Here is a 55,345-nt window from a genome sequence, read left to right on the forward strand (position 1 = left end):
GAACGAGATCGGGGTAAAGCCCGTTTCGCTTCTTTCGACCTGCGTTTCCGCCCGGCGTCTGAAGCAACTCTCCGAGCTTACATGCTCCGGGCAGTGCCCGAACCATCTCGGCTGAGTGGAGAGAGTGTCTGATTCGAAAGATCCGATCACGCCCACGGAAGAGTCCGTGTTCGTTTCGATCAAGAAGCTCGCGCTCCACCTTGCGACCTTGGGCCGGTTGGAGGCGACTCGGAGAACACTACCCCCCGGCACCCAACCTCGCAAACGCTTCTTCGTGTGTCCTGGGTCACATCTCAGAACCCTCGATCGAGGCGCTAGTCGGGCCCTCCAGTGAGCGGTCAGGCGGGCACTCAGGCGAGCCCCTCAGTTAAGGATGCTTCCCATGCCCGTTCCGGGTGCGGCGTACAGCCACTCCACCTCGAGTTCAACGGCGGCCACGGTCGCCGGAGAGTAGGCCACGAGGGCCTCGCTTCCCACGAAGGACGCGGCCACCTGGGCCACTGCCGGATTGTGTCCGACCACCAGGACGGTTCGCGCGTCGGCGTCCACGTAGTTGACCAGCTCCAGGAGCGAGTCCGGGCCCGCCAGATAGGCGGCGTCCGTGTAGTCGACCTCGGGGTCGATGTTCATGACTGCGAGCACGCCGTCCAGGGTCTCCCGGGTGCGTTTCGCGGCGGAGCAGAGGACGTGGTCCGGTTCGTACCCCCGCTCGGCGAGCAGCCGGCCAACCTGTTCTGCCTGGCCCCTCCCCTTGTCGGTCAGCCTCCGGTCGTAGTCGGCAACGCCGTATCCGTTCTCCGCCTTGGCGTGGCGCATCAGTAGCAGTGTTCGGCTCACGGCGACAACACCGTCGCAATCACGGCCAGGAGGGCGATGAAACCCACCATGGCCCCCACGACGATGGCCAGTCCCTTAATCCCCGACACCGCTGCACCACCCATTCGACTCTTGACCCTTGTCCTGCCAACCGGTTGACGCTCCTCCGGAGCGACCGCGGCCCGGCTCGATACCGCCTGTTCAGGTTAGGTGCGCCCGCACCAGTGGGAACGGCGCCCCCGCACAACCCAGAACGCGGTGCGGCCGCTCGGGGGTTCCCGAGCGGCCGCACCTGGGGTGCTGACGAAGGGTCAGCCCTTACCGGCATCTCCGGCGCGGGCCTCCTCCTTCCGGTCCCCGTCCTTGTTGTCCGGGTCCTTTTCGGTGTCGGATCCGCCGTCTCCGGGCTGCTCCCCGCCACCGGTGACTGCGCCACCGTCACCGGCCTCGGGGGCGTCCTTCGGTGCCTGCTCGCCACTGAGCTCGGCGAGGTCGGTCTCGTCTCCGGCCCCGCGGTTCTTCGACCACAGGACCGCACCGACGAGCACACCGACCGTGACCACGGTGACTCCGACCCGCAGCGCGATGTTGTCCGCGTAGATCACCACGCTGGGCGCGACGATCAGGGCGACGAGGTTCATGACCTTGAGCAGCGGGTTGATGGCCGGTCCCGCGGTGTCCTTGAAGGGGTCTCCGACCGTGTCGCCGATCACCGTGGCCTCGTGGGCCGCGGAACCCTTGCCGCCGTGGTGGCCGTCCTCCACGAGCTTCTTGGCGTTGTCCCACGCACCACCGGAGTTGGACAGGAACACCGCCATGAGCACACCGGCGGCGATGGCGCCGCCGAGGAAGGCGCCGAGCGGCGCGTACCCGAGTGCGAAACCGACGGCGATCGGGGCCAGGACTGCGAGGAGGCCGGGAGTGACCAGCTCACGGAGCGAGTCCTTGGTGCAGATGTCGACCACCCGCGCGTACTCCGGCTTCTCGGAGCCGTCCATGATCCCGGGGCGGGTACGGAACTGGTTGCGCACCTCCATGACCACCCGGCCGGCGGCACGGCCCACTGCCATGATCGCCAGCCCGGAGAAGAAGAACACGACGCAGGCGCCGATGATGACGCCCACGAGGACGTCGGGCTGGTCCAGGGAGAGGGAGAAGGCATCGGGGTCCATCCCCGCGAGGCTGAGCTGTTCCTGGACCGATGTGCGGAAGGCTCCGAAGAGCGCGGTGGCGGCCAGTACCGCGGTGGCGATCGCGATGCCCTTGGTGATCGCCTTGGTGGTGTTACCCACCGCGTCGAGCCCGGTGAGGATGTCGGCGCCCTTGCCCTCGACGTCGCCGGACATCTCCGCGATGCCCTGCGCGTTGTCGGCGACCGGGCCGAAGGTGTCCATCGCGACGATGATGCCCACGGTGGTGAGGAGGCCGGTACCGGCGAGCGCGACGGCGAACAGGCTGAGGGTGATGGACCCTCCGCCGAGCAGGAACGCCGCGTATACGGCACCGGCGATGACGAGTGCCGAGTACACCGCCGATTCGAGGCCCACGGAGATACCGGACAGGATGACGGTGGCCGCACCGGTCTCCGAGCTGTTGCCGATGTCCCTGACCGGACGCTTGTCGGTTTCGGTGAAGTAGCCGGTGAGCAGCTGGATGGCGGCGGCGAGCACCAGACCGATGAGGACCGCGGCGACGGCGATGAACCTCGGGTCGGGGTTGGTGCCCGCGGCGGCGACCTCCTCGAGGACGGAGTCGCTGACCCCGGACATCTCCTCCAGGTTGCTGGGCAGGTACCAGAAGGCGGTCGCGGTGACCAGGAGGGCGGAGATCCCGGCGGAGATGAAGAAGCCGCGGTTGATGGCGGACATCGCGGTCCGGTCCTTGGCCCTGGGCGCCACGATGAAGATGCCGATGATGGCGGTGATGACACCGATCATCGGGACCAGCAGCGGGAAGACGAGGCCTTCGGTACCGAACGCCACGCGGCCGAGGATGAGCGAGGCGACGAGCACCACGGCATAGGACTCGAAGAGGTCCGCTGCCATACCGGCGCAGTCGCCCACATTGTCGCCCACGTTGTCGGCGATGGTGGCGGCGTTGCGCGGGTCGTCCTCCGGAATACCCTGTTCGACCTTGCCGACGAGGTCCGCGCCGACATCCGCCGCCTTGGTGAAGATGCCGCCGCCGACACGCATGAACATCGCGAGGAGGGCGGCACCGAAGCCGAAGCCCTCGAGCACGATGGGTGCGTCGCCCCGGTAGAGGACGACGACGAGCGCAGCGCCGAACAGGCCGAGGCCGACGGTGATCATGCCCGCGACACCACCGGTGCGGAAGGCGATGCGCATGGCGCTGCGGTTGTCGCTGTCCCCGCCGCCGCGTGCGGCCGCGGCGACGCGGACGTTGCCGCGCACAGCCAGCCACATCCCGATGAAGCCGGTGGCCGCCGAAAGCAGGGCGCCCAGGGCGAAGAAGACCGACCGGCCGATGGCGATGGCCCACGAGTCGGCTGGTAGCAGGAGCAGTAGAAGGGGGATGGCTACGACGAAGACCGCGAGGGTTCGGAACTGCCGTGTCAGATAGGCCGCGGCTCCTTCCTGGACCGCGACCGCGATGTTGCGCATTCGCTCGGTCCCTTGACCGGCGGAGAGAACCTCACGTACCAGCATCCCCGCGACGGCGAGCGCGAGTAGCGCGACCACCATCACGACGATGACCAGCGTGAAATCCCGGCCCTCCAGTGCTAGGGCCATACCGCTCTCAGCGGCGAGGTTGAGCCCAGACAATCCGTCCTCCTTGAGACGGGCACGTCCTTTTCGGCCCCGTCACCGAAGGCGTGCGGAACGGCTGCCTCATAGGCTCCGGTGCCGCGCACCGCCGTGGACGTACCGCCGTCCGAAGGGATCCTGAACTGGCTCGACGGCACGCTTGTCGGGGTCGAAGCGGTGCCACCTTTCTGTGTGGTGCACGCCGCCCGCGTTTCTTGAGCACGAGTGGCGATCCGGGGATTCTACGCACGGCACGGAACAAGAAAGAGAGCCGGTTCGGCTTTTACCCAAGAGGGGTTAAAGATGTGATCTCTCGGTGATCTTGGGAATCGGATATATAGCTTCATGGGTCTTGCATAGCATGTTTCTTCTCGCATAATGCGTTAATGCATTGTTAACGCTAAAGCGTATATGGCTTCACAAAAAGGAAATTTGCCCCATAGGCCCCATCAGGCACAGGGGTCCCTACCTTCTCAGGAGTTCACGGAAATCCGGAGCGCCCAGGGGCCATGCAGGGATGCTCGGCCGGGATACGCGGACCTCCCTCGCCTCGAGAGGTTTCGGACCGGGCGAAACTATGCTCCGCGCAACCGCATTCCCGAGGGGTCGATCCCGTCACCGGACGTCGCCCGGCCCGAGTCGAGGTCGTCGGCCAGCGCCCGGGCGAACCCCGCCACGCCAGCGACGGCGATACCGTGCGGGGCATCCGGGCCGAAGGGTTCCACCTGGTCCGCGCCGCGCCGCAGCAGACGGGCAGCGCCGACCCTGTTGCCGCGCTGGGCGTGGGTGACGCCGACCGCGGTCTGAGCGAGTCCGCGCCACATTTCCCGCTCCGCCTCAGGCGAGGACTTCCAGACGGCCTCCAGGACCTCGTGGGCGGTGAAGGCGTAGCCCCCGTCCAACAACCGCTGGGCTTCGGCGAGCCCCTCATCCACGGTGAACTCCGCGTCATCGGGAACCCGCTCGACCTCACCGACGCTGCCGTGCGGCATGGGGCGGCCGTAGCGGTCACGGGGGCGCTGGTTCTGTGCCTGACCGGTCTCGTTGCGGTCGCGCACCCCGTCCGCCCGGGGTCCGGATCCCTTGGTCATCAGTCCCTCACCGCCGCTCGCCGTCGATCTCCCGCAACCACTCTATGAGAGCCCGCTCGACCTCGCGAGGACGCTCCTCGTGCGGGAAGTGTCCGGCCCCAGGCACCCGTTCCCATCGGAATGGCCCCGAGACCAGCCGACCGGAGGACCGCGCGGTGTCGGGCGGGCACACGGGGTCGAGGGAACCGTGCAGCTGGAGGACGGGTATCCGGACCGGCGTCCGCATACGCATGCTGTACCTGAGTCCGTCCGCACGCCAACGCGACCGGAAGATCCAGCGATGGTACTCCAGAGAACAGTGGGAGACCTTCGGAATGGCGAACGCCCGCCGGTACCGCTCCTCCGTCTCCCGGTCCGGCCAGCCGGGGCCGGACCACGCGTCGAGGAGCTCACCCACGCGGATACAGCCGTCGGCGAGGAGCCGGTGTTCGGGAAGGACCGGTAGCTGGGCCCGGAGCATGTGGAGAGCGCCCGGACCGGCGGAGAACAGCACCCGTGCCGCGCGCCGGGGGTGGGGCGCGGACACCGCGGCCAGGGCGCGCACCTCACTCGGGTGGTAGGCGGTCATCGTCCAGCCGACGAGTCCGCCGACACCGTGGCCCACCACGACGGCGTCCGCCGCTCCGAGCGCACGGACCAGGCCCGCCATGTCCTGGGAAAGCCCCACCAGGTCGTAGCCGCGCGGAGTCTTGTCACTGGCCCCGTAACCGCGCAGGTCGACCGCGACGGCACGGTAACCGGCCTCGGCCAGACCGGTCAGCTGTGCGCGCCAGGCCCACCAGAACTGGGGGAACCCGTGCAGGAACAGAACAAGGGGGCCTTCGCCGACCTCGGCCACGTGGAACCGGGCACCGGCCGCACTGACCGTCCTGTGGGTCCAAGGACCCTCGACGTAGGCTGCTGAGTCGTCCAGCACCGCCGCGGTTATCGGGCGGCGGACGCGGGGGTCTCGCCCCTGGAGTCGACCTCCTGGCCGTTCGGCGGACGGATCTCGCCGCGCAGGATACCCATGAGGCGGGAGGTCGTGACCGCGGTGCGGGCCAGGCCCTCACGGCGGCGCAGGTTGATCACGGCGACCAACACGAAGATCGCGGCGATCAGCAGGTAGAAGCCCGTGACAGCGAGGAAGGAGAGCCAGTACGCCCAACCGAACACCTCGGCGCAGAAGAAACCCGCGGTGATCGAGAACAGGATCGCCACAAGGTGGAGCAGCACACCGGCGGCCCCGAACTCTCCGACGCTCTTCCCGATCCGGGTGGCGTCCGCCTTGGCCTCGAGTTTGGCGAGCTTGAGCTCCAGCCGCACGATGCGGGAGACGTTGTCGGTGGCGTCGGTGACCAGTTCACCGATGGAACGGTCGCTGTCAGCGCCAGGTTGGCCGGCACCCGGCTTGTCCGCCATCGTGGGGGTTCCCTTCTCTCGGTCCGTACACGCGGATGATCCTCCGCATCCTCGCACATGCGCCACTACCCATGTCTCTCACGGCACGCAAAACGGAGGGCTTCGCTTTCGTCACACGGGTGAGTCGCGACAGCGCCCCGCCCCTTCGGAAGCAAAGGGACGGGGCGCCGCGCGTTCTCAGCCGGACGGAGACCGAGAGGGGCCAGTGGCCTTAGCTGCCCTTGGGGGCGTCGGGCAGCTGCTTGGCGATCACGTCCATGATCGACGAGTCGGTCAACGTGGAGGTGTCACCGACGGCCCGGTTCTCGGCGATGTCGCGCAGCAGGCGCCGCATGATCTTGCCGGAACGGGTCTTCGGAAGCTCGGGAACGGCAAGGATCCGGGCGGGCTTCGCGATGGGGCCGAGCGAGGCACCGACGTGGTTGCGCAGTTCCTGGACGAGCTCCTCCGGAACCTGCTCTTCGCCGCCGCGCAGGATGACGAAGCCGACGATCGCCTGTCCGGTCACCTTGTCCGCGGCCCCGACGACCGCCGCCTCGGCGATGTTCGGGTGGGAGACCAGTGCCGACTCCACCTCTGTGGTGGAGATGTTGTGGCCGGAGACGAGCATGACGTCGTCCACGCGGCCGAGCAGCCACATGTCTCCGTCCTCGTCCTTCTTCGCGCCGTCACCCGGGAAGTAGAGACCCTCGAAGCGCGACCAGTAGGTGTCCTTGTAGCGCTGGTCGTCGCCCCAGATACCGCGGAGCATGGCCGGCCAGGGCTCACGGATGACGATGAAACCGCCGTCACCGTCGGGGACGGAGTTGCCCTCCTCGTCCACCACGTCGGCGGCGATGCCCGGCAGGCCGCGCATCGCCGCCCCGGGCTTGCCCGAGGTGACGCCCGGCAGCGGGCTGACCATGATCGCGCCGGTCTCGGTCTGCCACCAGGTGTCCACGACGGGGGCGTTGCCGCCGCCGATGTTCTCCCGGTACCACATGTAGGCCTCGGGGTTGATCGGCTCGCCGACGGAGCCGATCACGCGCAGGCTCGACAGGTCGTACTTGGCGGGGATCTCGTCACCCCACTTCATGAAGGTGCGGATCGCCGTGGGCGCCATGTAGGCGATGGTCACCTTGTACTTCTCGACGATCTCCCAGAAACGGCCCTTGTGGGGGGTGTCCGGAGTTCCCTCGTACATGACGACGGTCGCCCCGTTGGAGAGCGGCCCGTAGACGATGTAGGAGTGGCCGGTCACCCAGCCGATGTCGGCGGCACACCAGTAGACGTCGGTCTCCGGCTTGAGGTCGAAGACGGCCCAGTGGGTGTAGGAGACCTGTGTGAGGTAACCGCCGGTGGTGTGCAGGATGCCCTTGGGCTTGGCCGTGGTCCCGCTCGTGTACATGATGTACAGCGGGTCCTCCGAGTCGTGGCCCTCAGGGGTGTGCTCGGTGCTGGCGGAGTCGACGACGTCGTGCCACCACACGTCGCGCTCGTTCCACTCGACTTCCTGACCGGTGCGGCGGACGACGAGGACGTTCTCGACAGCGGGACGGTCGGCGACGGCCCCGTCGACGGCGGGCTTGAGAGCGCTGGGCTTTCCGCGCCGGTAACCGCCGTCAGCGGTGATGACCAGCTTGGCCTGGCTGTCGTCCAAGCGCTGCCCGACGGCATCCACGGAGAACCCGCCGAAGACCACCATGTGCACGGCGCCGATGCGGGCACAGGCGAGCATGGACACGACAGTCTCAGGGATCATGGGCATGTAGATGGCGACACGGTCGCCCTTGCCGACGCCGAGCTGGGTCAGCGCGTTGGCCGCCTGGGACACCTGGTCCTTGAGGTCGGCGTAGGTGATGGTGCGGCTGTCACCGGGCTCGCCCTCCCACTGGATGGCGGCGCGGTCGCCCAGGCCGGCCTCGACGTGCCGGTCCACGCAGTTGACGGAGGCGTTGAGCTTGCCGCCGACGAACCACTTGGCGTAGGGCGGGTTCCAGTCCAGGACGGTGTCCCAGGGCTGCTCCCACTGGAGCCTCCGGGCCTGCTCCTCCCAGAAACCGAGACGGTCCTCGGCCGCCGTCTCGTATGCGTCCGCCTTCACGTTGGCGTTGGCCGCGAGGTCCGCGGGCGGCGGAAAGGCTCGGGTCTCATGGAGAAGGTTGGACAGTGTCTCCTGGCCCTGGGGAGTGCTGTCGGCCACTGTGATTCTCCTTACGTAGGCGGTTAACACCCAATTAATCATGCGGTCCAAGCCGCGTGAACAGCTGGGGCGCGGTCCAGCGGCGGTGAGGGCCGGGCGCGCGACGAACGGTCGGTGAACGGTCGCCGTGCCGCGACGAGCGGTCCGTGGTGCCCGGTCCGGGTGGTGGGAGCACACGGTGTTACCGCCGCGTAGTGTTGTTTTCCGTGAGCGAATCGACTTCTGCCTCCATGCCCGACCCGCTGTCCCGGATCGCCGAGTTGCCCGGGGTGAGCGACGCGGTCGCCGAAACACGGACCCTCGTCGACCGGCTGTTGGGGCACCGCATCCTGCGCCGCCGCAGCAGTGACGTGTCCATGGAGTCCTCACTGCGCGGCGCGTGTGCGTCGGCCGCGCTGGAGGGCGCCGAGGTCTCGATGGACGAGATCCGCGACGGGCACGTGTACGACACCCGGATCAAGGGCGCGCTCCGCATCGGCGGTGAGCTGGGCACGCTCGTGGACACCTGGCCCAAGGCGCCGCGGCAGGCGCTTGCCCGACTCCACACCCTGGCCGCCGCCGACGCCGTCGCGGAGGAGGCGCTGGGGCGCCCCCGGCTCGACGGGGAACGGGTCGAAGACCCTTTGGAGCTCGGATCCGCTCCGACCGCGGCCGCAGCCTCCGCCCGTTTGGAGGGCCTGTACGCGCTCCTGGGATCGCGCACGAAGGTGCCCGCCCTGGTCACCTCTTCGCTGGTGCACGGCGAATTGATGGCGATCCGCCCGTTCGGGTGGGGTGACGGCCTGGTCGCCCGCGCCGCCGAACGGCTGACCTTGGTGGAACGCGGCCTGGACCCCAAGTCGCTGGTCACCTCCGAACTCGGCCACCAGACGCTGAAGGACGAGTACGGTCCGGCTCTGCGCGGATACATGGCTGGCACCCCCGAAGGTGTCGCGGACTGGGTCGTGTACTGCTGCCGTGCGGTGCGAGCTGGCGCACAGGACTCGCTGGCCACCTGTGAGGCGCTCAAGCGCGGCTGATCAGGGAGGTCCACCTCTCGTGGAAAGACCCCCGAGTTCGCGAAACTAGTTTATTTACTAACAAGTAATAACTCGGATTCATACCAGTTCGATCACGCTTGATCGCCCGCGAATGTTTCCATGTTGCTTCGTGCATGTGCACGCGCACAACGAACGGCGCTCCGGGACTTGCCCGGGGCGCCGTTTCCGGCTCGGGGGATCGGGTTAGCAAGCGCCACTATCTCTAGTCCGACCTGGTGAAACCCGGTTCCACCAGGCCTGGACAGGCCCTATGGGGTCGGCGGTGCGTGGGTTCCCGTCCTCCGTGTCGGGGTGGGTCTCAGCCACCTGCTGCTTTCTTTGTACGCCGCGACCCCTTCTTCGAAAAGATGGTTGACCAAGATTTTCGTACTGGATTCCCGAACCGATACGCAGCGTCACGTGGTAGCGTCTGATCCGGAGTTGAGCGAAGGGCCGACCGCGTCGGGCTAAAGCCCGGGTTACGTGCCTTTATGCGCACGTTCGCCAATACGGACATTGTGCGCGGCAGGCACGAAATTGCGGCCGTTACCTCGCCGGAAGTCGGATGAGCGGACCCCGCGGGTCACGCGAGTCCCGACGACCGCTCCCGATGATCCCTCCCAGGAGAGCGGACCCGGCCTATCCCCCCAGGGCCGGGACAGGTCGGCCCCCAGTTCCCCCTGAGGGGACCGGCCAACACCCTCCGCTCCGCCTCACCGGCCGGGCCGGGACACACGACAGCCCCCGTTTGTGTGTCCCGCCCGCCGGGTGAGGTACCCCCCTGAGTTATCCACAGATCCGGATCCGCGGCTTCCGCGGGCGCCGCAGGTGGGCGAAGGTCATGAGGGCAGGTTCCCGCCCTTCCCGGAGGTCCGATGGACGCTTCGCCCCGCCCCCTGATCGCCACCGCCGACCCCGCGCTCCTCGACGACCTGCTCCGGCTCGCCGCCGCTGCCGCCACCGAGGTCACCATCGCCCCCGGTCCCGAACAGGCACTGCGTTCGTGGGGGCGCGCCCCGCTGGTCGTGGTCGGCGGAGACCTGGACCGCGCCCTACGTGCCACCGAACCGCCACCCCATCCGCGGGTAGCCGTCGCCGCGCGGATTCCGGAGACCGCCGGAACCCGCGACCGCGCGGAACGGTCGGCGGCCTACCTGCTCCCCCGTGACGAGGCCGCTCTCGTCGACCTGTTCGCCTCCGTCTCCGACCGTCCCCCGGCACCCGTCGTGGCAGTCGTCGGGGGCCGGGGCGGCGCCGGGGCCAGCGTGCTCGCCGTCGCACTCTCCCTCGCGGGGGAGCGGGCCGGGAGGGCCACGGCCCTGCTCGACGCCGACCCCCTCGGCTGCGGCCCCGACATCTATCTGGGCTGCGACCACACCTCCGCGGACCCCCGAACCGGCTGGAACGACCTCCTCGGACAACGCGGACGGTTGCCGTGGCGGGCCCTGAGCGACGGGCTCCCCAAGGTCGGCAGGGTAGACGTCCTCACCTGGGCACGGACCAACGGATCGGACCAAGGCCGACCGCTGCCCGTCGGAACGGTCCGATCGGTTCTGGCCTCGGCGCGCAGGGGCACAGACCTGGTGGTGGCCGACCTGCCCAGGTCCTTCGACCCCGGGACCACCGTCTTCCTCAACCACTCCGACATCGTTCTCGTGGTGGTCCCCGCCGACGTGTACTCGGTGGTGTCCGCGGCACGCATGGTCGGCCGCCTCGAGCAGGAGGCCAACCGGGTCCGGATCGTGGTGCGCGGGGCCCGGGGCGGCCTGTCCACCGAGGTTGTCGTGAAGAGCCTCGGGCTCGGACTCGGCGCCGACCTGCCTCCGGAACCCGGCCTGTCCCGACTCCTGAGGGTGGGCGACGTGCCTGCCAGACACCCCCGGTCGCCGCTGGCCAGGTACGCCGACCGCGTGGTGGGTGCCCTCGTCGGGACGGGGGAGACGGGGAAGACCCGGCGAGTGGGGGAGGATCGGTGAACGCGGTCCGGGACGAGAACGACATGCTGGAACGGGTCCGCGACCGGTTCGTGGCCACCGGGATACCGGTGACGCCGGCCAACGTCGCCACGGCCATCCGCGCGGAAGGCGGGGCCATGGGCGACAGCGAACTGCTCGCCATGACCCGCAGGCTCTCCGCGGACCTGTCCGGGGCCGGGCCGCTGGAGGACCTCCTCACCGCGGACGTCACCGACGTCCTGGTCAACGGCCCCAACCAGGTGTGGGTGGATTCGGGGGACGGCCTGCGGCGGGTGCACGACGTGCGCTTCGGTTCCGCGGACGAAGTGCGGCGCCTGGCCCAGAGGTTGGCCTTCCAGGCAGGGCGCCGCCTGGACGCGGCGGCCCCGTACGTGGACGCCCGGCTACCGACCGGAACCCGGTTGCACGCCGTACTGCCACCGATCGCACCCGAGGGGGCCTGTGTCTCGCTCCGGATGCCGCCCAAGCGGGTGTTCGGGCTACGGGAGCTCATCGCCTGCGGGACCCTGACCCCCGTCGGCGCCGAGCTCCTCCGCTCCATGGTGGTGCGCCGGACACCCTTCCTGATCAGCGGGGGCACCGGAACCGGCAAGACCACCCTGCTCTCCTCGCTGCTGTCCCTGGTGAACCCGGGGGAACGGATCGTGCTCACCGAGGACTCTCCCGAGCTGCGCCCCGAACACCCGCACGTGGTGCGCCTCCAGACCCGCCCAGCCAATATCGAGGGCAGCGGGGAGGTACCGCTGGAGGTACTGGTCCGCCAAGGGCTGCGGATGCGCCCGGACCGCCTGGTGGTCGGTGAAGCGCGCGGACCGGAGATCGTGTCGTTGCTGGGCGCCCTCAACACTGGCCACGAGGGCGGCGCAGGAACTCTGCACGCCAACGGGGCCGAGGACGTACCCGCCAGGGTGGAGGCGATGGGTTGCGCCGCCGGGCTCGGCCGGGACGCCGTGCACAGTCAGCTCGCGGCCACCAGGGTCATGGTCGTCCACCTTGTGCGGGACAGGCGCGGGCGGCGCCTGTCCGAGGTGCGGGTCCTGGAGCGTGATCCCGATGGGCTGGTTCGGGCGGTGCCCGCGGTGGCCTTCACCCCGGACGGCGGCCATCGCGAGCACGCGGGGGCCGAGCAGGTGGTCGCCCGCCTGGGCCAGGAGTGGCGGCGGTGACGCTCCTGACGGTCTGCCTGCTGGCGGCGGCGCTGTTGTGGTCGCTCCCGCCCGTCGGCCGCTACCGCCTGGCGGCGGTGCTCCCGCGAGGGCCGCGACGGCAGCTGCCCCGTCCCTCGTTCCGGGAGCTGATCGCGCGCCGGAACGAGGCGGCCGAGCGACGGCGGGCGGTCATCGTGCTGTGCCGGGTGATGGCGGCCGAACTGAGGGCCGGGCAACCACCGGAACTCGCCCTCCGGGTGGCGGCTCTGGAAGTCGGCCACCTGGCCGTCGGGGTGTCGACCCCCGGTTCCCTGCACCGTGCCGCCGAACGCGATGAGGACCTGTCGGCCCTGGCCTATGTGGCGGTGTGCTGGGAGGTGGCGTCGGAGACCGGTGCGGGACTGGCCGGTGTGGTGGACGAGCTGGCCGACAGCCTGACAGAGCGGGAGGAGCAGAGGGCGGAGGTGGCGGCCAAGACTGCCGGTCCGCGCATGACGGCGCTGCTACTGAGCGGGCTTCCGGTGGTCGGGTTGGCGATGTCGGCGGGACTGGGCGGTTCGCCGCTGGTCTTCCTGTTCACCACATCTCTGGGCCTGGCCTGCCTGGTGTGCGGTGCGTTCCTGGATCTGGCGGGTGCCTGGTGGACCCTGCGGATGGTCCGGGGGGCGGTGGCCTGAGGGCTGAGGCGGTGGGGGTCACGGGCCGGGGAGGGCTGTGGGCAGCGGGCCGTGGATGAGGGCCGTGGAGTGCGGGACGGGCGGCCTTGGTCCGGGGACGGGCAACAGGGGAAGGGGTGTACGCGATGTTCTTCGAGGTGGTCACCGTGGTGTGTGCGGTGACCGGCGTGTGGATCCTGACCGGCTCGGAACGGCTCCGGGAGCAGCGGGCGGCGAAAGCACCGCCACGTGTCCCGCCTGGACGGGTGGGCACCGGGGCCCTGCTCTTCGCCGGAGCCTGCGGGGCGGCAGTGCTCGTGGCCGTGTTCGGGGCCCTGGGCGCCGCGGTGGCGGTCGGCGGCTGTGTGCTCCTGTGGGTGCGTGCCCGCCGCGCCCGAACGCGTCCCGACCGGTTGCCGGTCACCGACGACCTCCCCGTGCTCATCGGGTTGATCGCCTCCGGGATCCGGGCGGGCGCTACGGTTCCGGCCTGCCTGAGCGCGGTCTCCGGAGCCGCCCGGGGCGCTCTCGGTACCGAACTGGCGATGGTCGCCGAACGGCTGCGCCTGGGTGCCGACCCCGCACCGGCATGGCAGCGGTCCGCTCTACCCGATCCCCTGGTGGCGGTCGGCCGCGACTTGGCCCGGGCCTCGGAGACCGGCGCGCCGGTGGCCGACCTGCTCGACCGGCACGTCGCCGATCTGCGCAGGGAGCTCCGTTCGCGGGCCACCGCCAAGGTCGAGCGTTTGGGGGTGCTGGTCGTGGCACCGCTGGGGCTGTGCTTCCTTCCCGCCTTCCTCCTCATCGGGGTGGTACCGATGGCCGCCGAACTCCTCACCGCGGCGCTCGGTCATTGACGGCCGGACACTCCGCGGTCCTGCACGTGTGGAGGTCATCCTGGTTCGGGGCTCGCCCGGCCCTCAGTCCGCCTTCGAGACACCGGACCGGACGGTCTGGAGGGGGAGCCGACCGTCCTCGGTCCGGCAACGACGGCGGCCGAGATAGGGGGTGGGGAAGCGCGGCCAGCCGACCATCAGGCGCAGGGCGAGAGTACCGACCCCCAGGAGGACCAGCAGGGTGGTGGATGCGGCCCCGATGGTGCGGCCAACCGCGCCCACGGGGGCGGTTTCCTCGAAAGCGAAGTGCCCGACCGGGTTGGGTTCACCGTCGTCCTCGGGCTTCACCGACGCTTCAGGCGGCACCGACGCTTCGGGCGGCACCGTCACCTGAACGGTCTCGTCGGCAGCGGCGCCCGAACTCTCCTCGGCGGGGCTCCGCTGGGGCGAGGCGCTCCCCGTACCGCTACCGCTCTCATTCGAGGGGGCGGCAGGGGCCGAGCGGCGGACCGCGGGTGGTGTCCCCGAGGCCTGTTCCGGCGAACCGTCCGCTGCCGGGTCTTCCGCGGGCCGCGCACCGGCGGCCGGCTCTGGGTCCTCGCCCGTGTCCCCGGCCACGTCCTCGCCAGCGTCCTCGACGTTCCCTTCCACCTCATCGGCCGACTCCTCGGCGGCATCCTCGGAGGGTTCGTCACCTGGACGCGTGTCCATGAGGCTGGCTTCGGACGGCGTTTCTACCGGCCGGGTCTCAGTGGGCGGCTCTGCGGGCGGGGTCTCAGCCGACGGCTCGACCGGACGAGGGGCGCTGGCGCAGAGCGCCTCTGGACCGGCGACCGGTTCGGAAGTCGGACCGGGAACAGAGTCCGGTGGCGCGGGGGAGCCGGCGGAGGGCGGTCCCTGGGGCACGGGGGGCACCGGTCCGACGCCCGGTTCCGGGTCCGCACCGGCATCGGGGTCCGGGACCGGGGCCTCGGCGGCCTCGGCGACCATGGCGGCGGGCCCTCCCGGACAGGGATCGGCCCCGGTGGCGGGTCCCACTGGGCCGCAGAACAGGAGTGCGCAGGCCAGGACCGGGTGTGCGGTCATTCCATCTCCTCGACGGGTTCGTGGGCGGGGCCGGCCCGAGCTTCGGCACCGACCGCGCGTGGCAGGACTGACGAAGGGATCGACACCGTCACCGTGACGGTGTGGCCGCGCAGGTCACAGGAGTCGAGGGTGGCTCCGTTGGCCTCCGCGGTCTCCCCGGCCGCAGCGCAGGCGGTGTCCCCGACCTGTTGGGCGCGGGCCGCCGCCAGTGCGGCCAGGTCGGCGGCGGCCCCGGCACGGTCCCGCTCCAGGCGGGCCGTGGACGTGGCGAGCACGGCGTAGGTGAGGAACCACAGGACCAGGCACAGGGATATCCACCAGACGGTTGCCGTGCCGGCGTCGTCGCCCCTCACAATCCCGGTTCCAGTGGAACCGCGGCACTGCCTTCGACGCTCAGGGGCGGAGCACGGAGCGGTCCGATCCGCACTTCCGAGCGGACCGTGACCCTGGCCATGCCGTCGGTCTCGGACAGCCGGACTCGGGCACCCGTATCCGGTGCGGCCGACAGGGCGAGGGTGCGGGCCTGCTCGGCCGACTCTCCCCGGGCCAGGGCCCGGGCCCCGGTCCGAGCCGCGTCGGCGCAGGCGAGCTGCGCGGCGGCAGCACCGACCGCGCCGAGCGCGATCGCCAGCATGAGCAGCAGAGAGGGCAGCACCATAGCGGCCTCCATCGTGGCGGAGCCGCGGTCAGCTGCCGGACTCGAGCGCATCGACGATGATCGTGTTGAGGGCGTCGCTGACGGTGCCGCTGGTGACGACGTAGTAGAGAACCCCCGCGAGGGCGACCGCGGCGACGGTGCACACCGCGTACTCGGCGGTGGTCATCCCCCGGTCCGTGGCGGAAGCGGGCAGGGGCGGGCACGGGAAAGAGAACATGGGACCTCCCGGGTGACCGGGCGGACCGACTTCCGCCCGGTCCTTCCAGGTTGCGCCGTCCCTGTTCCGGAGGGAAGCGGCCGTCCCCAGCCTGTGGATAACTTGCGCGGGGACGCGAACCCCGGTCTCCGCCCTCGGCCGGCAGTCCCCTAACCAACGTCCCCCGGCGGCCCCTGCACCTCCGGCGCCGTCGGCGCCGCCGTCCTCGGCTCAGCGGACTCCGGAGTCCCCGGCGCCTCTCCACCGCTCAGGACCTCGTCCAAGAGGCGAAGGGCTCCGGGCTTGCTGAGCGGCTCGTTGCCGGTACCGCACTTGGGCGACTGGATACAGGAGGGGCACCCCCGGTCGCACTCGCACCCTGCGATCGCGGCACGGGTGGCGGCTAGCCATTCCCGGGCCGCCGCGTAGCCGCGTTCGGCGAACCCTGCGCCTCCCTCGTAGCCGTCGTACACGAACACCGTCAGCTTTCCGGTGTCCCCGTGCAGGGAGGTGGAGACCCCGCCGATGTCCCAGCGGTCGCAGGTCGCCAGCAGCGGGAGCAGGCCGATCGCCGCGTGTTCGGCCGCATGGGCCGCGCCAAGCAAGCCCACGTCCTCCTTGCGCAGCCGGTTCTCCCCGTCCTGCGGCAGCGTCCACCAGACCGCGCGGGTCTGGAGAGTACGTTCGGGCATCTCCAATGGCTGCTCGCCAAGGACCGTTCCGGTGCGCACATCCCGTTTGAGGAAGCCCACCACCTGCCGGACCACCTCCACCTCACCGAAGTAGACGGTGGCACCGCTGGGCCAGGCCTCCTCGCGCAGCACCGAGCGCACGGTGATGTCCGTGGTGTCCCTGGCCCACGTGCTGTAGGGCGGCTCGGCCTCGTGCACCAGGGCCACCCCTTCCTCCAGGTCGAGCTCGTCGACCAGGAAGGTGGAGCCCCGGTGGAGGTAGACGGCGCCGGTGTGGACAGTTCCGTGCGCGGCGGCCTCGTCGATCTCGCCGAGCAGCTGACCGCTGCCGGTGTCGACGATCTGCACGGGCGGTCCGCCCGCCCCGCGAATATCGGCTAGGTCACTTGCCCGTTCATTACTCACCCAGAACCAGCCCCTCGGGCGCTTTCTGAGCAGCTTTCGATCTACGAGCCCGGTGAGCTGTTCCTCGGTCGTCTCACCGAAGAGTGCGAAGTCGTCGCGCGTGATCGGCAGCTCTTGGGCGGCCGCGCAGAGGTGCGGCCCAAGGATGTGGGGGTTTTCCGGGTCGAGGACGGTGGCCTCCACCGGACGCCCGAAAATAGCCTCGGGGTGGTGGGCCAAGTAGGTGTCCAGGGGGTCGTCACGGGCGATGAACACCGCCAAGGCGTCCTCGCCTCGCCGCCCCGCACGGCCCGCCTGCTGCCACAGCGAGGCCAGCGTTCCAGGCCAGCCCGCGATGAGCACGGCGTCCAGACCGCTGATGTCTACACCCAGTTCCAAGGCGTTGGTGCTGGCCAGCCCGAGGAGCTCACCGGAGCGCAGCGCCCCCTCCAGCTCCCGACGCTCGTCCGCCAGGTACCCGCCGCGGTAGGCGGCCACGCGGTCGGCCAAGTGGTGCTCGCCGCGTTCGGTCAACAACCTCTGTGCGTTCAGCGCAACGACTTCCGCGCCCTGTCGGGAGCGCACGAACACCAGCGTGCGCACACCGTCCCTGACCAGGTCGACCAGCATCTCCGCTGCCTGGGAGGGAGCGGTTCGGCGCACCGGGGCGCCGTTCTCCCCGGTCAGGTCGGTCAGCTCCGGCTCCACCAGGGCGACGGACATCCCCGGCCGTGGCGACCCGTCCTCACTCACCGCGGTCACCGGGAGGCCGGTGAGCCGTGTGGCGCTCTCCGCCGGGGACCCCGAGGTGGCCGATGCCAGGACGAACACCGGCTCCGACCGGTAGCGGGCGCACACCCTGCGCAGCCGTCGCAGGATCTGGGCGACGTGCGACCCGAAGACCCCCCGGTACCGGTGCGCCTCGTCGATCACCACGTAGCGGAGACGCCGCAGGAACCTCGACCAGGCACCGTGCCGGGGAAGGATCCCGTGGTGCAGCATGTCCGGGTTGGTGAGGACGTAGTTGCCGTGCTCGCGGACCCAGGCGCGCTCCTCGGGCCGGGTGTCCCCGTCGTAGACGGCCGCGCGCATGCCCGAAAGTCCCAGGTCCGTAATCCACCTGAGCTGGTCCTGGGCGAGCGCTTTGGTCGGGGAGAGGTACAACACCGTTTCACCGGAGTCAACCGCCTCCACCGCGGGCATAAGGAAGGCAAGCGACTTCCCCGAGGCGGTACCCGTGGCTATGATCACATCACGGCCCGAGCGAGCGAGATCGGCGGCGGCTGCTTGGTGGGACCACGGACCAGTGATCCCCCGTTCAGCCAGACGTCGGACCAAGTGGGGGGCTGTCCAGTCCGGCCAGTCCCCGCTCTCTCCCGCGTTCCGGGCCACCTGCTCGATGTGGGTGACCTGCGGGTACCGGGTGTCGTCACGCCACACACCGGGGAGCACGGGCTCCGACCGCCTCATCGAGTCCCCTCCTCACTGGACACGTTCACGACCAAACCGCCCTCAGAGCGAGGCTGGGGCACCGATGAACATCGGTTTCAGTGTGACATCCGAGGGAAGAGTGCCGCGGGGTCGACGTTTTCCTGTGCATGACGGGGAGACACTCACGGCACCCGTGGTTGAATGCGTGCTGGTGGGGTAACGCCCGGCAGAGATACTTCGCGATTTTTCGCGGTTCGGCGCTGGAGGACTAGTGGATTTGAAGCTTGATCATTACACCGAGGGCGACACCGAGATCGTGGTCGTTGAGGGTGAGATCGATGTCTATACCGCGCCCCGGCTCCGCGAGCTGCTGATCGACCTGGTCAACAAGGGCAACTTCCACCTCGTGGTCAACATGGAGAAGGTGGAGTTCCTGGACTCGACGGGCCTCGGTGTGCTTGTGGGCGGGCTGAAGCGGGTCCGGGCCCACGATGGGACGCTTGACCTGGTCTGCACCCAGGAGCGGATTCTGAAGATCTTCCGGATCACCGGACTGACCAAGGTGTTCGGTATCCACGGCTCGGTGCAGGAAGCCATCGACAAGCGTTCCTCGAAGTAGCCCAGAGCGAGCGATGGCAACCATCACGCTCACGATCAGTGCGCTCCCCGCCCACGTGCGTACGGCCCGGCTCATGGCCGCGACCGTCGCACGGCGGGCGGGTATCGCCGCCTCCGCGATCGATGAGATCAGACTGGCGGTCGGGGAGGCTTGTTCCAGGGCGGTGGCGGCGCACAAGCTGCACTGCCCGACACAGCCCATCCTGCTCCAGCTGATCGACGGCAGCGGACCTGATCCAGTGTCGGACCCCCGCACCGACACCCAGAGCCGAGCACTGCGCGCCAACGGGAGCGCGACGCAACGTTTCGAGGTCGTCGTCTCCGACCGTGCCCCGGCAAAGGACGCCGAGGAGACGGCCAACCACGTCGAACCCATGCTCGACGGCCTCTTCCTGGACGGTGAGGACACTCCGCCCGGCGGCATCTCGGGGTTCTCCCCCGGCCTGGGCCTGGCGGTGATCACCGGCCTCGCCGACGAGGTGAGCATCGAACCCAACGACGTGGGAACGGTTGTTCGGATGACCTGGCCGCTCCACGGGGACCAGACCCAGAACCCGAGCTCGAACTGACCGAACGCCGCGATGGGGCGCCTCCCGTACAGGGAGGCGCCCCATCGTCGTCAGATCTGCCTGTGCGGCCCCGTCAGTCGCAGTCCTGGGAAGACACCTCTTCGGTGGCTGCCAGCCCCTCCTCGGCGTTCTCCGCCACCTCGTCCGCGGTCAGCACGTAGCCGGTCTCTTCCTCGTTGGTGGCCGCGGCGAACACGACTCCGTACACGGTGCCGTCCGGGGCGAGCAGCGGACCGCCGGAGTTGCCCGGGCGCACCACGGCCCGGACCTGGTAGATCTCCCGGCTCACCTGCTGCGAGTGGTAGAAGTCCGAACCCTGCGCGGTCTGCTCCGCCCGGATCCGCGCCGGAACGGCCGTGAATCCGCTGTTGCGCGGGAAGCCCGCCACTACGGCGTCGTTGCCTTGGGTGGCGTCCGCGTTGAAGTCCAGCGGATTCAGGTCCATCCCCGGCACGTGCAGTACGGCCAGGTCCTGCTGGGCGTCGAACAGCACCAGGGTGGCTTCCAGCTGGTGCCCATCCCGGGTCACCACGCGCAGGTCGTCGGTGACCCCGGCAACCACGTGCGCGTTGGTCATGATGCGGTCCTCGCCGTAGGCGAACCCGGTGCCCTCGACCCTGCGCTGGCAAGCGGGGGCCGTGCCCAGGACCTTGACCACGCTGTTACTGGACTCGATCAGCTCCGGCGTGGTGAGGACGTCCGGGTCGGGCGGCTCGACCTCGGCCAGCTCGCCCGTACCCAGACCGCTGAACACCTGGGGGAACGCGCTCTGGTCCACGATCCGCCGGAAGGTGGAGAAGCCCTGGTGGGCGGCGTCCGGCATCACGGAGTCCACCGACTGGAGGATGCGGGACTCCTTGACCTGGTTGGACACGTACGGCAGCGCAGAGTTGGCGACCGTACTGCCGATGAACCAGGAGACCAGGAGCACCGAGATGCCGCTGACGACGGCACCGCCCAACGCGTCCACGACCCGGGCGGAGTCCCACGTGACCTTGTTGCGCACCAAGGTGCCCAGGTAGGAAGCGAGGAACTGACCCAGGGCGGCGGACAGGAAGACCACCGCGATGGCCAGAAGCGCCTGCCGCCCGGGGTCGACCACCCAGTCCTGGATGAGGTTCGGCGCGGTGAGCGCCGCGATCACCCCTCCGCCGATGAACCCTACGAAGCTGAAGACGCCGACGATGAATCCCTGCCGGTAGCCGGTCACCGCGAACAGCAGCAACAGGATGACCAGAACCGCGTCGAGCACGGATGCCCTCCAAGAAGTGAGCTTTACCCGACCGGCCGGAGGCCCTGCGGGGTGGCTTCGAACTCGTCAGTGAGACCCCGGTTGCGCCACGGAAGTTCCCAACCGCCGAGAGCGAGCAGGTTGTCGATGATCGCGCCCGTGAAGCCCCACACGAGCATGTTCTCCACTCGGAATCCCGGGCCCCACATCGGCCCTCCCCCGTACCGCACCTTGACCCGGTTCTCGGGGGACGCGAGGTCGGCGACGGGGACCCTGGCGACCGCCGCGACCTCCCCAGTATCGGCGGCCCGGACCTCGGTGGGCTCCCGCCACCAGCCGAGGATGGGTGCGACCCGGAAGTCGCTGAAGCTCAGGTAGAGCTCGGGGAGGCGGCCGACCACCTCGACCCCCTCGGGCACGACCCCGGTCTCCTCCTCGGCCTCGCGCAGCGCAGCGGCCTCAGGAGAGGGGTCGGTGAGCTCGATCCGCCCGCCGGGGAACGCGGGTTGCCCGGAGTGGCGGCGCAGCCCGTCACGGCGCTGGATGAGCAGCAGGTCGGGCCCCCGGTCAGTCTCACCGAAGAGGATGAGCACCGCCGACTCGCGTCCGCCGCGTTCGGGCGGGCGCATCTGTTCGGGCACCGGCATGGTCTGGGCGTCGTCCGCGAGCGCGGACAGCCAGAGCGGGGTCGAGTTCATACGCAGAACCTGTTCCGGGGGTTGTCGCGCCAACGTCTGTACGTATGGGGATGCCGAGGGGGCGGCAGGGGTTCGGTCACCCTGAGGGTGCCCGACGGGTCGTCCGGTGATCGGGCACGCCGCACCGGCCGTCTGCAGAGGGGACATACCAGGCACCGGGCCCCGCTGACCTGTGTGCCCTGACGGGGGCCGATGAGTGCGCACGTGTTCAGGGTACAAACCGCTGCCAGGTACCGGACGGGCACGTACGGGCGCCGGATCAGGCGAACGACCGCATCCGGAGGAGCTTCTCGGCACTGGCGGGGTCCGTGGGCCCTTCGCCGAAGGACGGGCACCAGCGGGCCACTCCGCATGCGCCGCAGGCGGGTTTGCGGGCGTGGCAGACCCGGCGGCCGTGCCACACCACGCGGTGGGAGAGCATCGTCCAGTCCTTGGTCGGGAAGAGCTCGCCGACCGCGTGCTCCACCTTCACCGGGTCCTCCTCGTCGGTCCACCCGAGGCGCCGCACCACCCGCCCGAAGTGGGTGTCGACGGTGATACCGGGCACACCGAAGGCGTTACCGAGCAGTACGTTTGCGGTTTTTCGCCCTACACCAGGTAGTTTGACCAGGTCGGCTAGGTTCCCAGGAACCTCGCCACCGTGCCGTTCGCACAGGGCCTGCCCAAGCCCCAGCAGGCTGTTGGCTTTGGCCCGGAAGAACCCCGTCGAACGGATCATCTCCTCCAGCTCCTCGCGTTCGGCCGACGCGTAGGCCTCTGCGTCGGGATAGCGCGCGAAGAGCGCCGGAGTGACCTGGTTGACCCGCTTGTCCGTGCATTGAGCGGACAGGATCGTCGCGACCAGGAGCTCCAGCGGGGTGGTGAAGTTCAGTTCGGCGTGGGCGTCCGGGTACAGCTCGGAGAGCTCCCGATAGGTCTTTCGGGCACGACGGACCAGCGCGAGCCGGCTCTCGCCGGTGGGCGTGGAGTTCTCCGTGGGCACGTCTGGGGTGTCACGAGGCATCGTCACAGGGTAGGCGTCCGGATGCGGGGGCACACCCGGCCCGTCGCAGCTCAGTGACACGCCTTCGTTTCGGCCGGTGACCGAGATTATGTAACCAATGTCCGGTCACACGGCGCGGACAAGCCCTGACACAAGCCGATGACGACTAGGATCGCATGGGCTGACGTCGGCTGTTGTGGGCACGTTGTCTCCCGGCGGGCAAGCCGAGGTAACGACCTGGTTTCACACCTGGTTGCGATATACGTCACACTGTTGACGGTCAGGTTTTAGGAGGACGTGTGGACGAGATCAACGAGGTGCTCCGGAAGGCCCCTCTGTTCGAGGCGCTGGACGAGGAGGACACGGCCGCGCTCCGCTCCTCAGTGAACGAGGTGCGTCTCGGCCGCGGCCAGACCCTGTTCAACGAGGGTGACGAGGGCGACCGCCTGTATGTGATCCTCAGCGGGAAGGTGAAGCTGACCCGCACGGCGGTCGATGGGCGCGAGAACCTGCTGGGCGTACTCGGCCCCAGCGAAATGTTCGGTGAACTGTCGCTGTTCGACCCGCGCCCGCGCACCGCGAGCGCCGTGGCCGTCACCGACTCCGTACTCGCCGGGCTCGGCCACGACGACCTACGGCCGTTCCTTTCCAGCCGCCCGCAGGTGGGACTGCAGCTGTTGAAGTCGCTGGCCGGGCGCCTGCGCCGTACCAACGACGTGATGGCCGACCTGGTCTTCACCGACGTTCCCGGCCGTGTGGCCAAGGCCCTGCTCGAGCTCGCCGACAAGTTCGGCAAGGAGGGCGAGGACGGCCTGCACGTCCACCACGACCTCACCCAGGAGGAGCTCGCCCAGCTGGTGGGCGCCTCCCGTGAGACGGTCAACAAGGCCCTCGCCGAGTTCGCCCTGCGCGGCTGGCTCCGGATCGAGGCCAAGGCCGTGGTGCTGATGGACGTCGAGCGCATGCGCCGCCGCGCCCGCTAGCAAGGGCCCGCCCCTACCGGCAGGTACTGCCCCCACCGGTAGGCGCCGCACCCGCTGGCAGGCCCCGTGCCCGCCGCCAGGTGGCCGCGTCCGTCAGGACGCCGTGGCGGGACGGAGAACGCTGTGCGGCCGTCGCCCTTCGGGGTGACGGCCGCAGCGCTGTTCCGGGGGTCTCAGCGGCGGAGAGAGGGCACTCCGGCCGGTACGCGGCACCCCGTCAGTTCTCGACGCCCTCGGGCAGCTCACCCTTGGTCGCCAAGTAGCGCAGCTGCGCACGGACCGAGGAGGCCGCCGCGGGCCGGATCCGCTCCGCGATGTCCGGGTAGACCCGGTCGATGACCTCGTCGACCTTGGTCGCGCCCGCCTCCACCGCGTCCCGCACCTGGGCCAGGCGCGACTCGCGGTGGCCGATGTAGGAGTTCAGCGTCGCCAGCGGAGACGTCAGGATGGGTCCGTGGCCCGGCAGCAGGGTCCGCACCTGGTATTCCCGGGCCAGGTCGCGTAGCCGGTACAGCGAATCCATGTAGGGGGCGAGACCGTCGTCGCCGTCGATTACGGGAGTCCCGTGGCCGAGGATCGTGTCGCCGGTCAGGACGGCGCTGTCGGCCTCCAGGAAGAAGCACACCGAGTCGTCGGTGTGCCCCGGGGTCTCGAGGACCCGGATCTCCAGACCTTCCGCGTCGATCAGCTGCCCGTCCGACAGACCCGCACCGCTCACCCGCATCTCCGGGTCGACCGCGTGCACAGGGGCGCCGGTCAGCTCGGAGAAGTACCGCGAACCCTCGGTGTGGTCGAAGTGCCGGTGTGTCGCCAGGCCCATCAGGACCTGGGCGCCCTGTTCCTGAACGGTCCGCGCCACACGTTCCAGGTGCCGCTCGTCGTGCGGCCCGGGGTCGACGACCACGACACCGCGCGCACCCGGCTCCCGCAGGATCCAGGTGTTGGTTCCCTCCAACGTCATCGGTCCAGGGTTGGGGCACAGTACGCAGCCAGCGCGCAGTGTCCCGGAACCGTCGATCCTCATCGCACCTCGCTTCGCTCGCCGAAACCGGACTGGTCTGAAGGACGGCCAAGAGGACATGCTGGGAAACCTATCCGCGGAGCGGCGCTCCACACCGCTTGGTGGGCACACTCACTGCGTCGTGTTGGGTCTCGGTAGGGGGAAGTGGGTCCCGTCTGGAGCCACGATACGGAGTTGGCCGTCGATTTCCCGAACGTCCGGTTCGATGGGAACGATATCCCTTCGGCTCTCCCGCACACCTCGGAGGGTCCGCCGGTCCGCCAGCTGGGCACAGGCGATCACCGTCGGCGGCAGCATCGGCATCCGGCCCGCCTCCCACTCCGAAGCGACCACCGAGGGGTCCGTCCACTGCGTGAGGTCCGCCTCGCCTCCGACGTCGCGCGCCCGCTGCCCAGGGGGGAGTTCGGCGGTGAAGAACCAGGTGTCGAAACGGCGCGGCTGCGGTGCAGGGGTGATCCAACGCGACCATGCGCGCAACCACTCCGAGCGCAGTACGAGCCCACGCCGGGACAGCACCTCGGTGAAGGAGCGGGAACGGTCGATGAGACCCAACCGGTCCTCCTCCCAGCCGTCGACGGCGGTGTCCAGGGTGATGGACTCCTCGCCCGCGCGCTCCGGCTCACTGGCCAGCAGCACACCGGTCTCCTCGAAGGTCTCGCGGACGGCGGCGCACACCAGCGCCCGGGCCATCGGCACGTCGGTACCGAGGGTCTCCGCCCACTCCTCCGGGCTCGGGCCGGTCCAAGGCAGGGCGCCGTCGGCGTCGCGCTCGTCCACCCGGCCACCGGGAAAGACGTAGGCGCCCGGGGCGAAGCCCATGGAGGGGACCCTGCGCATGAGCAGGACCTCCATGGGGCACCCCGCCTGGACGCCTGTGGTGCCCGCCGCCGGACGCAGAAGCATCACGGTTGCGGCGGGACGGGGCCGGGCCACGCCGTCGTTCTCGGTCATCGACGCACTCCTGTCGTTCGCGATAGCCGCGCCGTGGCCCGGAAGATCCTCGGGACCGGTCAGCGGACCTCGACGATCATGTCAACCTCGACCGGAGCGTCCAACGGCAGGGCCGCGACACCGACGGCGGCCCGGGCGTGCACGCCGGCCTCGCCGAAGACCTGGCCCAGCAGTTCGCTGGCCCCGTTGATCACGCCGGGGTGCCCGGTGAAGTCGGGGGAGCTCGCGACGAAGCCGCCCACCTTCACGATCCGCACCACGTTCGACAGTTCCCCGACCTCGGCACGCACCGCCGCGATGGCGTTCAGCGCGCAGACGGCGGCCAGGTCCTGAGCGGTCTCGGCGTCCACCTCGGCACCGACCTTGCCGGTCTCGGGGAGCTTGCCTTCGAGGAACGGCAGCTGCCCCGAGACGTACACGTGGTCACCGCTGCGCACGGTCGGCTGGTAGGCAGCCACCGGGGGCACGACCTCGGGCAGGGTCAGGCCAAGTTCAGCGATGCGCTCCTCGGGGGTCGCCATCTAGACGGCCCGCTTCATGTAGGCGACGTACTGCTGGTTGCGCGGGTCGGTGCCCTCGGGCAGCGGCGCGGGCACGACGGAGACCAGCTCCCAGCCGTCCTCACCCCAGTTGTCCAGGATCTGCTTGGTCGCGTGCGACAGCAGTGCCACGCTCTGGTACTCCCACTTGGTCATGGTCTAACCCCTCTCGGTTGCCAACGGCCCCGCAGGGCCGCACCTCAACGCCGCTCACCCTACTCACCCGCACCCAATCGGCAGGCCAGGCGATCCCCGCGCCGCGGCACTCTCGCCCGGTGACGGCCCGCACATAGACTCCCTTGGGTGAACGATCGTGAACGGGGAACGCACGACCGGGGCCCAGAGGGGGCGTTCGCCCCTGCCCGACTGCACATCGTGACGGGCAAGGGCGGCACGGGTAAGACGACGGCGGCGGCGTCCCTGGCCCTGGCACTGGCGTCCGGGGGCGGACGGGTACTGCTGGTCGAGGTGGAGGGCCGCCAAGGGGTGGCCACCCTGCTCGGGAGCTCGGCCCTGCCCTACGAGGAGCGCGAGATGATGTCCGCTCCGGGCGGCGGCTCCGTGTACGTACTGGCGGCGGACGCCGAGGCGGCCCTGCTGGAGTACCTGGAGATGTTCTACGGGATGCGCCGGGCCGGCCAGGCACTGACCAAGCTGGGCGCCGTGGATTTCGCGACCACCATCGCGCCGGGCCTGCGGGACGTCCTGCTCACCGGCAAGGCGACCGAGGCCGTCCGGCGCCGTGTCGGCGGGCGGCGCCGCTCCGCCGACACCCCTTCCGAAGCGCCCTTCCACTACGACGCCGTGGTCATGGACGCACCGCCCACCGGGCGGATCGCGCAGTTCCTGAACGTGAACTCCGAAGTGGCCGGGTTGGCCCGGGTGGGTCCGATCCGCAACCACGCCGACCGGGTCATGGAGGTCATCCGCTCCGAGCAGACCAGGGTGCACTTCGTGACCCTGCTGGAGGAGATGCCCTCCCAAGAGACCCGGGACGGGCTCGCCGAGATCGGCGAACTCGGACTCCACCTGGGCACGGTCTTGGTCAACATGGTCAGCCCTCCGCTCCTCGGCCCCGCCGACCTGGCGGCCGCGGCCGCCGGAGACCTGGACACCGCCGAACTCGCTTCCGGGCTGAAGGCGGCCCGGCTGGACGACGCCGAGGAGCTCGCCTCGGACCTCGCCGGCGAGGTCCGCGCCCACGCCCTGCGCCACCTCCTGGAGCAGAGGGTGCGCGAGGATCTCGTGGGGCTGGAACGTCCCCTGCTGGAGCTGCCCTTCTTGGCGGGCGGCGTGGATCGGGCGGCACTGGGCACTCTCACCCAACGGCTGATCGAGCAGGGGGTGGCACGGTGAACGGCACCGCTCCGGGGGGTGCCCGGACCCCCATGTCCGATCAGGTCAGGTCCAATGCAGTCAGGTCCGAGGCGGGTCGGCTGGACGTGGACGGCCTCGTCGACGACCCGGCGACCCGGATCGTCGTGTGCTGTGGGGCGGGCGGGGTCGGCAAGACCACCACCGCGGCCGCCTTGAGCCTGCGCGCTGCCGAGCGCGGACGGCGGGCCGTCGTGATCACCGTGGACCCGGCCAGGCGCCTGGCCCAGTCGATGGGCCTGGAGGAGTTGGACAACACTCCCCGCCCGGTGCCGCTCCCCGAGACGGCTACGGGCAGCCTGCACGCCATGATGCTGGACATGAAGCGGACCTTCGACGAGGTCGTGCGGGAGCACGCCGACCCCGAGCGGGCCCGCCAGATCCTGGCCAACCCCTTCTACCAAACGCTCTCCACGAGCTTCTCCGGGACACAGGAGTACATGGCGATGGAGAAGCTGGGGCAGCTGCGCCAGTCCGGCGAGTGGGACCTCATCGTGGTGGACACCCCGCCCAGCCGGTCGGCCCTGGACTTCCTCGACGCCCCGAAACGGCTCGGCCGGTTCCTGGACGGCAAGCTCATCCGGTTCCTGAGCACCCCTGCGAGCACGGGGGCGTTCCGGTTGCTCGGCGCCGGATTCAACGTGGTGAGCTCGGTGGTGGGCAAGATCGTCGGTGCCCAGTTCCTGGCCGACCTGCGATCGTTCGTCTCGGCCTTCGACACGGTGTTCGGCGGTTTCCAGGAGCGCGCGGAGCGCACCTACCGGCTGCTCCAGACACCGGGAACGGCATTCGTGGTGGTGGCCGTACCGGACACGGACGCGATGCGCGAGGCCTCCTACTTCATGGAGCGGCTGGCGAAGGAGTCCATGCCGCTGGCCGGTCTGGTGATCAACCGGACCCACCCCCTGCCGCCCGGCCCCGGGGCACGGCTGGGCGCCGACACGGCACTGGCGGCGGCCGCGCCTTTGGCGGAGGGGGGAACGCACCCGCTGGCCGCCGCCGCCCTGCGGCTGCACGCGGAACGCGTTCGGACGCAGGAACGCGAGGCACGGCTGAGCACTCGGCTGATGTCCGCGCACCGAGGGGTCCGGGTGGCCGAGGTCGCCGCCCGGCCGGAGGACGTACACGACCTCGCCGGCCTGCGCGGGATCGGGTCGGCCCTGGCGGGGGAGGGCCCCACCGAGGGTTCCTGACCGAGGGTCCGCTTGGGATTCAGGCGGCTCCGCTCGGGGTTGAGGAGGCTTCACCGCACTTCGCGGCCGCGTACCGGGAGAGGTCGTCCGCGCCCTCGCGGCGGGCCTCCTCCAGGACGGGGGCCCACCTGGTGACCTCCGGGTGCTTGCGCAGCAGGGAGCGGCGCTCTCTCTCGGTCATGCCGCCCCAGACCCCGAACTCGACGCGGTTGTCCAGCGCGTCGGCCAGACATTCGGCGCGTACCGGGCAGCCGTGGCAGAGGAGCTTGGCCCGGTTCTGCGCGGCCCCCTGAACGAAGAGGGCGTCAGGGTCGATCTGTCGGCACTGTGCGCGCGTCGTCCACTGGTTGGTCCACATGTGGCCCACTTCCAAGACGTGTGGTCTCGCTCTCGCGGTCACGGGTGGTTGGTGTGCTCTGGTTGAGTGGAGGAGAACACGGTGGCCTCCCGCTACCGCGTGGGGTTCGATGTACACGTGGTGTCACGGCACCCCCACATCTCGAAAGTACGGTCCGAACGGTCACACCGACCAGAACCCAATCGACCCACTTCCCGTCTCATGGATATGGCCCGAGCGGGCCATTGCGCGACCGCGGACCTCTCTCCCTCCGAAGGGGGAGGCGCCCGCCGGCCGAACCGCACCAGGGCCGGTCTGCGATAACCGTGGAAAGATGGTCTGGGGGCACCGCACGTGCGTCAGCACGTGCGATGCGGCGTGAAAACACACCATTCGTTACCGATCACACCACTTTTGAGCGTTCGTGGTCACTTATTCTGATGGGGTGGGTCAGGGGACATTGCTTCAAAGAATCAGCCAACTGGTGGTCGTGGGCGTGATCGCCGGCCTCCTCGTGGCCGCGCTCGCCCTCCCGGCGGTCGGCGGCATGGGGATCACCGCACGCAACGTCGCCAGCGGCTTCCTGGACATGCCCAGCCAGCTCGAGACGCCGCCGCCGCCACAGCGGTCGACCATCTATGACAGCGAAGGCGGCACCATCGCCGAGATCTTCGATCAGAACCGGGAGCTCGTCGACATCGACGACATCTCGCCGGTCATGATCGACGCGATCCTGGCGATCGAGGACTCCCGCTTCTACGAGCACGGCGGCCTGGACGTGTCCGGTACGCTGCGCGCCGCCATCCGGACGGTCGGCGGGAACACCGAGGGCGCTTCCTCCATCACCCAGCAGTACGTCAAGAACGTGCAGATCGAGGCCGCGACCTCACAGGAGGAGCTGGACGAGGCCCAGGAGGAGACCGTCGCCCGCAAGATCCGGGAGCTGCGCTACGCGATGGCCTTGGAACAGCGGATGAGCAAGGACGAGATCCTCGAGGGCTACCTCAACATCGCCTACTTCAGTGACGGCGCCTACGGCGTCGAGTCCGCCGCACAGCACTTCTTCGACGTGTCCGCGGGCGAGCTGGAGCTGCACGAGGCCGCGACCATCGCAGGGCTCGTGCGCTATCCGTACCTGTACAACCCCCGCTTCTTCCCCGAGCAGACCCAGGACCGGCGCGACATCGTCCTGGACCGCATGGTCGCCACTGAGAAGATCACCGAGGCCGAGGCCGAGGAGGCCAAGTCCGAGGAGATGGAACTCGAGCTGGACACCCCGCCCAACGGGTGCGTCCCCAGCGACCAACCGTTCTTCTGCGACTACGTGGTGCAGGAGATCGAGAAGGACGATCGGTTCGGGCCCAACGAGACCGAACGGGCCCGCTGGCTGCGCACCGCCGGGCTGGAGATCCACACCACCCTGGACCCGCAGACGCAGGAGGCCGGTCAGGAAGCCGTGGACGAGTGGGTCCCGCGCGAGAACGACTCCCGGAAGGTCGCCGCGCAAGCGGTCATCGAGCCCGGCACCGGCCGGATCCTCGGCATGATGCAGAGCCGCAACTACGGCCCCGACGAGAGCAACCTCGGCGAGACCACGGTCAACTTCACCGCCGACTCGGACCGCGGCGGCAGCACCGGGTTCCAGGCGGGTTCGACCTTCAAGGCGGTGGGCCTGGCGGCCGCGCTGGAAGAGGGGCTGCCGTTCAGCACCTCGTTCAACTCGCCGAGCTCCACCACGGTGACCGGACAGGAGTCCTGTGACGGCGGCCGGTTGGAGTCGTGGACACTGAGCAACGCCGGTGACAGCGACGAGGGCAACCACAACATGGTCTCCGGTACCCAGGCCTCCTCCAACACCTTCTTCGCCCAGCTCCAGGCGCGTGCCGGGCTGTGCAACACGATGGAGATGTCGGAGAAGCTGGGCCTGCAGCGGGCCGACGGGACCGTGTTCACGGAGAACGCCAACTCCCTCGCCAACAGCAGCTTCGTCCTCGGCAGCGAGGAGGTCTCCCCGATCCGGATGGCCAACGCCTACGCGACTTTCGCCTCCGGCGGAACGTACTGCCAGCCGCAGGCGATCGACCAGATCGAGGACCGCCAGTCCGGCACCACGATCGACGTCGAGCCCGAGTGCGAAGAAGCGATCGACGAGGACGTCGCCGACGGCACCAGCTACCTGCTGCAGCAGACCTTCAGCGGCGGTACCGCCGCGGGTCTGGGCATCGGACGCCCCGCGGCCGGCAAGACCGGTACCACCGACGGCTCCGCCGCCGCCTGGTTCGCAGGGTTCACGCCGCAGATGGCCAGCAGCGTGTTTGTCGGCGACCCGCGCGGTCCGCAGGAGTACCCGCTGCGCAACGTCACCATCGGGGACCGGCACTACCCGGTCGTGTACGGGGCGACGATCCCCGGACCGATCTGGCAGGAGACCATGCGCGGTGCCCACGAGGGCCTGGACACCGAACAGCTGGCGTCCGCGCCGAGCCAGTTCGGCTCCACCTCGCAGCCGAGCGGCGGCGATGACGATGACGACGATGACGCCAGCCCGGCCAGTGACGACGGCGGCGTACCGAACGTCGTCGGCATGAGCGAGTCGGACGCGGTGTCCGCGCTGGAGGAGGCCGGTTACTCGGTGAGCGTCTCCGGAACGTCCGTCAGGTCCTCGGAGTCCGAGGGCTCGGTGGCCGCGGTCAACCCCGACCCGGGGAGCCGGCTCCCCGACGGAGCCACGGTCAACGTGTTCCTGAGCGAAGGCGGCGGACAGGACAACGCCGACAGCTCGCCCCCGGAGGGCTGGCACCCGGCACAGCCGGCGGGGCCGATCGGGCGCAACGGCACGGACTGAGCGCGGTCCACGCCCAACGGCTGACCGGACGGCTGACAGCTGAAAGCGGGGGCGGTGGTGACCTGGTCACCACCGCCCCCGCTTCGTGTACCGCACGGGTCTGCCGCGCGCTGAGACCCCTGCCGCCGCGTACGGTCAGCCGAGCTGGCTCTTGACCTCCGCAGCCACACGGGAGCCTTCGGCCCGACCCGCGATCTGCGCGTTGACGACCTTCATGACCTTGCCCATCTCCTTCATACCGGAGGCACCGGTCTCGGCGACCGCGGCCTTGACGATCTCCGCGAGCTCGTCGTCGGTGAGGGGCTTGGGCAGGTAGTCCGCGAGGATCTCGCTCTCGGCCCGCTCGTTGGCTGCGGCCTCGGGGCGGCCGCCGTTGTCGAAGGCCTCGGCGGCCTCGCGGCGCTTCTTGGCCTCGCGCATGAGCAGCTTGGTGACCTCGTCGTCGTCGAGGGACCGCTGGGAGGAGCCCGCGGACTCCTCGGTGGCGATGGTGGTGAGCACCATGCGCAGGGTGGCGGTGCGGACCTTCTCCTTCGCCTTCATGGCGGTGGTCAGGTCGGACTTGAGGCGGGCTTTGAGTTCGGACATGGCCTGATCCTATGGCCGCCCGGTGTGCGCCCACCAACGGTTTGCGCGGGGCTGCCGCCGGATCTGAGACCATCAGTCAACGACGAAGGAGGGCCGGATGGGCGCCGAAGACAGAACACTCCTGCGCCGCATCGGGCGCGCGGCCGCGATCACCGGCGCAGTCGGTGTGGCCGGGCTGGGGTACGCCTCGGTCATCGAACGCAACTGGTTCCGGCTCCGCCGGTACGAACTCCCCCTGCTGCCCGAGGGCAGCCCCCGCATGCGGATCCTGCACCTGGCCGACGCGCACCTGACGCCCGGCCGGAAGATGCTCATCGACTGGATCCGGAGCTTGGAGGCCTACGAGCCCGACCTGGTGGTCAACACCGGGGACTCCCTGGCCCACCCGGAGGCGGTCGGGCCCTTCATCGACGCCCTCGGCCCCCTCCTGGACCGGCCGGGCGCCTTCGTGTACGGATCCAACGACCTGTTCTCCCCCCAGCTGAAGAACCCGGCGCGCTACCTGTGGCGGACCAGCAAGACCGACTACAACAAGCGCCGGGTACCGGACCTGCCCTGGCGGGACCTGGGCGCGGCGATGACGGCCTCCGGGTGGCTGGACCTCAACAACCGCAAGGGCTCCCTGAAGGCGGGTCAGCTCGACGTGGCCCTGGCCGGCGTGCACGACTCACACATCAAGCTGGACCGGTACGAGGACATCGCCGGGCCTGCCGACACCGCGGCCGACATCCGGCTGGGCGTCCTGCACTCCCCGGAGCCCGCGAACCTGGACCGGTTCGAGGCCGACGGCTACCAGCTCCTCCTCGCCGGGCACACCCACGGCGGCCAGCTGTGCCTGCCGTACTACGGGACGCTCGTCACCAACTGCGGGATCGACCGCAAGCGGGCCTGGGGCCTCAACGGGTACGGCGACGCGTGGCTGCACGTCTCCGGCGGCCTGGGCACCTCCCCCTACGCCCCGGTGCGGTTCTGCTGCCGCCCCGAAGCGTCCCTCCTGGACCTCGTCGCTGCGTCCTGACCGACCTCGCCCCGGGCTCTGACCCGCGCGGATCCGCTTCGGCGGAATCGACGTGCACAACCACTCCACACGTCCGCTAGACTTGGGGACGTTGCTTCGGGGTGTAGCGCAGCTTGGCAGCGCGCTTCGTTCGGGACGAAGAGGTCGTGGGTTCAAATCCCGCCACCCCGACAGAGCGGCCGAGGGGTGTTTCCCCAGGTCAAAGGCCCCGGTCTTGGTAGATAACAGCTACCGAGACCGGGGCCTTCTTCATGCCCGTGCGTCACACGTGCGTCAGAATCTCAGAAACGTGCGTCGCTCATGCGCCCGGACGTCGCCGCTCCCACGACTTGCGCACCGCGTCGAAGGCGTCCGGCTGGAGGTGCGCGTACCGCAGCGTGGTCGCGTAGTCCTCGTGCCCGAGCAAGCGCTGGATCTCTTGCAGGTCGACCCGGTCCTGTGCCAACCATGACGCCGCCGTGTGCCGCATGATTCGGGGCGGGAACCGGCGGATGCGGTGCGCGACGTCCTCGCAGGCGCCCCGACACTCGTCGGTGCACATGCGCGCATCCGCAACGGCCGGGTACCAGACCCGGTACCGGAACGTGTCATCGAGGATCGGGCCACCCTCTGGAGCGGTGAACACGAGGCTCTCGCGCGGACGGCCGATCATTAGGCGGCTCATGCGGTCGAGAGTCTCCGGAGGAACCGGCACCGTGCGACGGCTCTTCATCGTCTTGGGGTACTCACGGATGCCGTCCTCGGTCATCACGTGCGTCACGTGGATCAGGCCGCGGATCCAATCGACCCGGTGCCCGTGCAGCCCATAGATCTCACCCAGCCGTAGGCCAACGTCCATACCCAGCTCGGCCACAGTGCGCCACGTCTGACCATGGGGCAGCAGTTCGAGGGACTCATACAGCGCCAGAGCCTCGTTCGGCTCGTAGAACTCGACCACGGTCGCCTTGCGCTTTGGCAACTCCAGGTCGGCGAAGGGGTTCACCACCACCAAGGGCGGAGTCTGCTGCATCGCCGCCTTGTAGAGAGAGGTCATCTGGTGAACGACGTCGTGGATCGTGGCTGGCGACAGGAACGGCACCTCGTCGTCGTCGACTCGCTCGACCGGTTTGCCCTTGTGCCGACGACGGCGGGTCTCCATCAACTCACCGACCCATGCCTGAGCCTGTTCGCGCTGGATCGAACCCATGGGCCACGCTCCCCACTTGGGCCCAACATGGGTACGCCACAACGAATCGTTCTTCTTCGTGGTGGGAGTGTCGATCACACGCCCGGCAGTCCAACGTTCCCGCCACGCGGTCACGGTGATCTCGCCCGCGCGGGGGCTACGCGTCTCCCCGGCCGAGAACTTCGCTTCCTGCTCGGCCGCCCACTCCTTGACGACCTTCTTCAGCTTGTCCGTATGGGTGTGCCTGGCACCGGAGGGGTCGCGGACAGTCGCTTGCCACTTCCCGCTTTTGAGCTTGCGGAAGTACGCCATCAGCGCTCCCCCTCACCCTGGTCGACGGTGTCCTTCAGGTCGGCCAGTGCCCTGGGGTCGGCGTATTCGGGCGAGTTGGGTCGCCTCGCGTCGTCACGGTTCAGTTTCATATGCTGTCCTCGATTCCGTGTGAATCACTTGGGGGGCGTCGCCGTGCAGGGCGGCGCCCCTCCTTTGTGTGTGGTGGGTGGCCCGGCAGGCCCTCGTACTGCCGGGGCGTATCAGGTGAGCCAGGCGTGCGGCCAGGGCGTGATGAGCCCCGAGCGCTCCATCCTGTAGACCCCGTCCGGCGTCACCGGCCGGTCGCGCTGCCACCACGGGGTATCCCGGTGGTACTGGCACGGGGTGTCGATCGGGTCCGCCACGCCCGCCGCGGCGAACAGCCGCCGGCGGAGGCGTGGCGGAAGGTTCCGCACGTAGGCATCGACGAGGGCGCCGTAGGTGACGCCGTCACGCACGACGATGAGGCCGTGGTGGGGGATCGGGGTGTAGCGGAAGTAGGGGGTGTTCGGCGGCAGCTCATCGAGCGTGATGGACAAGGGGTTGTGGCGCATGGCTCCTCTCCCGTGGAACGCCGGATCAGGAACCGCTGAGCGGGAGCGGAACGCCATGTTAATTCGAACTGACGTTCGAACGCCACGTTTCGAACATAGAGGTCTCGTGTAGCGCCCATTGGGCGGAAAAGGTGACGGAACGGTTTTAGGGATTCAGGTTTTGTCGTCGGCATCACCCTTCGATTGCTCGCGCTCCCAACGGCGTCTCTCCATGTCGAGGTAGAGCTTTGCTTGCGCCTCGGCCTGCGCAAGCGCCCTCTCGATCATCTTCTTCGACTCCTCGTCGGGAATCCCCTCGGTGTCGGCCTCCAGATCTCGTACAACCTCCACAAGACGCCCGTGCCAGGTGATCGTCTCCTGCGCGAACCTCCCGGAGGGCTCGGGCGGGTGGTCCTCCTCGTCCTCGTCGGGCGTCGGGGCCTCTCGGCCGAGCGTGGAAAACACCCTCTCCTTGTCGGCTCCGACTGCCTCGGCGAGACGGGACCAGACTTCGTCTCTGGCCCGCTGCGGTTCTTCTCCCCGCAGGCCGGCGGTCATGGCTCGTAGCCATGTCTCGCTGATGTCGACGACTCGGGCCAGTTCCCGTTGGCTGATCTTCGCCTTGCGGCGTGCGGTGTGGATGAGGTCGCCGGCGGCGCGGCGGCTCTCTGGCGTCTCCATAGCTTCTCAGTGTGCACGCGGTACTACGCATTTGCAATCTATCTTGCTACGCAAAAATACGCAGTAGTGCGTACCGGGCCTCCTGAACATCCAGGCTGTCCTTCCGCGCGGGGTGCGTATTTCGCGTGCGTAACTGCTGCGTACGTGCCTCATTGTGAGCTTGCACAGCGTGCGTAGTGCTGCGTAGTGTGTGGCTCATGATCAACCGGTACGCACTCCGAGCCCTGCGTGAGAAGGACGGGCAGACCAGAGCCCAACTCGCCGCCAAGGCCGGTCTCAGCCCTCAGTACTACGGGGAGATCGAACGCGGCGCCCGCGGCAAAGCCGCCTCGCCCCCGCTCGTGAAGTCGATCGCGTCGGCACTCGACGTGCCCATGTCCGCCATCACCTGCGCACACCAGAGCGCAGAGAACGCGCAGGAGATGGCCGCATGACGCAGTTCCTCACCGTCCCCGAGACCGCCGAGAGGCTCCGGTGCGGGCGCACCCACGTCTACGACCTGATCGCCCGCGGAGAACTGGCCGTCATCGACATCTCGCGCCCCGGCGCCCGCCGCTCGAAGACGCGCGTGCCCGAGACCTCGTTGGAGGACTACGCCAAGCGCTTGGCTCGCCGGGCCTGCGCTGCGTAGACGCGCTAAGGCCGCCCCGAAAACGGAGAGCCCCCGCATCCGCCAAGACACCGAGGGCTCACCGCAAGAGACCCAGAACAGGACTCTCGTGAACCACAATCCTACGCACACCGTGATCGTCACGCTCGACGCACACAGCACCGCCCTGTGTGACCGGCGCCCCTTTCCCGCCGTCGTCGCCGGAACCCCCGACGACCACACGCCCGCCGTCGACCTCACGGTGGCGGACACCAACATCCGGCTCTGCCTGGCCGACGACCTCACCGCCGACGACGCGCGCACCCTATGCGCCTCGCTCGGCGTGGCCCTGGGCGCATGGGTCGGTGACATCAAGCAGTACGCCGCCGACCTCCAGGACCGCGAAGACTCCGAGTCCGAGGGGGCGGCATGAGCGAGCTGGACGCCATCATCTCCGCCGTCCTGGCCTTCACCCTCGTCGTGGCGCTGGCGGGCCTGCACTACACGGCGGGCCGCTACATCATCCGCCTGCGCGCCGCCCTGCGCAGGACACTGCGCGAGCTGGCCGAGGTGCGCGCCGAACGGGACCAGGCCCGACGCGAGGCGGAGGAGACCAACGCCGCCCTCGACCGCGCCACCGGCGGCACCGACGACATCCTTCGGGCCGTGCGCGGGGAGGTGCCCCGTGGCTGACCCCCGTCACTCCCGCGACACCGACAACGGCCGGTACTACGTCGACCCGAAGTCGGGTGAGTTGCTCATCTCGGTGACCAACGCGCTCAACGCGTTGTCGAAGCCCGCCCTGGCTCCGGCCGCGGCGAAGGTCACCGCCGAGTACGTCATGGACCAGCTTCCGGCCGCCGTCCGTGCGAGCCGCACGCCGGGCGACCGCGAGGCGTTCCTGAAGGCGGCCAAGGCCGAACACCGCAACGTGTGGGAAGCCCGTGCAGGCATCGGGACCCGCGTGCACATCCAGGCCGAGGCGCACGCTCTCGGCCGTCCCGCCGAGCCCGACGAGGACGCCGAGCCCTTCATCAACCAGTACCGCCGGTTCCTCGACGACGCCGGGGTGAACCTGGCCGAGGAGGTCGAGGCCGTCGAGGTCACCGTGCTGCACCGGACGGCCCGCTACGCAGGCACCGCCGACGTGTGGCTGTGGCTGCGCTCGGAGTTCCACGGGATGGCGCCGGGGCTGTGGCTGATCGACATCAAGACCTCGCAGACCAAGCCCCCGTCGGCGTTCTACCGCGACCACGTGTTGCAGCTCGCCGGGCTCCGGTACGCAGAGGTCGCCCTGGCGCCCGACGACTCCGAGCACGAGGTGCCGCCGTTCGCGGGTGCGGCGATCTTGAACCTGCGCACCGACCGGTACGGGCTCATCCCTGCCCCCGCCGACGAGGCCGCACACGCCGCGTTCCGTGCGCTGGTCGATGCCTCGTACTACCTGCACGACCTCGACCTGAAGGCGTGCAAGCCCGTGAACCCCTGGAAGTACACGACCCGACGGAAGGCGGCCTGACATGGGGTCCCGCATCATCACCTTGCAGCGCCAGGCCCGCGAGCTGGGTCGGCTGCGCTCCGGCTACACCGACACCAGCGGCAAGCGGCCGCGCCCGGTCCGCTCGGCGACGTGGATCGTCACGTCCCACTCGGCCGAGTACTGCGAGGCGGCCGTCGGCATGTGGGGCGGCACCGTCGAGAAGTGGAATCCGCAAGGGGCGGGCGCCGAGCAGTACCGCGTGATCACCGAGGCCGCGGCCGTCGACGCGATCCTTCCGCCAGGCGACCCGTTGTCGCAGTACTACGAGTCCTGGTCCCGGGGCGGCTGCGCGCGCCGGTGCGACGGCGAGACCGAGCTGTTGTCGGACTCGCCGTGTCTCTGCCGCGCCCAGTGGGGCGAGGACTTCCACGCGACCGTGTCCGTCCGGGACGGCGCGTGCCAGATGACGACCCGGCTCGGCGTGATCCTGCCGGACCTGCCCGACGTGGGCGTGTGGCGCATGGAGACCCATTCCTACTACGCGGCGAACGAGATCTCCGCAGCGGTCGACCTTCTCAAGGGGCAGCTCGGCACCTCCGCCATGATCCCGGTCCGGCTCCGGATCGAACCCCGTACCCGCGTCGCCGGAGGGAAGACCAAGCAGTTCCCGGTGACCGTCGTCGAGCTGCGCGGCGCGACTGCCGGACAGGTCCTGTCCGGGGCGTCCTCTGCCGTCGAGGGCGAACACCCCTCGGCCGTCGAGGCGGCACCGGCGCCCGAGATCGAAGCCCCCGCCCGCGACTGGCGCGGCGAGGTCGAGGCCGCCACCACCGCCGACCGGGTTCGCGAGCTGTACCGGGCCTGCGTCGCCGACGGCGCAATGACACAGGAGCTGTCGGAGTACATGAAGGGCCGCGCCTCCGCCCTCGACCAGGCCACCGAGGAACCCCCGGCCGTGGCCCCTGCGCCGGTCGACGACGGCCAGGACGTCGACGAGCTGTGGATGCGGTGTGTCTCGGCCTGGTCCGGATCGACGACCGAACTCGTCGACGCCTACGCCGCCAACCACGGCGGCGAGCTGCCCGACAACGCCACCGGCGAGGAGCTGGCCGCGTTCCTCGCCGACGTCAAGGCCGGCAAGGTCACCGCGCCCGGAGAGGGCTCCGCCGAGGAGGTGCCGTTCTGATGGCTCGACCTCTCCCCCGGCCTACTCCGCCGCCGGACGACGCGCCCGCCGGGTGCGTGTGCGCCGGGTGCTGCTGCACCCGCGGCGGCTCCTACTGCCGCACCGCCGGATGCTCCCCGTGCCTCGCTCCGACCACCGCCGAGGAGGTGTCCCCGTGACCGCCCTGGACCGCATCGAAGCGCTGCACCCGAAGTTCCCCGACTCCGACCACTGCACCGAGGACGGACACCCCTACCCGTGCCCGACTCTCGTCGAGGTGCGCGCCGCCCTGGCCGACCACGTCCACGTCGAGCACGGCGAGGAGGCGCGCCGATGACGACTCTGACGCCGTTCACCTTCCCCGACAGCGGCGCCCAGGTCCGCACCGTCACCATCGACGGCGCCCCCTGGCTCTTCGCCACCGACGTATGCGCCGTCCTGGAGATCACCAACGTCGGCAACGTCTTGGCCCGCCTGGACGATGACGAGAAGGTTTCCATCCGCCTGACGGATGGAAACCGGGGCAACCCGAACCGCGCCATCATCAGCGAGGCCGGCCTGTACGCGGTCATCCTGCGATCCGACAGCCCGGCCGCGAAACCGTTCCGCCGATGGGTCACCGGCGAGGTGCTGCCCGCGCTCCGCCGCACCGGCTCCTACTCGGTGGCGGTTCCGTCCTCGTTCGCCGAAGCCTTGGAGCTGGCCGCCGCCCAACAGCGCGAGATCGAAGCATCGAACGCCCGCGTCGCCGAGCTGGAGCCCCAGGCCGCCAAGTACCAGGCGGTGCTCGACGCGGACGGGCTGATCGGGATGACCGCCATCGCCGACATGCTCGACGTGCATGTGTCCACCCTCACCGACTGGCTCGTGGACGAGGGGCTGTTCCGGCGCCAGGTCTCCAAGGGCCAGCGGGAGCCGAAGACGCGCAACATGCCCCGCCGCGCGTGGCAGTCCTCGGGGCACTTCACGGTCCGTACCGAGAACAGCCGCAGGGTGGCCTACCCGGTCGCCTACGCGACCTCGTCCGGGCTCGACCACGTCCTGACCCTGTGGGGTGGGCGATGAACTGGCACCTGCGCCCCATGGCTGCGTTCGACCTGGAAACCACAGGCGTGGACGTCGAGGCCGACCGGATCGTCAGCGCGTCCCGCTGGGTGATCCGGCCCGCCGAGGGGTTCAAACGCCACTGCGGGTGGCTCGTGAACCCCGGTGTCCCGATCCCCGAGGAAGCGTCGGCGATCCACGGGATCACCACCGAGTACGCCCGCGAGAAGGGACAAGGCGCGCGGGCAGCCGTCCTCGCGATCGCCGCCGACCTCGCCCACTGGTCCGCCGAGGGACACGTGGTGGTCGCGTTCAACGCCGCCTACGACATCACGTTGCTGCACCGCGAGTGCGTGCGCCACGGACACGATGACCTCGCCGAACGCCTCGCCAGCATCCGGCCGGTCGTCGACCCGTTCGTGATCGACAAGTACACCGACCCCTTCCGGAAGGGCTCGCGCAAGCTTACGGCGGTCGCGAAGCACTACGGGGTCGAGCTGTCCGAGGACGACGCGCACGGGTCGGCCGCCGACACCTTGGCCGCCGCCCGCGTCGGCTACCGACTCGCCGCGAAGTGGCCGGCCTTGGCCCGGCGCGACCCGGACGAGCTGCACGACATGCAACGCGAGTGGCGTGCCGAACAGGCCGCGAGCCTTCAGCGCTATCTACGCCGCAAGGACAACAAGGCCGCCGTCGTGCGCCCCGAGTGGCCGCTGCTGCCCGTCCCCCAGCCGATCCAGGAAGAGATCCCCGCATGACCAGCCTTCGCCCTCGCGCCCTCGGTGCCGACTTGTCGCTGACTTCGACCGGCGTCGCCTCCTCGCTCGGATGGTGCACACGCATCCGCCCCGACGCCCCCGGCTCGCCCGACCGGACCATGAAGGGTCTCGACCGGCTGCGCTACATCGTCGCCAAGGTCGGCTCGCTGCTCGGTGAGTACGACTTGGTCGTGATCGAGGGGCCGTCCTACGGGTCCCGCCACGGTTCGGCACACGAGCGCGGCGGCCTGTGGTGGATGGTGCGCGACGCCGTCGAGGCGGCTCGCATCCCCGTCGCCGTCGCCTCGCCCTCGTCGGTGAAGTTGTGGGCGGCCGGCCACGGCCACGCCAGCAAACAGGACGTCATCGACGCCATGTGCGACCGGTACCCAAACGCGGTGATCCGCAGCAACGACGAGGCCGACGCGCTCGCCTTGGCCAGCCTCGGCGCCGCCTGGCTCGCCGAGGAGCCCGGCGCCACCGACGCCCAGCGCCGCGCCCTGTCCGGCGTCGACTGGCCTCACGCCGCCATGCTCGCCCACTGAACCCCGAGGAGCAACACCGCCATGACGGAAATCAAGATCGACCCCAAGCTGAACGCACCCATCACAAAGGCCCTCGAACCGCACGCAGACGAGCTGTTGGCCGCCGCCCTCGGGACCCGAGTGGTCGCCCTGGTTGAACTGTCCGTGGTCGAGCACGCCGAGCGCGGCGACTCCGACGACGAAGTGGCACACGTGGTCAAGATCCGGCCGGTTCTGATGGAGATCGCCACCGGAGACGACGAGCACCACGTGCGGCGTGCGCACCGCGCCCTGTGGAGCAAACGCACCACCGAAGGCACCATCACCGGCGACACCGACCGCGCCAACGCCGAGGCCGACATCCGGCACGCCGCCGCGCTGATCGGTGGTGATGACCAGTGAACGAGTCCGAGGCGATCGCCGTCAACCAGCTCATGAAATGGCTCGCCCTCGCGCCCGGCCACCCGGGCGAGGAAGAGGCACGCCGCGCCGCCGCCATGCTCGCCGACAACGCACACAAGACCCTCGGACAGGGCTTCACCGCCGCGCGCGTGCTCGCCGTCTGGCCGCTGTGCGAGGAGCCATGACCGACGCCGAACTGATCGACCGCGCCATGCCCGACGCGCTCGCCCTCGTCGGGGCCGTCCGGCGCCGCGACTACTGGGAAGTGCGCAAGGTCCTGCACCGGCGGACGGTCGGCGAACACGAACAGAAGCGGCTGTACGCGCTCGCGCTGGTCCTCGCCGCGGCCGTCCCCGACGACCAACCGATGGGCGACCTCGTTGCTTGGGCGACCCAGTGGCCCGAGCCGGTCACCGAACAGGACGCCGCCGCACATCGTGCCGCGATCGGCCGACCGCAGTAACCCGCCTTCACCCCGGGGCGGCCCCGTGCAGGGGTCGCCCCGCCCCGAGAGAGAACGAGGGACACCCTATGAGCGTGCGCTTGATGGTCGAGGTGATCGACCACGCGCCCCGCGAGCTGCCGGACGTGCAGCACCGCGCGCTCATTGCCGTTGCCGAGCGGATGAATGACCGGACCCGCACCGGGTTTCACCCGCTCGACGAACTCGCGCATCGCATCAGCCGGTCACGGCCGACAGCGACGCGGACGCTCCGGGCGCTGACCGAACGCGGGTTGCTCGCGGTCGTCAGCAAGGCCGGACGGGGCAAGGCGACGGTGTACTTCATGCCGCCGCTCCTGTCGGCTGAGAAGGCCGACGCCGGTGATGACCTTTCCGACGAGGGGCCCGGCGAAGGCGCGGACGAGCCCGAAAAGGTGATCACCCAGGATGATGACCTTTCAGGCGAGGGCGGCACCGAAAAGGTCATCACCAATGATGATCACCTTTCACCCGCCGGGGCTCCGAAAAGGTCATCATCTGAGCCCGAAAGGTCATCACCGAACGCGGAAAGGTCATCATCTGACCCCCAAAAGGTGATCACCCAGGATGATGACCCATCCCTTCATCCCTCATACATCCCTCATCATCCCCACGTGCGCGCGGAGCGTCCGGCTCCGCCTGTGGCTAATGCCGCGACGGATGACGACGAGGAGTTGAGAGAACTCGACGACGACCCCGCGGCGTTCGCCGCGATGGTCGCCCTCCGTCAGCACACGCACCGGACCATCACCGCCGACCACGCCCGAGCCGTGGCCCGTTCGGTCCTGTCGGGCCGCACTGCCAAGGACCCGGCCGCCTACGTCCGAAGCGCCGTCGACCGCGACCCCGACCGGCACATCCCAGCCGCGCCCGCGCGCACCGTCGCCGAGGCCCTCGCGCGTCCCGACGGCACCGACGTGGCCCCGAGCAGCACCGAGGAGCGTCCCGCCGAGGTCGTCGACCAGCTTGCCGCCCTGCGCGCCCAGTGGCAGCAGGAGACCCAAGACCGCCAGACCGAAGACCGCCGTCAGCCGACCGCGTTCGCCCGCCTGATCAACCCCAAGGAGTGACCCGACATGCCGCTTCCGAGCATTCACCACACGTTCCGGCTCGTCGCCGACCCCGACATGCGCGCCCTACCGAGCGGAACCCCGGTCGTGAACATGCGCCTGGCCGCCAACTCGTCGAAGAAGGACGACCGCGGCGAGTGGGTCGACGCTGACCGGTTCTTCATCCGCGCGAGCGCGTTCGACCGCACCGCCGAAGCCGTCGCCGAGGCCGGTCTGGGCAAGGGCGACGAGGTGACCGTGCGCGGCAAGCTCCGGACCACGGAGTGGGAAACCAGCGAGGGCGAGAAGCGGTCCGGCCCCGAGATGCGCGTGTACGAGATCGGCCGCCCGGTCCGGCCCCCGCGCCGCAACGACGCCCCCAGCGTCTCGACCCCGCCCCAGGGCGACCCGTGGGGCTCCGGCTCCTCGTTCACCAACGAACCGCCGTTCTGAACCCGCCTGACCCTGCCCGACCAACCGAGCGAGGAGTTCCCGTAGATGAGCATCGGGGCGACCGGGGGAATCTGCACGGTTCCCGACTGCGACACGATCGTGGCCGACGCGCACGTGTGCAGCATGTGCGCGCACCGGCTCTCCATCGCGTTGGGCGACGTCGGCGACGTCATGGGCGAGCTTGAGACCGAGCTGACCCGGCAAGGGCGCCGAGGCGGCAGGGTCGGCGGGCGAAGCTCCGAGGTGCCGTTGCCCTTCGACGTCTCCGCCTCGATCGTGGCCGACGCGCTCGCCTCGACCCTGTCCACCTGGGCGCGCGTGGTGTGGGGCGACGTGCTCGGCGCCCCCGCCGGCCTCGACGACGCCGAAGCCGCGGCCGCCTTCCTCGCCGACCGGGTCGAGGAGGCCCGGCACCGGCCAGACGGCGGCGCATTGGTCGACGAGGTGACCGCCGCGGTCGAAGCCGCACGTGACCAGGTGCACGACCCGGGCGACTCGTCGGCATCGGCCCTGTTGGGCTTGTGCCCCGATTGCGGACAAGCCCTTTACGGGCGCGAGACCGTCCGCGAGGCCCGGTGTCGCCGGGATGGGTGTGACGGGGTGGTGGACTCCGCCGAATGGCGCTACGACGCACTACAGCGTCTGACCGAGGCCGTCCTGCCCGCCGTCGACGTCGCGCGCGCCGCCTCGCTGCTCTTGGGCGCGGACATCTCGGCCGCCCGGGTGCGCCAGTGGCGGCGACGTGGCCGACTCGACCCCGTCGACCCCGACGCCGACCGGCCGCACTACCGCGTCAGTGATATCCGTCAACTTCTGATGGCGGACAAGGCACGACTCGCGGGCTGAGGAACAGGCTACAGCCCGAGGCGACTATGCCTCGGGCTGCCAGCTGGAACGTTGCCTTGACCTTCGAGTCGACTCGAAGGCTTAGCTTGTGCTCATGACCCTGATGCGCGTCTCTGAACTGGCGGAACGCTCCGGCGTAACCGCTACGACCTTGCGCTACTAAGAAGAACGCGGACTGCTGCCCGCTCAGTATCCCGATGTGCCCAACTTCGGGGACCTGAACGTGATCAACTCACGCGACACCCCGCACTCCTGCGGACGCTCTAACCTAGTAACTCATCTGTCTTTTTCCTGGGCGACTGCATCTGAGAGCATTTTTGCCCACTCCTGTTGACTGTCCCTGCCACAGTGGAAATCCTTTAGGCGCTGCACAAGAAGTTGCGGGAACGACTTTAGGCATTCTTCAAGAGTCAGCGGCGACCACTGGAAAGCGCTCACTAGCAACTGTTCAGGGTCCGTAATAACATCCAGGAGTACTCCGTTACGCTCTTGGGCCTTTTTGGCTAGCGAGTACGCGCCAAGATCCTCTTGGTTCGGCTCCACAGCAACGTATAGACCCTTGCCGATACTTGCCGACGCCAAACGTTCGACAAACTGGAGAATCTCGCTCTGGGTGACTGATTTCTGTTTAGCCTCGGCACTAAGCACAACGATCCTGGACTCGACGGACGCCGACTCATCGAATCCTGTTCCAAGCGGACTTTCTTGTGGCGATTCAACTTCGCGAGTGACAACCTCGAGAGTCACATCACCCGGTACCTTTCGACTTGGATCATTAATCGAATCCGCGTACACCATCTCAGGATGCACAAGATCGAGGCACGCAGCGACAAGCGCCTGACCTCGCCGGCCACCCTCGCGATTGACGTTGATGAAGTCTTTAGTAAGCGCACTGAGTTCAGGGAGCGGTAGGGTCGCAGATTCGAGCCTAAGAACGGTCGCCGTGTTTCCGTCTTCGATCCGCACCCTAAGAAAAGCGGCGAGCGCGTGAACTGCGCTCTCTCCTTCAAGGTAATCCGCAGCTTCGAGGCAATCGATCAGATATTCAAGTTCCGCCCGGGCTGATTGCTTGCTCTCTGGGATCAGCTCCTTGACGACCTGGGTCTTCGCGAAGAAAGGTTGGTTATTGAGCGGTTCGGCTCCGGTTGTCCGCAGATCGATCTCGTGCTCAACGCATATGGGCACCAGAACGTTTTTAGCAACGCCGCGGGCTGAGTATCCTCGGTGGACTTTGGTCTGAAGAGCGAGGGCGTTGACGTCCTTGTTGGTGGCCTTGGCCAAAAGAGCTGTACCGAGCAGAGGAGTGTTGGTCGCGCTTCCACCCTGCCCGACCTTTCGGACACGTTCGATCCAGTCGCTAGGCAAACCTCCGTCCTCTCGCGCCAGAGCGAGCGCCTCTAGAAACCTCTTCCGTGCCTGCTCTGGGTCAACGCGCAGGACCTTCTTGCCGCTACCTTGCGCCATGTTCTTCCGTACTCCGTGGTCGTCCCCGACGTGATGGCGACCAGGCTCGCACACCTGAACACACGCGGTTGATCTGGGTGTGCGGTCCCTCACTGACCACATGTCTCTGCTACGTCTCGTTTCGCGATGTCAGCTGCGTATGGCACTCTGGTCACTGTGACAAGACATGGCATCGCAATCTCACTGTTCTCCGGAGCTGGCGGTCTGGACCTCGGCGTCGAAGCCGCTGGCTACGAGGTGCATGCTGCCGTCGAGCACAACGCGGAAGCTGCGGCCACGATGGAGAAGAACTTCTCCCACCTGCAATCCGAAGTGATCCAGAAGAGCATTCTTGATATTTCAACCAAGGACCTTCTGAGTGCGGCTGGACTCAAGGAAAATGAGCGGCCCGATCTTCTAGTTGGCGGCCCCCCTTGCACGCCTTTCTCAAAGTCTGGCTTCTGGCTAGAATACAAGCGAAAAGGGCTCGACGAGGGTGCCTCCCTCCTACAGTCTTACACTCGCGTTCTTCGCGAGGCGAAACCACGCGCATTTATTCTGGAAAACGTTTATGCGCTTACTTTTAACAATAAGGCGTCGCGTCCTGCTTACGAGCGTTTGCTCAGGGAGATTGACGAGGCTGGTTACAGCTACTCAACGAAGGTCTTGAACGCCGCGGACTATGGCGTCCCCCAAGCTCGACCGAGGCTTTTCGTGATTGGCGTTCCAAAGGGAGAGGAAGTTCCGCAGCACCCGGAGCCTACCCACGGGGGGAAGTGGGAGCGGCGCTCAACCGGGACCGTGGAGCAGCCTCACGTGACGACGGGTCAGGCTCTCCAAAACCTCGTGGCAGAACCTGAGCCTGGTGAAGTAGTCGCCGGAAAGTACGGACACCTACTTCCTGAGATTCCACCTGGCCAGAACTACCTCCATTATACGGAGAAGCGGGGCCATAAGGATCCGCAGTTCAAGTGGCGGTCTAAATACTGGTCATTTCTACTGAAGCTGGACCCCGATCGCCCATCCCCGACCATCCAGGCTCAGCCGGGGCCGTACATCGGACCGTTTCATTGGGAGAATAGGCGCCTCCGGGTTCCAGAAATCAAGCGATTGTTCACTTTCCCGGATGACTTCCAGTTCGAAGGCAACCGCAGCGCCGTGCAAGCTCAGGTTGGGAATTGTGTCCCCCCTTTGCTTGCTGAGAAGGTCGCGCGCGCCGTCGCCGAACAGGTGGACTAATCACCAGCCCCTAAAGTTCCAGGCGCCTCTCGCGCTGGTTTCTCTTGCGAAGAGATCGTTGATCGAGGGGGCTGCTCAGTGTTTTGACGTCCGCCGTCGCGTTGCACGAACGCCTTATGCCGAACCCTCGTCGACGTCCCGGGCCGGTGCCGCACCTGCTGACAGGGCACCAACGCCGCGCACCACTCTCAGTGGAAGTGGATCTACAACGACCCCCGGTGGGCGAAGCTGCGCGACCGCGTGCTGCCCGAGGAACCCGTTCTGCGCGTGCGGATGCGGCGCCCCGCCGACCACATCACCCCACACCGCGGCGATGAACGGCTGGCTTTCGACCGCACCAACTGCCAAGCCATGAGCCGCCGGCGCCACGACCGCAAGACCGCCACCGAAACCCTGAACGCCCCAGGGCACGACACCGTGACCGTCCTCGGCCCTCCCTGTTCAGGCAAGACCAGCACCGCACACACCCTCGCCGGCCCAGCACGGGACATCGTCGTTGACCTCGATGCCCTCGCCCAAGCCCTGACCCCCACCCCACCAACCCCCTACCTCTGTACGACCCCCCACCCTGAACAGACCCCCCTCACACCGAGGTCCCCGGGTCCGGCCACCCTCGACCGAGGCCACACCGCCAGCCACACACGGGCACAGCCGACACATCGTGGCTTTCGCGAACGAAGCACGCGACGCGCTCATTCGTCGGCTCGCCCGCTCCCATCCCGCCCGGCACGTGTGGATCGTGACGACGAGGCACGCCGACGCCGACGCGGTGCCTGGAGTTCGCGTGATGCGACTCGACGTCGACGCCGACGAATGCAAGCGGCGAGCGAACTCGGCGAGTCGTCCGGCGCAGTGGTACGAGCTGATCGAGGGATGGCTCATCGTCGACCGAACCCGCGCGGCGCGCGGCGACTCTCGGTGACCAGGGGCGGTTTAAAAGTCCAGCCCGCCGCCATGACGCGCCGGGTGGGCGAGCGCGCGTGACAGGTATCTGACCTATCTCACCGGAGATTTTCGTGGCTCTCCTCTGAGGCGGCCCTGTTGCAGCCTCGGGGGTGCGGGTTGCGCGGATGCGAGAGGCCGTGTCACACTCGAAGGGCCGTAGAACACTTGTACCCAAAACCCGGAGAGCCCTCGAGGCCCCGGGTTTTTTCGTGTTCAGCGCTTCCCCGAACCCCGCGAAACCACCTGGCGTCGCACGTTCGGGGACGACGACCAGGCACCCCTCGCTCTCACGGTCCCCGTGTCGAGTGAAAGGCCCTCGTGCCTAAACAGCCACACCCACCACCACGTCTCGGAAGCCTGTGCACCGGATACGGCGGACTCGACCTCGGTGTTGAAGAAGTCTTCGGCGCCCGTCTCGAATGGGTCGCAGACCCCGCCCGAGGCCCCGCCGCGGTGCTCGCATACCAATACCCCAACGTGCCCAACCTCGGGGACCTGAACGCGATCCGCTGGAAGGAGCTACCGCCGGTCGACATCGTGACCGCCGGCTTCCCCTGTCAGCCCGTATCGCTGGCAGGACGACGCCGAGGCACTTCCGACGACAGGTGGTTGTTCCATGACATCCTCGACGGCGTGCGGCGACTGCCCCGACGCCCCGAACTGCTCGTGTTCGAGAACGTCCGCGGCCTCCTCCGCGCAAGCGAAGGCGAAGCCATGCGAGCAGTCATTCACGGTCTGGCCCGCGATGGGTTTCTGGCACGATGGCGGGTTCTGCGCGCCTCCGACTGTGGCGCGCCCCACCAGCGCCCCCGCGTCTTCATCGTTGCTCGCGACACCCTGTGCGACCGACGACGGGTGGGGCGTCGACGAGACGGAACAGCGTCGCCGAGGACACCAAGTCAGACCCTGCCACCAAGTCCGCACGATCATCGACCAGGCGGTACGCGACGGCTTGATACCTCCGCTTGGGGGCGGTTCGCCCCGGCGATCCGACGCTGGGAGCACGTGACCGAACGGCCGGCCCCATTCCCCGCCGAGATCGGCCCGCGCGGATCTCCGCGCGTGTCTTCCCGGTTCCTCGAATGGGTCATGGGCCTACCCGACGGATGGGTCACTAATGTGCCCGGTCTATCCGCCACAGCTCAACGGCACCTACTCGGGAACGGCGTCATGCCCCAACAGGCAGTATCGGCCGTCGTCGACCTCATGAACTGGCCGGACCCCTAACCCGGCCCCTGAACGTGTCCGCCCTCCGCCGCATGGCTGGGGGGTCCTCGGCGTCGAGGGCGGACACACCTACCCCCGCCTCCGTGCAAGGGAGAACCATGGACGAGCCCGCCACCGCTGAACCCACCCTCGGCCACGCCCTGCATCAAGCTGCCCGGATCCTGGAGTGGGCCGAAGGCGAGACGGACCTGGCCAAGGCAAAGCTCTTCGGCGACCTCGCCGACTCCTGGCTCGGCATGGCCTCGATCCTCGCCGAGCGCGCCGAACCCTGAACCGGCCCCCTTTTTCAAGGCCCCCTTCTGTAAGGCCCCTTGTCCACCCCGCCCCCGAGGGGCCACCCGCACCGGACGGCCCGCCCGGCCGACCCCCGCCCCACCAGGCCCCCGGGAGGACCCATGCCCCACAGGCCCAACCCCACGTCCCGACGCCGCACCCCACTACCCCGGGGGTGGAAGACCCTCCGAGCCCAGACCCTCGACCGCGACGACCACCAGTGCACATGGGAGGACGAGGGGCAGCGCTGTCCCGAGCCCGGCACCGACGCCGACCACATCGGAGACCGCGACGACCACAGCCTCGACAACCTCCGCACGCTGTGCCGCTACCACCACAAGAAGCGCACAGCACTGCAAGCGATCGCCGCACGAGCACAGCAGCCAATCAGGACACGAGCGACCGAGAAGCATGCAGGACTCATCGACTAATGATCAGCAACGAATGATCGTTCGTCGTCACGATCGCGACCAGACGAACGGACACGATTCGTGTGCGTCAGTCGCCGTCCGCGCGCCGCCGCTCGTTGACACCGATGCTTTGACCAGTGCGAACGCAAGATGGTGGGGGGCACCCCCGGTCCGGGGACAACAGGCGTCCGGTGCGGCATAGCAAGCCGCTGTGAGTACGGGTCTCCCAACCCCGCCGGCCCTCGCCGAGTGCACTCAACCCCTTCCAGCACCGCAAGGAGGTGCCCCCATGCCCGGATACGGGCCCCCTCCGTCGGAGAACAAGCGCCGCCGAAACAAGGACACCTTCGCCGAGGCCGAGGTGAGCGTGCCTGCCGAGGCTCAGGCGCAGGCCCCCAAGCTCCCCAGTGCCCGCAACTACTCCAAGGCCGTGCGGGACTGGTACGACAACTGGACCAAGGCCCCGCAGGCCGGCGCGTTCACGGTCACCGACTGGCAGCGCCTGCACATGCTGGCGCCGCTGGTTCAGCAGTACTTCGAAGGCCCGACCAAGGAACTCATGTCGGAGATCCGGCTCAACGAGGCGTTGCTGGGCGCCACGCACGTGGACCGGATGCGGGGGCGGATCAAGGTAGAGGCACCCAAGCCCAAGCCCGCGCAGGGTGCGGGCGACGGGGTGGCGGACCTGACGGCGCGACGCCGCCGGATCTCCGATGCCTCGTGATCGCATCCGCGCCCCGGGCCATGACCGGACCCTGTCCCTCGGTGTGGTGCTGGCGTTCATCGAATGGTTCTGCGTGCACGGGCCCGGCGACGTGCAGGGCGTGCCCCTGCATCCCCGCCACGGTGACGCCCTGCCGCTGGATGACGAGTTCGCCGGCCTGATCCTGGACTGCTACGCCCACGACGCCAACGGCCGCCGGCTCTACGACACGGTGTTGATCTCTCGGGCCAAGGGCCGCGCCAAGTCCGAGCTGGCCGGGTTCGTGGCCTTGGCCGAGGCGTTCGCGCCGGTGCGGTTCGCCGGATGGGCCGAGGGCGGCGAGACCTACACCTGGCGGGACTTCGTCTACGAGTACGAGCCGGGCGAGCCGATGGGGCGCCCGGTCACCTATCCCTTCATCCGGTGCCTGGCCACCGAGGAGAGCCAGTCCGGCAACACCTACGACAACGTGCACTTCAACTTGACCGAGGGTCCGCTGTCGGAGGACCTGACGACCAACGCCGCCGGCCTGACGCGGGTGTTCCTGCCGCACGGCGGGGAGATCGTTCCCTCGACCGCGGCGGCGGCCTCTCGGGACGGCGGCAAGGAGACCTTGGCGGTCTTCGACGAGCCGCACCTGTACACGCTTCCGGAGCTGCGGCAGATGTACAAGACGGTGGATCGCAATCTGCGCAAACGCAAGGCCGCGGCGCCGTGGGGGCTGCTGACCACGACCATGTACCAGCCGGGCGAGGACTCGGTGGCCGAGCGGGTGCACGAGCGCGCCAAGCTCATCAACGAGGGCAAAACCCGCGGCACCCGGTTGATGTTCGACCACCGCGAAGCCCCGGCCGAGGTTGACATGACCAGCCTGGACCAGATGAAGTCCGCCCTGGCCGAGGTGTACGGGCCCTTCGCCGAGTCCCTGGACCTGGACGGCATCGTCGAGTCGGAGTTCTGGAACACCGAGAAGGACCCCGAGGAATCGCGCCGGTACTTCTTCAACCAGCCGACCGCGGCCCGGGACGCGTGGATCACGCACCCGATGTGGGCGGCCTGCACGAACGCCGACAAGGTCGTGGCCGATGACGAGCCGATCGTGATGTTCTTCGACGGCTCCAAGTCCGACGACGCCAGCGGGTTGGTGGGTTGCCGAGTCAGCGACGGCCACGTGTTCGTCATCGAATGCTGGGAGAAGCCCAGGGGTCCGCAGGGCGAAGGCTGGCGCGTGGACCGGGCCGACGTCGACCGGGTGGTGCGCAAGACCTTCGTCCGGTACACGGTCGTGGCGTTCTTCGCTGACCTGGCCGAGTTCGAGTCCTACATCGACTCGTGGGCCGAGGCGTTCGGTGAACGGCTGGTCATTCAAGCGACGGGGGGCCGCTACGCCCACGCTGTGGCCTGGGACATGCGCGGCCGCAACAAGGACTTCACCGAGGCGGTCGAGCGCACCGAGGTCGACATCACCGAGGGCGACTTGACCCATGACGGCGACTCCCGGTTGCAACGGCACGTGCTCAACGCCCGCCGGAGGCCGAACAAGTACGGGGTGTCCATCTCCAAGGAGGGGCGCGAGAGCCCGAAGAAGATCGACCTGGCGGTGTGCGCGGTCGGCGCGCGCCTGGCCCGACGGATGTTGCTGTCCTCGCCCCAGTGGGCGAAGTGGAAGGCCGGACCTAAGAAGAAGCCCGGTCGCGTTGTCGCGTGGGGCTGAGCCCCGTCAACGGGTGAGGGGGTGAGCTGAGTGGTCGCCGAAGAACTCGCGCCGGCCTCCGAGCCGCTGTCCGTGCCGGACCTGACGCACGTAGCGCAGTGGCTGCTTTCGGCCCGCCGCGCCGAGTCGGCCCGGCTTGTGCATATTCGCCGCTTCTTCCGCGGCGAGATCACCGGGATCTACGTTCCCGAGTCCGCCTCGGAGGAGTACCGGGACCTGGTCGAGCAGTCCAAGTTCAACATCCTGCCGCTGGTCGAGAACTCGGTGGCCCAACACCTGATGGTTGATGGCTATCGCCCGGCCCGTCAGTCGGAGAACGCCGCCGTGTGGGACGAGGTGTGGCAGCCCAACCGGCTGGACGCGCGCCAGGCGGGGATGTTCCGCCCGGCCCTGCGCTACGGGTCGGCCTACGCCCGGGTGCTGCCCGGCCAACTGCACGACCGTCCGGTGCCCACGGTGACGCCGTTCTCCCCGCGCCGGATGACGTGCCTGTACGAGGACCCGATCAACGACCAGTGGCCCGAGTACGCCCTGGCGGTCGGTGCTCCTCGGCCGCTGGTGGGGTCCGGCCAGCCCGAGATGGTGTGCGCGATCGCGATCTACGACGCCCACCACGAGTACCGGGTGGACGTGCCGGCCTCGGTGGTCACACCGCACTCGGCGGGCCAGTACCTGGACGCGGGCGCCTTCAGTAACCTCGCGCTCGACGCCTCCCGTGTGCGGGTGCGCAACCATGGGCTCGGCGTGTGCCCGGTGGTGCGGTTCCTGCCCTCCTACGGCGACATCGACGACGGCCCCCCGGGCATCATCGAACCGCTTCTGGACGCTCAGAAGGGTTTGAACCAGACCACGTTCGGCCTGAAGATGGCCGAGCTGTACGCGGCTTTCCGCCAGCGGTGGGCCACGGGCATGGAGATCCCCCAGGACGAGGACGGAAACCCGATCGAGCCGTGGAACGCCGCGGTCAACCGGGTCTGGTCCAACGAGTCCCCGGACGGGCGGTTCGGCGACTTCGCCGAGACGGACTTGACGGGCTACCTGAACAGCCGCGACAAGCAGTTGCTCTACGTCGCCTCGGTCCGCCAGATTCCCCCACACACGCTCGTGGTCGGCAACGCCGTCTCGAACGTGTCGGCCGAGGCTCTGGCCGCGCTGGAGGCCGGCCACCAGCAAGACATCGCCGAGACCAAGATCGGTATGGGCGAGTCCGTCGAACAGCTCCTGCGTCTGTGCGGGCTGGCCATGGGCGACACGGCCACGTGGGAAGACACTTCGGCACAGGCCGTTTGGCGCGACACCACGCCCCGTTCTCTGGGGCAGGTCGTGGACGCCTGGGGCAAGGCCCACCAGATGCTCGGGGTGCCCCAGCGTGCCCTGTGGGACCGGCTGCCCGGCACCACGGACCAGGACATCGAACGGTGGGAGGCGCTGGCCGACGAGGAAGACCTGTTCGCCCGGATGGAGGCCATGCTTGGCCAGGGCGAGGAGCCGTCCGCAGCCGTTGGCTCCGACCAGGCCGCCGGCGGCAGTGTGCCCGATCCGGCGGTGACCGGCGCTATCGGCGGTTCGGCGACCTCTGAGGACTCCGAGTCCGAGTCCGAGGCACGATCGGCGCAGATGGCTGCACTCACCGACGGCAACAGCAACACCGGTGAGAACAGCGGGGCTACGCCGAGTGTGAGCGCCGAGGACGTCGACGTCATCAAGGACCGGGCCGACGCGCTCGGAGCGCTCATCCGGTCCGGCGTGGAGCCCGAGGACGCGGCCCGCCGGGTCGGCCTGGAAGGTGCCCGGTTCGTGCCGGGCGCATCCCCGGCCGCACTCCGACTGCCCACCGACAGCGGTGCGGCGCCCGCGCCCCCTGCGGATGAACCGGCGGACGAGGACGAGGACTGATGCCCTCCGCACAGGCCCGAGCCCTGACCGCCCAGCACCGCCAGGAGCTGGCGGGCGTGGCCGAGACGGTGCGCCGCCAGATGCGAGCCCTGGCCGGGGGCGCGTCGGTGGCAGACATCGACGCGTGGTGGTCACGGGTGGAGCCCGAAGCGCTTCGCCTGGTCCAGCGTGGAGCGAACACCGGTGCGCAGCTAGGCGAGGCGTACCTGCGGCGGCACGCGGCGTTGGAGGGCGTGACCCTGTCGCCGGTCACCTCGGTGCCCACCCGGGACCAGGTCCGCAACAGTTTGCAGGTGACCGGGCCGGTCGGGTTCAAAACCCATATGGCCCGCACCGGGGATGCAACCTCGTCCCTACGGGTCATGGCGGACCGCCTGTCCGGGGCAGCGACCCGGCACACCATGAACGGCGAACGCGAGACCGTCATGCGCACCTTCGCCGAGCGGGAACAGGTCGCCGGGTGGCGCAGGGTCGGCCAAGGGGATTCGTGCCCCTTCTGCCTGATGCTGCAAGGCCGCGGGGCCGTCTACTCGAAACGGACCGTGGAGTTCGAAGCGCACGACAGTTGCGCGTGCACACCGGAGCCGATGTACCGGCGCGAGCCTGATCCCCCCGAAGTCCGTGCCCTCTATGACGAGTGGCTCCAGGCGACCGAAGGGCGCTCCGGGGCGAACGCGCTCCGGGCGTGGCGAGAGCACATCGAAGCCGGTCGCCCCGGATAGAACA

At 69.0% G+C, this 55,345-nt stretch carries 61 protein-coding genes and 1 tRNA gene; 38 read left to right on the forward strand and 24 right to left on the reverse strand.

Annotated features, from left to right (window positions below):
• Positions 1-363: 363 nt before the first annotated feature.
• From ACYVDG_RS06440 to acs, 6 genes are all read right to left on the reverse strand, one after another.
• Positions 364-837, reverse strand: coding sequence for a SixA phosphatase family protein (locus ACYVDG_RS06440; protein ID WP_460747428.1), 474 nt, complete (start codon positions 835-837; stop codon positions 364-366).
• Positions 838-1,127: 290 nt separating this feature from the next.
• Positions 1,128-3,569 carry a sodium-translocating pyrophosphatase gene (locus tag ACYVDG_RS06445; protein WP_460747609.1) on the reverse strand — a complete coding sequence of 814 codons (2,442 nt, stop codon included), beginning with the start codon at positions 3,567-3,569 and terminating at the stop codon, positions 1,128-1,130.
• A 590-nt stretch (positions 3,570-4,159) separates the two neighbouring features.
• The gene (locus tag ACYVDG_RS06450; RefSeq protein WP_460747429.1) at positions 4,160-4,675 is read right to left on the reverse strand and encodes a DUF309 domain-containing protein; all 516 of its coding nucleotides are present in this window, start codon (positions 4,673-4,675) and stop codon (positions 4,160-4,162) included.
• Positions 4,676-4,682: 7 nt separating this feature from the next.
• The gene (locus ACYVDG_RS06455) at positions 4,683-5,591 is read right to left on the reverse strand and encodes an alpha/beta fold hydrolase (protein WP_460747430.1); all 909 of its coding nucleotides are present in this window, start codon (positions 5,589-5,591) and stop codon (positions 4,683-4,685) included.
• Between the two features lie 8 nt (positions 5,592-5,599).
• The gene (locus ACYVDG_RS06460; RefSeq protein ID WP_460747431.1) at positions 5,600-6,076 is read right to left on the reverse strand and encodes a phage holin family protein; all 477 of its coding nucleotides are present in this window, start codon (positions 6,074-6,076) and stop codon (positions 5,600-5,602) included.
• 211 nt (positions 6,077-6,287) lie between these two features.
• A complete protein-coding gene (gene acs, locus ACYVDG_RS06465) occupies positions 6,288-8,258 on the reverse strand; it encodes an acetate--CoA ligase (RefSeq protein WP_460747432.1) in 1,971 nt (656 codons plus the stop codon).
• A 230-nt stretch (positions 8,259-8,488) separates the two neighbouring features.
• Between acs and ACYVDG_RS06470 the strand changes: the two genes are divergently transcribed.
• From ACYVDG_RS06470 to ACYVDG_RS06490, 5 genes are all read left to right on the forward strand, one after another.
• The gene (locus ACYVDG_RS06470; RefSeq protein ID WP_460747610.1) at positions 8,489-9,277 is read left to right on the forward strand and encodes a Fic family protein; all 789 of its coding nucleotides are present in this window, start codon (positions 8,489-8,491) and stop codon (positions 9,275-9,277) included.
• An 875-nt stretch (positions 9,278-10,152) separates the two neighbouring features.
• Entirely contained in the window at positions 10,153-11,253 is a 1,101-nt protein-coding gene (gene ssd, locus ACYVDG_RS06475; protein WP_460747433.1) for a septum site-determining protein Ssd, read from the forward strand.
• Between the two features lie 23 nt (positions 11,254-11,276).
• On the forward strand, positions 11,277-12,419 hold the full coding sequence (locus ACYVDG_RS06480; RefSeq protein ID WP_460747611.1) for a TadA family conjugal transfer-associated ATPase: 1,143 nt from the start codon (positions 11,277-11,279) through the stop codon (positions 12,417-12,419).
• The gene (locus ACYVDG_RS06485) at positions 12,407-13,078 is read left to right on the forward strand and encodes a type II secretion system F family protein (RefSeq protein ID WP_460747434.1); all 672 of its coding nucleotides are present in this window, start codon (positions 12,407-12,409) and stop codon (positions 13,076-13,078) included. The genes ACYVDG_RS06480 and ACYVDG_RS06485 overlap by 13 nt, the downstream gene beginning before the upstream one ends.
• Before the next feature lie 125 nt (positions 13,079-13,203).
• Positions 13,204-13,914 (forward strand): type II secretion system F family protein, encoded by a 711-nt coding sequence (locus ACYVDG_RS06490; protein WP_460747436.1) that lies wholly within the window; start codon positions 13,204-13,206, stop codon positions 13,912-13,914.
• 63 nt (positions 13,915-13,977) lie between these two features.
• Here ACYVDG_RS06490 and ACYVDG_RS06495 read toward each other — a convergent pair whose 3' ends face one another.
• The 5 genes from ACYVDG_RS06495 to ACYVDG_RS06515 form a co-directional block, all read right to left on the reverse strand.
• Positions 13,978-14,979, reverse strand: coding sequence for a hypothetical protein (locus ACYVDG_RS06495; RefSeq protein WP_460747437.1), 1,002 nt, complete (start codon positions 14,977-14,979; stop codon positions 13,978-13,980).
• Positions 14,976-15,332, reverse strand: a complete 357-nt coding sequence (locus ACYVDG_RS06500) for an Rv3654c family TadE-like protein (protein ID WP_460747438.1) — start codon at positions 15,330-15,332, stop codon at positions 14,976-14,978. Before ACYVDG_RS06500 ends, ACYVDG_RS06495 begins: the two co-directional genes overlap by 4 nt.
• Positions 15,329-15,688 (reverse strand): TadE family type IV pilus minor pilin, encoded by a 360-nt coding sequence (locus ACYVDG_RS06505; RefSeq protein WP_460747440.1) that lies wholly within the window; start codon positions 15,686-15,688, stop codon positions 15,329-15,331. The genes ACYVDG_RS06500 and ACYVDG_RS06505 overlap by 4 nt, the downstream gene beginning before the upstream one ends.
• Positions 15,666-15,854 carry a DUF4244 domain-containing protein gene (locus ACYVDG_RS06510; RefSeq protein ID WP_460747441.1) on the reverse strand — a complete coding sequence of 63 codons (189 nt, stop codon included), beginning with the start codon at positions 15,852-15,854 and terminating at the stop codon, positions 15,666-15,668. The genes ACYVDG_RS06505 and ACYVDG_RS06510 overlap by 23 nt, the downstream gene beginning before the upstream one ends.
• Positions 15,855-16,003: 149 nt before the next feature.
• Positions 16,004-18,379: a DEAD/DEAH box helicase gene (locus ACYVDG_RS06515; RefSeq protein WP_460747442.1), complete on the reverse strand. Its 2,376-nt coding sequence runs from the start codon at positions 18,377-18,379 to the stop codon at positions 16,004-16,006.
• Between the two features lie 232 nt (positions 18,380-18,611).
• Here ACYVDG_RS06515 and ACYVDG_RS06520 point away from each other — a divergent pair, with 232 nt between their 5' ends.
• Both ACYVDG_RS06520 and ACYVDG_RS06525 read left to right on the forward strand, forming a co-directional pair.
• Positions 18,612-18,959, forward strand: a complete 348-nt coding sequence (locus tag ACYVDG_RS06520) for an STAS domain-containing protein (RefSeq protein WP_026117083.1) — start codon at positions 18,612-18,614, stop codon at positions 18,957-18,959.
• A gap of 13 nt (positions 18,960-18,972) precedes the next feature.
• A complete protein-coding gene (locus ACYVDG_RS06525) occupies positions 18,973-19,527 on the forward strand; it encodes an ATP-binding protein (protein WP_460747443.1) in 555 nt (184 codons plus the stop codon).
• A gap of 73 nt (positions 19,528-19,600) precedes the next feature.
• On the opposite strand, the gene ACYVDG_RS06530 is transcribed toward ACYVDG_RS06525, so the two are convergent.
• From ACYVDG_RS06530 to nth, 3 genes are all read right to left on the reverse strand, one after another.
• The gene (locus ACYVDG_RS06530; RefSeq protein ID WP_460747445.1) at positions 19,601-20,779 is read right to left on the reverse strand and encodes a MarP family serine protease; all 1,179 of its coding nucleotides are present in this window, start codon (positions 20,777-20,779) and stop codon (positions 19,601-19,603) included.
• 23 nt (positions 20,780-20,802) lie between these two features.
• Positions 20,803-21,456, reverse strand: a complete 654-nt coding sequence (locus ACYVDG_RS06535; RefSeq protein WP_460747446.1) for an NUDIX domain-containing protein — start codon at positions 21,454-21,456, stop codon at positions 20,803-20,805.
• Between the two features lie 259 nt (positions 21,457-21,715).
• Positions 21,716-22,459 (reverse strand): endonuclease III, encoded by a 744-nt coding sequence (nth, locus tag ACYVDG_RS06540; protein ID WP_460747447.1) that lies wholly within the window; start codon positions 22,457-22,459, stop codon positions 21,716-21,718.
• A 278-nt stretch (positions 22,460-22,737) separates the two neighbouring features.
• Here nth and ACYVDG_RS06545 point away from each other — a divergent pair, with 278 nt between their 5' ends.
• A complete protein-coding gene (locus tag ACYVDG_RS06545; RefSeq protein WP_460747448.1) occupies positions 22,738-23,421 on the forward strand; it encodes a Crp/Fnr family transcriptional regulator in 684 nt (227 codons plus the stop codon).
• Between the two features lie 217 nt (positions 23,422-23,638).
• Here the strand turns inward: ACYVDG_RS06545 and ACYVDG_RS06550 are convergent, their stop codons facing one another.
• From ACYVDG_RS06550 to ACYVDG_RS06565, 4 genes are all read right to left on the reverse strand, one after another.
• Positions 23,639-24,445: an MBL fold metallo-hydrolase gene (locus ACYVDG_RS06550; protein ID WP_460747449.1), complete on the reverse strand. Its 807-nt coding sequence runs from the start codon at positions 24,443-24,445 to the stop codon at positions 23,639-23,641.
• 108 nt (positions 24,446-24,553) lie between these two features.
• Positions 24,554-25,393, reverse strand: coding sequence for an NUDIX hydrolase (locus ACYVDG_RS06555; RefSeq protein ID WP_460747450.1), 840 nt, complete (start codon positions 25,391-25,393; stop codon positions 24,554-24,556).
• A 59-nt stretch (positions 25,394-25,452) separates the two neighbouring features.
• Positions 25,453-25,914 (reverse strand): RidA family protein, encoded by a 462-nt coding sequence (locus tag ACYVDG_RS06560; protein ID WP_460747451.1) that lies wholly within the window; start codon positions 25,912-25,914, stop codon positions 25,453-25,455.
• Positions 25,915-26,088, reverse strand: coding sequence for a DUF4177 domain-containing protein (locus tag ACYVDG_RS06565; RefSeq protein ID WP_460747452.1), 174 nt, complete (start codon positions 26,086-26,088; stop codon positions 25,915-25,917).
• 147 nt (positions 26,089-26,235) lie between these two features.
• Here ACYVDG_RS06565 and ACYVDG_RS06570 point away from each other — a divergent pair, with 147 nt between their 5' ends.
• Entirely contained in the window at positions 26,236-27,288 is a 1,053-nt protein-coding gene (locus ACYVDG_RS06570; protein ID WP_460747453.1) for an ArsA-related P-loop ATPase, read from the forward strand.
• 32 nt (positions 27,289-27,320) lie between these two features.
• The gene (locus ACYVDG_RS06575; RefSeq protein WP_460747454.1) at positions 27,321-28,499 is read left to right on the forward strand and encodes an ArsA family ATPase; all 1,179 of its coding nucleotides are present in this window, start codon (positions 27,321-27,323) and stop codon (positions 28,497-28,499) included.
• Between the two features lie 19 nt (positions 28,500-28,518).
• On the opposite strand, the gene ACYVDG_RS06580 is transcribed toward ACYVDG_RS06575, so the two are convergent.
• Positions 28,519-28,857, reverse strand: coding sequence for a WhiB family transcriptional regulator (locus ACYVDG_RS06580; RefSeq protein WP_460747455.1), 339 nt, complete (start codon positions 28,855-28,857; stop codon positions 28,519-28,521).
• Between the two features lie 439 nt (positions 28,858-29,296).
• On the opposite strand from ACYVDG_RS06580, the gene ACYVDG_RS06585 reads away from it, so the two are divergent.
• Positions 29,297-31,681: a penicillin-binding protein gene (locus tag ACYVDG_RS06585; protein WP_460747612.1), complete on the forward strand. Its 2,385-nt coding sequence runs from the start codon at positions 29,297-29,299 to the stop codon at positions 31,679-31,681.
• A 135-nt stretch (positions 31,682-31,816) separates the two neighbouring features.
• On the opposite strand, the gene ACYVDG_RS06590 is transcribed toward ACYVDG_RS06585, so the two are convergent.
• Positions 31,817-32,269, reverse strand: coding sequence for a GatB/YqeY domain-containing protein (locus ACYVDG_RS06590; RefSeq protein WP_460747456.1), 453 nt, complete (start codon positions 32,267-32,269; stop codon positions 31,817-31,819).
• A gap of 97 nt (positions 32,270-32,366) precedes the next feature.
• On the opposite strand from ACYVDG_RS06590, the gene ACYVDG_RS06595 reads away from it, so the two are divergent.
• Positions 32,367-33,287, forward strand: a complete 921-nt coding sequence (locus ACYVDG_RS06595; RefSeq protein ID WP_460747457.1) for a metallophosphoesterase — start codon at positions 32,367-32,369, stop codon at positions 33,285-33,287.
• Between the two features lie 97 nt (positions 33,288-33,384).
• Positions 33,385-33,458 (forward strand) — tRNA-Pro (locus tag ACYVDG_RS06600).
• A gap of 127 nt (positions 33,459-33,585) precedes the next feature.
• Here ACYVDG_RS06600 and ACYVDG_RS06605 read toward each other — a convergent pair.
• The 3 genes from ACYVDG_RS06605 to ACYVDG_RS06615 all read right to left on the reverse strand — a co-directional run bounded on the left by ACYVDG_RS06605 (position 33,586) and on the right by ACYVDG_RS06615 (position 35,978).
• On the reverse strand, positions 33,586-34,764 hold the full coding sequence (locus ACYVDG_RS06605) for a tyrosine-type recombinase/integrase (protein ID WP_460747458.1): 1,179 nt from the start codon (positions 34,762-34,764) through the stop codon (positions 33,586-33,588).
• A 221-nt stretch (positions 34,765-34,985) separates the two neighbouring features.
• Positions 34,986-35,318 carry a hypothetical protein gene (locus tag ACYVDG_RS06610; protein WP_460747459.1) on the reverse strand — a complete coding sequence of 111 codons (333 nt, stop codon included), beginning with the start codon at positions 35,316-35,318 and terminating at the stop codon, positions 34,986-34,988.
• Between the two features lie 153 nt (positions 35,319-35,471).
• Complete coding sequence (locus ACYVDG_RS06615; protein ID WP_460747460.1) at positions 35,472-35,978, reverse strand: helix-turn-helix domain-containing protein; 507 nt, start codon at positions 35,976-35,978, stop codon at positions 35,472-35,474.
• 197 nt (positions 35,979-36,175) lie between these two features.
• On the opposite strand from ACYVDG_RS06615, the gene ACYVDG_RS06620 reads away from it, so the two are divergent.
• The 16 genes from ACYVDG_RS06620 (at position 36,176) to ACYVDG_RS06695 (ending at position 44,769) form a co-directional block, all read left to right on the forward strand.
• Entirely contained in the window at positions 36,176-36,412 is a 237-nt protein-coding gene (locus ACYVDG_RS06620) for a helix-turn-helix transcriptional regulator (RefSeq protein ID WP_460747461.1), read from the forward strand.
• Positions 36,409-36,609, forward strand: a complete 201-nt coding sequence (locus tag ACYVDG_RS06625) for a helix-turn-helix domain-containing protein (protein ID WP_460747463.1) — start codon at positions 36,409-36,411, stop codon at positions 36,607-36,609. The genes ACYVDG_RS06620 and ACYVDG_RS06625 overlap by 4 nt, the downstream gene beginning before the upstream one ends.
• 88 nt (positions 36,610-36,697) lie before the next feature.
• A complete protein-coding gene (locus ACYVDG_RS06630) occupies positions 36,698-37,000 on the forward strand; it encodes a hypothetical protein (protein WP_460747464.1) in 303 nt (100 codons plus the stop codon).
• Entirely contained in the window at positions 36,997-37,260 is a 264-nt protein-coding gene (locus ACYVDG_RS06635; protein WP_460747465.1) for a hypothetical protein, read from the forward strand. The genes ACYVDG_RS06630 and ACYVDG_RS06635 overlap by 4 nt, the downstream gene beginning before the upstream one ends.
• Positions 37,253-38,086 carry a hypothetical protein gene (locus ACYVDG_RS06640; RefSeq protein ID WP_460747467.1) on the forward strand — a complete coding sequence of 278 codons (834 nt, stop codon included), beginning with the start codon at positions 37,253-37,255 and terminating at the stop codon, positions 38,084-38,086. The genes ACYVDG_RS06635 and ACYVDG_RS06640 overlap by 8 nt, the downstream gene beginning before the upstream one ends.
• Before the next feature lies 1 nt (position 38,087).
• Positions 38,088-39,233 carry a recombination directionality factor gene (locus ACYVDG_RS06645; protein ID WP_460747468.1) on the forward strand — a complete coding sequence of 382 codons (1,146 nt, stop codon included), beginning with the start codon at positions 38,088-38,090 and terminating at the stop codon, positions 39,231-39,233.
• 154 nt (positions 39,234-39,387) lie between these two features.
• Positions 39,388-39,549 carry a hypothetical protein gene (locus ACYVDG_RS06650; protein WP_460747469.1) on the forward strand — a complete coding sequence of 54 codons (162 nt, stop codon included), beginning with the start codon at positions 39,388-39,390 and terminating at the stop codon, positions 39,547-39,549.
• Entirely contained in the window at positions 39,546-40,277 is a 732-nt protein-coding gene (locus ACYVDG_RS06655; RefSeq protein WP_460747470.1) for a BRO family protein, read from the forward strand. The genes ACYVDG_RS06650 and ACYVDG_RS06655 overlap by 4 nt, the downstream gene beginning before the upstream one ends.
• A complete protein-coding gene (locus tag ACYVDG_RS06660; RefSeq protein WP_460747472.1) occupies positions 40,274-41,014 on the forward strand; it encodes an exonuclease domain-containing protein in 741 nt (246 codons plus the stop codon). Before ACYVDG_RS06655 ends, ACYVDG_RS06660 begins: the two co-directional genes overlap by 4 nt.
• Complete coding sequence (locus ACYVDG_RS06665) at positions 41,011-41,559, forward strand: hypothetical protein (protein WP_460747473.1); 549 nt, start codon at positions 41,011-41,013, stop codon at positions 41,557-41,559. The genes ACYVDG_RS06660 and ACYVDG_RS06665 overlap by 4 nt, the downstream gene beginning before the upstream one ends.
• Before the next feature lie 21 nt (positions 41,560-41,580).
• Positions 41,581-41,940: a hypothetical protein gene (locus ACYVDG_RS06670; RefSeq protein ID WP_460747474.1), complete on the forward strand. Its 360-nt coding sequence runs from the start codon at positions 41,581-41,583 to the stop codon at positions 41,938-41,940.
• The gene (locus tag ACYVDG_RS06675; RefSeq protein WP_460747475.1) at positions 41,937-42,125 is read left to right on the forward strand and encodes a hypothetical protein; all 189 of its coding nucleotides are present in this window, start codon (positions 41,937-41,939) and stop codon (positions 42,123-42,125) included. The genes ACYVDG_RS06670 and ACYVDG_RS06675 overlap by 4 nt, the downstream gene beginning before the upstream one ends.
• Positions 42,122-42,403 (forward strand): hypothetical protein, encoded by a 282-nt coding sequence (locus ACYVDG_RS06680; RefSeq protein ID WP_460747476.1) that lies wholly within the window; start codon positions 42,122-42,124, stop codon positions 42,401-42,403. The genes ACYVDG_RS06675 and ACYVDG_RS06680 overlap by 4 nt, the downstream gene beginning before the upstream one ends.
• 83 nt (positions 42,404-42,486) lie before the next feature.
• On the forward strand, positions 42,487-43,491 hold the full coding sequence (locus ACYVDG_RS06685) for a hypothetical protein (RefSeq protein ID WP_460747477.1): 1,005 nt from the start codon (positions 42,487-42,489) through the stop codon (positions 43,489-43,491).
• Positions 43,492-43,497: 6 nt separating this feature from the next.
• Entirely contained in the window at positions 43,498-43,923 is a 426-nt protein-coding gene (locus tag ACYVDG_RS06690; protein WP_460747478.1) for a single-stranded DNA-binding protein, read from the forward strand.
• 45 nt (positions 43,924-43,968) lie between these two features.
• Entirely contained in the window at positions 43,969-44,769 is an 801-nt protein-coding gene (locus ACYVDG_RS06695; protein ID WP_460747479.1) for a hypothetical protein, read from the forward strand.
• Positions 44,770-45,045: 276 nt separating this feature from the next.
• On the opposite strand, the gene ACYVDG_RS06700 is transcribed toward ACYVDG_RS06695, so the two are convergent.
• Positions 45,046-46,233 (reverse strand): restriction endonuclease, SacI family, encoded by a 1,188-nt coding sequence (locus ACYVDG_RS06700; protein ID WP_460747480.1) that lies wholly within the window; start codon positions 46,231-46,233, stop codon positions 45,046-45,048.
• A gap of 126 nt (positions 46,234-46,359) precedes the next feature.
• Between ACYVDG_RS06700 and ACYVDG_RS06705 the strand changes: the two genes are divergently transcribed.
• The 9 genes from ACYVDG_RS06705 (at position 46,360) to ACYVDG_RS06745 (ending at position 55,341) form a co-directional block, all read left to right on the forward strand.
• Positions 46,360-47,451 (forward strand): DNA cytosine methyltransferase, encoded by a 1,092-nt coding sequence (locus tag ACYVDG_RS06705; RefSeq protein ID WP_460747481.1) that lies wholly within the window; start codon positions 46,360-46,362, stop codon positions 47,449-47,451.
• Positions 47,452-48,112: 661 nt separating this feature from the next.
• A complete protein-coding gene (locus tag ACYVDG_RS06710; protein ID WP_460747482.1) occupies positions 48,113-48,373 on the forward strand; it encodes a hypothetical protein in 261 nt (86 codons plus the stop codon).
• A gap of 341 nt (positions 48,374-48,714) precedes the next feature.
• Complete coding sequence (locus ACYVDG_RS06715; RefSeq protein WP_460747483.1) at positions 48,715-49,623, forward strand: DNA cytosine methyltransferase; 909 nt, start codon at positions 48,715-48,717, stop codon at positions 49,621-49,623.
• A 98-nt stretch (positions 49,624-49,721) separates the two neighbouring features.
• Complete coding sequence (locus ACYVDG_RS06720) at positions 49,722-49,895, forward strand: hypothetical protein (protein WP_460747484.1); 174 nt, start codon at positions 49,722-49,724, stop codon at positions 49,893-49,895.
• 123 nt (positions 49,896-50,018) lie between these two features.
• Positions 50,019-50,327, forward strand: a complete 309-nt coding sequence (locus ACYVDG_RS06725) for an HNH endonuclease (RefSeq protein WP_460747485.1) — start codon at positions 50,019-50,021, stop codon at positions 50,325-50,327.
• Positions 50,328-50,595: 268 nt separating this feature from the next.
• On the forward strand, positions 50,596-51,030 hold the full coding sequence (locus ACYVDG_RS06730; RefSeq protein ID WP_460747486.1) for a phage terminase small subunit: 435 nt from the start codon (positions 50,596-50,598) through the stop codon (positions 51,028-51,030).
• The gene (locus ACYVDG_RS06735) at positions 51,020-52,723 is read left to right on the forward strand and encodes a hypothetical protein (protein WP_460747487.1); all 1,704 of its coding nucleotides are present in this window, start codon (positions 51,020-51,022) and stop codon (positions 52,721-52,723) included. Before ACYVDG_RS06730 ends, ACYVDG_RS06735 begins: the two co-directional genes overlap by 11 nt.
• A gap of 30 nt (positions 52,724-52,753) precedes the next feature.
• Positions 52,754-54,619, forward strand: a complete 1,866-nt coding sequence (locus tag ACYVDG_RS06740) for a phage portal protein (protein ID WP_460747488.1) — start codon at positions 52,754-52,756, stop codon at positions 54,617-54,619.
• Positions 54,619-55,341 (forward strand): VG15 protein, encoded by a 723-nt coding sequence (locus ACYVDG_RS06745; protein WP_460747490.1) that lies wholly within the window; start codon positions 54,619-54,621, stop codon positions 55,339-55,341. Before ACYVDG_RS06740 ends, ACYVDG_RS06745 begins: the two co-directional genes overlap by 1 nt.
• Positions 55,342-55,345 lie beyond the last annotated feature (4 nt).

This window comes from Nocardiopsis oceani (assembly GCF_054777395.1).

Coding starts and splice junctions, on each gene's coding strand:
- ACYVDG_RS06445 (WP_460747609.1), bottom strand. CDS start 3,569: ATGGCCCTAGCACTGGAGGGCCGGGATTTCACGCTGGTCATCGTCGTG.
- ACYVDG_RS06450 (WP_460747429.1), bottom strand. CDS start 4,675: ATGACCAAGGGATCCGGACCCCGGGCGGACGGGGTGCGCGACCGCAAC.
- ACYVDG_RS06460 (WP_460747431.1), bottom strand. CDS start 6,076: ATGGCGGACAAGCCGGGTGCCGGCCAACCTGGCGCTGACAGCGACCGT.
- ACYVDG_RS06470 (WP_460747610.1), top strand. CDS start 8,489: ATGCCCGACCCGCTGTCCCGGATCGCCGAGTTGCCCGGGGTGAGCGAC.
- ssd (WP_460747433.1), top strand. CDS start 10,153: ATGGACGCTTCGCCCCGCCCCCTGATCGCCACCGCCGACCCCGCGCTC.
- ACYVDG_RS06480 (WP_460747611.1), top strand. CDS start 11,277: ATGCTGGAACGGGTCCGCGACCGGTTCGTGGCCACCGGGATACCGGTG.
- ACYVDG_RS06490 (WP_460747436.1), top strand. CDS start 13,204: ATGTTCTTCGAGGTGGTCACCGTGGTGTGTGCGGTGACCGGCGTGTGG.
- ACYVDG_RS06495 (WP_460747437.1), bottom strand. CDS start 14,979: ATGACCGCACACCCGGTCCTGGCCTGCGCACTCCTGTTCTGCGGCCCA.
- ACYVDG_RS06505 (WP_460747440.1), bottom strand. CDS start 15,688: ATGCGCTCGAGTCCGGCAGCTGACCGCGGCTCCGCCACGATGGAGGCC.
- ACYVDG_RS06510 (WP_460747441.1), bottom strand. CDS start 15,854: ATGTTCTCTTTCCCGTGCCCGCCCCTGCCCGCTTCCGCCACGGACCGG.
- ACYVDG_RS06515 (WP_460747442.1), bottom strand. CDS start 18,379: ATGAGGCGGTCGGAGCCCGTGCTCCCCGGTGTGTGGCGTGACGACACC.
- ACYVDG_RS06525 (WP_460747443.1), top strand. CDS start 18,973: ATGGCAACCATCACGCTCACGATCAGTGCGCTCCCCGCCCACGTGCGT.
- ACYVDG_RS06535 (WP_460747446.1), bottom strand. CDS start 21,456: ATGAACTCGACCCCGCTCTGGCTGTCCGCGCTCGCGGACGACGCCCAG.
- nth (WP_460747447.1), bottom strand. CDS start 22,459: ATGCCTCGTGACACCCCAGACGTGCCCACGGAGAACTCCACGCCCACC.
- ACYVDG_RS06550 (WP_460747449.1), bottom strand. CDS start 24,445: ATGAGGATCGACGGTTCCGGGACACTGCGCGCTGGCTGCGTACTGTGC.
- ACYVDG_RS06555 (WP_460747450.1), bottom strand. CDS start 25,393: ATGACCGAGAACGACGGCGTGGCCCGGCCCCGTCCCGCCGCAACCGTG.
- ACYVDG_RS06560 (WP_460747451.1), bottom strand. CDS start 25,914: ATGGCGACCCCCGAGGAGCGCATCGCTGAACTTGGCCTGACCCTGCCC.
- ACYVDG_RS06565 (WP_460747452.1), bottom strand. CDS start 26,088: ATGACCAAGTGGGAGTACCAGAGCGTGGCACTGCTGTCGCACGCGACC.
- ACYVDG_RS06575 (WP_460747454.1), top strand. CDS start 27,321: ATGTCCGATCAGGTCAGGTCCAATGCAGTCAGGTCCGAGGCGGGTCGG.
- ACYVDG_RS06580 (WP_460747455.1), bottom strand. CDS start 28,857: ATGTGGACCAACCAGTGGACGACGCGCGCACAGTGCCGACAGATCGAC.
- ACYVDG_RS06590 (WP_460747456.1), bottom strand. CDS start 32,269: ATGTCCGAACTCAAAGCCCGCCTCAAGTCCGACCTGACCACCGCCATG.
- ACYVDG_RS06595 (WP_460747457.1), top strand. CDS start 32,367: ATGGGCGCCGAAGACAGAACACTCCTGCGCCGCATCGGGCGCGCGGCC.
- ACYVDG_RS06605 (WP_460747458.1), bottom strand. CDS start 34,764: ATGGCGTACTTCCGCAAGCTCAAAAGCGGGAAGTGGCAAGCGACTGTC.
- ACYVDG_RS06610 (WP_460747459.1), bottom strand. CDS start 35,318: ATGCGCCACAACCCCTTGTCCATCACGCTCGATGAGCTGCCGCCGAAC.
- ACYVDG_RS06615 (WP_460747460.1), bottom strand. CDS start 35,978: ATGGAGACGCCAGAGAGCCGCCGCGCCGCCGGCGACCTCATCCACACC.
- ACYVDG_RS06620 (WP_460747461.1), top strand. CDS start 36,176: ATGATCAACCGGTACGCACTCCGAGCCCTGCGTGAGAAGGACGGGCAG.
- ACYVDG_RS06625 (WP_460747463.1), top strand. CDS start 36,409: ATGACGCAGTTCCTCACCGTCCCCGAGACCGCCGAGAGGCTCCGGTGC.
- ACYVDG_RS06635 (WP_460747465.1), top strand. CDS start 36,997: ATGAGCGAGCTGGACGCCATCATCTCCGCCGTCCTGGCCTTCACCCTC.
- ACYVDG_RS06645 (WP_460747468.1), top strand. CDS start 38,088: ATGGGGTCCCGCATCATCACCTTGCAGCGCCAGGCCCGCGAGCTGGGT.
- ACYVDG_RS06655 (WP_460747470.1), top strand. CDS start 39,546: ATGACGACTCTGACGCCGTTCACCTTCCCCGACAGCGGCGCCCAGGTC.
- ACYVDG_RS06660 (WP_460747472.1), top strand. CDS start 40,274: ATGAACTGGCACCTGCGCCCCATGGCTGCGTTCGACCTGGAAACCACA.
- ACYVDG_RS06665 (WP_460747473.1), top strand. CDS start 41,011: ATGACCAGCCTTCGCCCTCGCGCCCTCGGTGCCGACTTGTCGCTGACT.
- ACYVDG_RS06670 (WP_460747474.1), top strand. CDS start 41,581: ATGACGGAAATCAAGATCGACCCCAAGCTGAACGCACCCATCACAAAG.
- ACYVDG_RS06680 (WP_460747476.1), top strand. CDS start 42,122: ATGACCGACGCCGAACTGATCGACCGCGCCATGCCCGACGCGCTCGCC.
- ACYVDG_RS06685 (WP_460747477.1), top strand. CDS start 42,487: ATGGTCGAGGTGATCGACCACGCGCCCCGCGAGCTGCCGGACGTGCAG.
- ACYVDG_RS06690 (WP_460747478.1), top strand. CDS start 43,498: ATGCCGCTTCCGAGCATTCACCACACGTTCCGGCTCGTCGCCGACCCC.
- ACYVDG_RS06695 (WP_460747479.1), top strand. CDS start 43,969: ATGAGCATCGGGGCGACCGGGGGAATCTGCACGGTTCCCGACTGCGAC.
- ACYVDG_RS06700 (WP_460747480.1), bottom strand. CDS start 46,233: ATGGCGCAAGGTAGCGGCAAGAAGGTCCTGCGCGTTGACCCAGAGCAG.
- ACYVDG_RS06705 (WP_460747481.1), top strand. CDS start 46,360: ATGTCAGCTGCGTATGGCACTCTGGTCACTGTGACAAGACATGGCATC.
- ACYVDG_RS06720 (WP_460747484.1), top strand. CDS start 49,722: ATGGACGAGCCCGCCACCGCTGAACCCACCCTCGGCCACGCCCTGCAT.
- ACYVDG_RS06725 (WP_460747485.1), top strand. CDS start 50,019: ATGCCCCACAGGCCCAACCCCACGTCCCGACGCCGCACCCCACTACCC.
- ACYVDG_RS06730 (WP_460747486.1), top strand. CDS start 50,596: ATGCCCGGATACGGGCCCCCTCCGTCGGAGAACAAGCGCCGCCGAAAC.
- ACYVDG_RS06735 (WP_460747487.1), top strand. CDS start 51,020: ATGCCTCGTGATCGCATCCGCGCCCCGGGCCATGACCGGACCCTGTCC.
- ACYVDG_RS06745 (WP_460747490.1), top strand. CDS start 54,619: ATGCCCTCCGCACAGGCCCGAGCCCTGACCGCCCAGCACCGCCAGGAG.